At 65.9% G+C, this 56,731-nt stretch carries 53 protein-coding genes (1 of these 53 cut by a window edge); 29 read left to right on the forward strand and 24 right to left on the reverse strand.

All coding sequences use genetic code 11. The features are described 5' to 3' along the window. The first annotated feature begins 138 nt into the window (after positions 1-138). Positions 139-546, forward strand: a complete 408-nt coding sequence (locus tag B3T77_RS08310) for a copper resistance CopC family protein (RefSeq protein ID WP_052004988.1) — start codon at positions 139-141, stop codon at positions 544-546. Positions 547-686: 140 nt separating this feature from the next. On the opposite strand, the gene B3T77_RS08315 is transcribed toward B3T77_RS08310, so the two are convergent. From B3T77_RS08315 to B3T77_RS08340, 6 genes are all read right to left on the reverse strand, one after another. Beyond that, positions 687-1,460 carry an HAD family hydrolase gene (locus B3T77_RS08315; protein ID WP_164952667.1) on the reverse strand — a complete coding sequence of 258 codons (774 nt, stop codon included), beginning with the start codon at positions 1,458-1,460 and terminating at the stop codon, positions 687-689. 171 nt (positions 1,461-1,631) lie between these two features. After that, positions 1,632-2,870, reverse strand: coding sequence for a copper resistance protein B (locus tag B3T77_RS08320; protein ID WP_230307596.1), 1,239 nt, complete (start codon positions 2,868-2,870; stop codon positions 1,632-1,634). A gap of 377 nt (positions 2,871-3,247) precedes the next feature. Beyond that, positions 3,248-5,110 carry a copper resistance system multicopper oxidase gene (locus tag B3T77_RS08325; RefSeq protein ID WP_035308097.1) on the reverse strand — a complete coding sequence of 621 codons (1,863 nt, stop codon included), beginning with the start codon at positions 5,108-5,110 and terminating at the stop codon, positions 3,248-3,250. A gap of 137 nt (positions 5,111-5,247) precedes the next feature. Next, positions 5,248-5,718: a DUF305 domain-containing protein gene (locus tag B3T77_RS08330; RefSeq protein WP_035308099.1), complete on the reverse strand. Its 471-nt coding sequence runs from the start codon at positions 5,716-5,718 to the stop codon at positions 5,248-5,250. 55 nt (positions 5,719-5,773) lie between these two features. After that, on the reverse strand, positions 5,774-6,454 hold the full coding sequence (locus B3T77_RS08335; RefSeq protein ID WP_052004990.1) for a DUF305 domain-containing protein: 681 nt from the start codon (positions 6,452-6,454) through the stop codon (positions 5,774-5,776). Positions 6,455-6,736: 282 nt separating this feature from the next. Further along, positions 6,737-9,085 (reverse strand): heavy metal translocating P-type ATPase, encoded by a 2,349-nt coding sequence (locus B3T77_RS08340; RefSeq protein WP_088582918.1) that lies wholly within the window; start codon positions 9,083-9,085, stop codon positions 6,737-6,739. A gap of 107 nt (positions 9,086-9,192) precedes the next feature. On the opposite strand from B3T77_RS08340, the gene B3T77_RS08345 reads away from it, so the two are divergent. The 8 genes from B3T77_RS08345 (at position 9,193) to B3T77_RS08380 (ending at position 19,521) form a co-directional block, all read left to right on the forward strand. Further along, on the forward strand, positions 9,193-9,468 hold the full coding sequence (locus B3T77_RS08345; RefSeq protein ID WP_088582502.1) for a metal-sensitive transcriptional regulator: 276 nt from the start codon (positions 9,193-9,195) through the stop codon (positions 9,466-9,468). A gap of 879 nt (positions 9,469-10,347) precedes the next feature. After that, positions 10,348-11,472, forward strand: a complete 1,125-nt coding sequence (locus tag B3T77_RS08350) for an acyltransferase family protein (protein ID WP_088582501.1) — start codon at positions 10,348-10,350, stop codon at positions 11,470-11,472. Between the two features lie 315 nt (positions 11,473-11,787). Continuing rightward, positions 11,788-12,234 carry a hypothetical protein gene (locus B3T77_RS08355; protein ID WP_088582500.1) on the forward strand — a complete coding sequence of 149 codons (447 nt, stop codon included), beginning with the start codon at positions 11,788-11,790 and terminating at the stop codon, positions 12,232-12,234. A 53-nt stretch (positions 12,235-12,287) separates the two neighbouring features. Continuing rightward, positions 12,288-13,604, forward strand: coding sequence for a TolC family protein (locus B3T77_RS08360; RefSeq protein ID WP_088582499.1), 1,317 nt, complete (start codon positions 12,288-12,290; stop codon positions 13,602-13,604). Further along, on the forward strand, positions 13,601-14,863 hold the full coding sequence (locus B3T77_RS08365) for an efflux RND transporter periplasmic adaptor subunit (protein WP_088582498.1): 1,263 nt from the start codon (positions 13,601-13,603) through the stop codon (positions 14,861-14,863). Before B3T77_RS08360 ends, B3T77_RS08365 begins: the two co-directional genes overlap by 4 nt. A gap of 14 nt (positions 14,864-14,877) precedes the next feature. Further along, positions 14,878-18,066 carry an efflux RND transporter permease subunit gene (locus B3T77_RS08370; RefSeq protein WP_035308111.1) on the forward strand — a complete coding sequence of 1,063 codons (3,189 nt, stop codon included), beginning with the start codon at positions 14,878-14,880 and terminating at the stop codon, positions 18,064-18,066. Further along, complete coding sequence (locus B3T77_RS08375; protein ID WP_035308114.1) at positions 18,063-18,791, forward strand: HupE/UreJ family protein; 729 nt, start codon at positions 18,063-18,065, stop codon at positions 18,789-18,791. Before B3T77_RS08370 ends, B3T77_RS08375 begins: the two co-directional genes overlap by 4 nt. A gap of 13 nt (positions 18,792-18,804) precedes the next feature. Next, on the forward strand, positions 18,805-19,521 hold the full coding sequence (locus B3T77_RS08380; RefSeq protein WP_035308115.1) for a hypothetical protein: 717 nt from the start codon (positions 18,805-18,807) through the stop codon (positions 19,519-19,521). A 31-nt stretch (positions 19,522-19,552) separates the two neighbouring features. On the opposite strand, the gene B3T77_RS08385 is transcribed toward B3T77_RS08380, so the two are convergent. Then, positions 19,553-20,872 (reverse strand): MFS transporter, encoded by a 1,320-nt coding sequence (locus B3T77_RS08385; RefSeq protein ID WP_088582497.1) that lies wholly within the window; start codon positions 20,870-20,872, stop codon positions 19,553-19,555. A gap of 67 nt (positions 20,873-20,939) precedes the next feature. Between B3T77_RS08385 and B3T77_RS08390 the strand changes: the two genes are divergently transcribed. The 3 genes from B3T77_RS08390 to B3T77_RS08400 are packed head-to-tail and all read left to right on the forward strand — an operon-like array spanning position 20,940 to position 22,537. After that, entirely contained in the window at positions 20,940-21,215 is a 276-nt protein-coding gene (locus B3T77_RS08390) for a metal-sensing transcriptional repressor (RefSeq protein ID WP_088582496.1), read from the forward strand. A 7-nt stretch (positions 21,216-21,222) separates the two neighbouring features. Further along, positions 21,223-22,335, forward strand: coding sequence for a nickel/cobalt efflux transporter (locus tag B3T77_RS08395; RefSeq protein WP_135194135.1), 1,113 nt, complete (start codon positions 21,223-21,225; stop codon positions 22,333-22,335). 7 nt (positions 22,336-22,342) lie between these two features. Then, positions 22,343-22,537 (forward strand): DUF1289 domain-containing protein, encoded by a 195-nt coding sequence (locus B3T77_RS08400; RefSeq protein WP_135194134.1) that lies wholly within the window; start codon positions 22,343-22,345, stop codon positions 22,535-22,537. A gap of 588 nt (positions 22,538-23,125) precedes the next feature. Here the strand turns inward: B3T77_RS08400 and B3T77_RS08405 are convergent. The 3 genes from B3T77_RS08405 to B3T77_RS08415 form a co-directional block, all read right to left on the reverse strand. Further along, positions 23,126-23,803, reverse strand: coding sequence for an STN domain-containing protein (locus tag B3T77_RS08405; protein ID WP_292078815.1), 678 nt, complete (start codon positions 23,801-23,803; stop codon positions 23,126-23,128). A gap of 84 nt (positions 23,804-23,887) precedes the next feature. Then, positions 23,888-24,838, reverse strand: coding sequence for a FecR family protein (locus B3T77_RS08410; RefSeq protein ID WP_292078817.1), 951 nt, complete (start codon positions 24,836-24,838; stop codon positions 23,888-23,890). Beyond that, the gene (locus tag B3T77_RS08415) at positions 24,835-25,404 is read right to left on the reverse strand and encodes an RNA polymerase sigma factor (RefSeq protein WP_292078818.1); all 570 of its coding nucleotides are present in this window, start codon (positions 25,402-25,404) and stop codon (positions 24,835-24,837) included. Before B3T77_RS08415 ends, B3T77_RS08410 begins: the two co-directional genes overlap by 4 nt. Positions 25,405-25,847: 443 nt before the next feature. Between B3T77_RS08415 and B3T77_RS08420 the strand changes: the two genes are divergently transcribed. The 5 genes from B3T77_RS08420 to B3T77_RS08440 all read left to right on the forward strand — a co-directional run bounded on the left by B3T77_RS08420 (position 25,848) and on the right by B3T77_RS08440 (position 30,518). Continuing rightward, positions 25,848-26,414: a TetR/AcrR family transcriptional regulator gene (locus B3T77_RS08420; RefSeq protein WP_292078819.1), complete on the forward strand. Its 567-nt coding sequence runs from the start codon at positions 25,848-25,850 to the stop codon at positions 26,412-26,414. Next, a complete protein-coding gene (locus B3T77_RS08425) occupies positions 26,411-27,394 on the forward strand; it encodes an HlyD family secretion protein (RefSeq protein WP_292078821.1) in 984 nt (327 codons plus the stop codon). The genes B3T77_RS08420 and B3T77_RS08425 overlap by 4 nt, the downstream gene beginning before the upstream one ends. Continuing rightward, complete coding sequence (locus tag B3T77_RS08430; RefSeq protein ID WP_292078822.1) at positions 27,391-28,317, forward strand: ABC transporter ATP-binding protein; 927 nt, start codon at positions 27,391-27,393, stop codon at positions 28,315-28,317. The genes B3T77_RS08425 and B3T77_RS08430 overlap by 4 nt, the downstream gene beginning before the upstream one ends. Continuing rightward, positions 28,317-29,441, forward strand: a complete 1,125-nt coding sequence (locus B3T77_RS08435; protein WP_292078824.1) for an ABC transporter permease — start codon at positions 28,317-28,319, stop codon at positions 29,439-29,441. Before B3T77_RS08430 ends, B3T77_RS08435 begins: the two co-directional genes overlap by 1 nt. 318 nt (positions 29,442-29,759) lie before the next feature. Then, positions 29,760-30,518, forward strand: coding sequence for a glutaredoxin family protein (locus B3T77_RS08440; RefSeq protein WP_292078826.1), 759 nt, complete (start codon positions 29,760-29,762; stop codon positions 30,516-30,518). Between the two features lie 813 nt (positions 30,519-31,331). Here B3T77_RS08440 and B3T77_RS08445 read toward each other — a convergent pair. After that, on the reverse strand, positions 31,332-32,177 hold the full coding sequence (locus B3T77_RS08445; RefSeq protein WP_292078828.1) for a universal stress protein: 846 nt from the start codon (positions 32,175-32,177) through the stop codon (positions 31,332-31,334). A 672-nt stretch (positions 32,178-32,849) separates the two neighbouring features. Between B3T77_RS08445 and B3T77_RS08450 the strand changes: the two genes are divergently transcribed. Both B3T77_RS08450 and B3T77_RS08455 read left to right on the forward strand, forming a co-directional pair. Continuing rightward, entirely contained in the window at positions 32,850-33,725 is an 876-nt protein-coding gene (locus B3T77_RS08450) for a glycerophosphotransferase (protein ID WP_292078830.1), read from the forward strand. Continuing rightward, positions 33,722-34,462, forward strand: coding sequence for a phosphocholine cytidylyltransferase family protein (locus tag B3T77_RS08455; protein WP_292078832.1), 741 nt, complete (start codon positions 33,722-33,724; stop codon positions 34,460-34,462). The genes B3T77_RS08450 and B3T77_RS08455 overlap by 4 nt, the downstream gene beginning before the upstream one ends. Here B3T77_RS08455 and B3T77_RS08460 read toward each other — a convergent pair. From B3T77_RS08460 to B3T77_RS08480, 5 genes are read right to left on the reverse strand one after another with little or no spacing between them, the layout of a single operon-like run. After that, on the reverse strand, positions 34,441-35,208 hold the full coding sequence (locus B3T77_RS08460) for a nucleotidyltransferase family protein (RefSeq protein WP_292078834.1): 768 nt from the start codon (positions 35,206-35,208) through the stop codon (positions 34,441-34,443). The two genes, B3T77_RS08455 and B3T77_RS08460, sit on opposite strands and share 22 nt — an antisense overlap. Next, positions 35,205-36,341: a dATP pyrophosphohydrolase gene (locus B3T77_RS08465; RefSeq protein WP_292078836.1), complete on the reverse strand. Its 1,137-nt coding sequence runs from the start codon at positions 36,339-36,341 to the stop codon at positions 35,205-35,207. Before B3T77_RS08465 ends, B3T77_RS08460 begins: the two co-directional genes overlap by 4 nt. Then, positions 36,338-37,402, reverse strand: coding sequence for an LptF/LptG family permease (locus tag B3T77_RS08470; protein ID WP_292078838.1), 1,065 nt, complete (start codon positions 37,400-37,402; stop codon positions 36,338-36,340). The genes B3T77_RS08465 and B3T77_RS08470 overlap by 4 nt, the downstream gene beginning before the upstream one ends. After that, positions 37,399-38,589: an LptF/LptG family permease gene (locus tag B3T77_RS08475; protein WP_292078840.1), complete on the reverse strand. Its 1,191-nt coding sequence runs from the start codon at positions 38,587-38,589 to the stop codon at positions 37,399-37,401. Before B3T77_RS08475 ends, B3T77_RS08470 begins: the two co-directional genes overlap by 4 nt. Beyond that, complete coding sequence (locus B3T77_RS08480) at positions 38,586-39,038, reverse strand: HIT family protein (RefSeq protein ID WP_292078911.1); 453 nt, start codon at positions 39,036-39,038, stop codon at positions 38,586-38,588. The genes B3T77_RS08475 and B3T77_RS08480 overlap by 4 nt, the downstream gene beginning before the upstream one ends. A gap of 56 nt (positions 39,039-39,094) precedes the next feature. On the opposite strand from B3T77_RS08480, the gene B3T77_RS08485 reads away from it, so the two are divergent. Further along, the gene (locus B3T77_RS08485; protein ID WP_292078842.1) at positions 39,095-39,571 is read left to right on the forward strand and encodes a DUF2141 domain-containing protein; all 477 of its coding nucleotides are present in this window, start codon (positions 39,095-39,097) and stop codon (positions 39,569-39,571) included. Between the two features lie 85 nt (positions 39,572-39,656). Here B3T77_RS08485 and B3T77_RS08490 read toward each other — a convergent pair whose 3' ends face one another. Beyond that, on the reverse strand, positions 39,657-40,553 hold the full coding sequence (locus B3T77_RS08490) for a metallophosphoesterase family protein (protein ID WP_292078844.1): 897 nt from the start codon (positions 40,551-40,553) through the stop codon (positions 39,657-39,659). A gap of 86 nt (positions 40,554-40,639) precedes the next feature. Here B3T77_RS08490 and B3T77_RS08495 point away from each other — a divergent pair, with 86 nt between their 5' ends. The 3 genes from B3T77_RS08495 to B3T77_RS08505 are packed head-to-tail and all read left to right on the forward strand — an operon-like array spanning position 40,640 to position 43,583. Further along, entirely contained in the window at positions 40,640-41,746 is a 1,107-nt protein-coding gene (locus B3T77_RS08495) for a CDP-alcohol phosphatidyltransferase family protein (protein ID WP_292078846.1), read from the forward strand. Next, positions 41,746-42,654 carry a diacylglycerol/lipid kinase family protein gene (locus B3T77_RS08500; protein ID WP_292078849.1) on the forward strand — a complete coding sequence of 303 codons (909 nt, stop codon included), beginning with the start codon at positions 41,746-41,748 and terminating at the stop codon, positions 42,652-42,654. Before B3T77_RS08495 ends, B3T77_RS08500 begins: the two co-directional genes overlap by 1 nt. After that, positions 42,651-43,583, forward strand: a complete 933-nt coding sequence (locus tag B3T77_RS08505) for a hypothetical protein (RefSeq protein WP_292078851.1) — start codon at positions 42,651-42,653, stop codon at positions 43,581-43,583. Before B3T77_RS08500 ends, B3T77_RS08505 begins: the two co-directional genes overlap by 4 nt. Here the strand turns inward: B3T77_RS08505 and spt are convergent. The 6 genes from spt to B3T77_RS08535 form a co-directional block, all read right to left on the reverse strand. After that, positions 43,565-44,782, reverse strand: a complete 1,218-nt coding sequence (spt, locus tag B3T77_RS08510) for a serine palmitoyltransferase (RefSeq protein ID WP_292078853.1) — start codon at positions 44,780-44,782, stop codon at positions 43,565-43,567. The genes B3T77_RS08505 and spt overlap by 19 nt on opposite strands. 3 nt (positions 44,783-44,785) lie before the next feature. Further along, positions 44,786-45,043, reverse strand: coding sequence for an acyl carrier protein (locus tag B3T77_RS08515; protein WP_292078855.1), 258 nt, complete (start codon positions 45,041-45,043; stop codon positions 44,786-44,788). 95 nt (positions 45,044-45,138) lie between these two features. Next, positions 45,139-46,071 (reverse strand): NAD-dependent epimerase/dehydratase family protein, encoded by a 933-nt coding sequence (locus B3T77_RS08520; RefSeq protein ID WP_292078857.1) that lies wholly within the window; start codon positions 46,069-46,071, stop codon positions 45,139-45,141. A 5-nt stretch (positions 46,072-46,076) separates the two neighbouring features. After that, positions 46,077-47,795 carry a fatty acyl-AMP ligase gene (locus B3T77_RS08525; protein ID WP_292078859.1) on the reverse strand — a complete coding sequence of 573 codons (1,719 nt, stop codon included), beginning with the start codon at positions 47,793-47,795 and terminating at the stop codon, positions 46,077-46,079. A 32-nt stretch (positions 47,796-47,827) separates the two neighbouring features. Next, positions 47,828-49,141, reverse strand: coding sequence for a lipopolysaccharide biosynthesis protein (locus tag B3T77_RS08530; protein WP_292078861.1), 1,314 nt, complete (start codon positions 49,139-49,141; stop codon positions 47,828-47,830). Positions 49,142-49,683: 542 nt separating this feature from the next. After that, complete coding sequence (locus tag B3T77_RS08535) at positions 49,684-50,376, reverse strand: DUF3313 family protein (protein WP_292078862.1); 693 nt, start codon at positions 50,374-50,376, stop codon at positions 49,684-49,686. A gap of 690 nt (positions 50,377-51,066) precedes the next feature. Between B3T77_RS08535 and B3T77_RS08540 the strand changes: the two genes are divergently transcribed. The 5 genes from B3T77_RS08540 (at position 51,067) to B3T77_RS08560 (ending at position 55,576) form a co-directional block, all read left to right on the forward strand. After that, complete coding sequence (locus B3T77_RS08540; RefSeq protein ID WP_292078864.1) at positions 51,067-51,495, forward strand: MarR family transcriptional regulator; 429 nt, start codon at positions 51,067-51,069, stop codon at positions 51,493-51,495. Beyond that, entirely contained in the window at positions 51,492-52,616 is a 1,125-nt protein-coding gene (locus B3T77_RS08545) for an HlyD family secretion protein (protein ID WP_292078866.1), read from the forward strand. The genes B3T77_RS08540 and B3T77_RS08545 overlap by 4 nt, the downstream gene beginning before the upstream one ends. Beyond that, entirely contained in the window at positions 52,603-54,270 is a 1,668-nt protein-coding gene (locus tag B3T77_RS08550) for a DHA2 family efflux MFS transporter permease subunit (RefSeq protein ID WP_292078868.1), read from the forward strand. The genes B3T77_RS08545 and B3T77_RS08550 overlap by 14 nt, the downstream gene beginning before the upstream one ends. Positions 54,271-54,363: 93 nt before the next feature. Beyond that, positions 54,364-54,564 (forward strand): hypothetical protein, encoded by a 201-nt coding sequence (locus B3T77_RS08555; protein ID WP_292078869.1) that lies wholly within the window; start codon positions 54,364-54,366, stop codon positions 54,562-54,564. Between the two features lie 355 nt (positions 54,565-54,919). Beyond that, positions 54,920-55,576 carry a TetR/AcrR family transcriptional regulator gene (locus B3T77_RS08560; protein ID WP_292078871.1) on the forward strand — a complete coding sequence of 219 codons (657 nt, stop codon included), beginning with the start codon at positions 54,920-54,922 and terminating at the stop codon, positions 55,574-55,576. Between the two features lie 7 nt (positions 55,577-55,583). Here the strand turns inward: B3T77_RS08560 and B3T77_RS08565 are convergent, their stop codons facing one another. Then, a complete protein-coding gene (locus B3T77_RS08565) occupies positions 55,584-55,976 on the reverse strand; it encodes a hypothetical protein (protein WP_292078873.1) in 393 nt (130 codons plus the stop codon). Between the two features lie 336 nt (positions 55,977-56,312). Between B3T77_RS08565 and B3T77_RS08570 the strand changes: the two genes are divergently transcribed. Continuing rightward, positions 56,313-56,731: the 5' portion of a DUF4142 domain-containing protein gene (locus tag B3T77_RS08570; protein ID WP_292078875.1), read on the forward strand. The gene runs 139 nt beyond the window's last position; 419 of the gene's 558 nt are visible here — the first part of the coding sequence; the start codon lies at positions 56,313-56,315; its stop codon lies off the right edge, out of view.

The following is a 56,731-nucleotide window of genomic DNA, read 5'->3' on the forward strand; positions in this document are numbered from 1 at the left end:
CGCTCTTCCGATCTCGGCGCCAGCACCCGCCCCGACGCCGCCGCCGGCCGATCCGATGGCCGGCCATGACATGTCGAAGATGGACGGCATGACCATGCCGCCCAACCAGTAGTCCACGTAAGCATCAGGAAGTCTCTCATGAACCGTTCAATCCTCACCAGCCTGGCCGCTCTGGCGGCGCTGGCTCCCGTCTCCCTCGCCCAGGCCCAGAGCCATTCGCACGCGGGCATGTCGGCGCAGGATCACGCCGCCATGCAGGCCCCCGCCAACGGCGTCGTCACCGCGCCCGCGGACAACGCCATGCTAGCGGTCGCGCCGACGACCTTCTCGGCGACGTTCCCGCACGCCATGACCCTGACCTCTCTCAGGCTGACGGGCCCTGACGCCCGGTCCATCGACGTGGCTGTGGTCGACGACGCGGCGCCGGTCACCACGGTCAGCGCGCCCCTCCCCATCCTGGCCCCCGGATCCTATTCCGCCGCCTGGGCCGCGAAGGGCGCCGACGGCCACCAGATGAACGGCCTCGTCCGTTTCATGGTTCACTGAGGGATCGGCCTCCCGCCTCCTGAGGGGCCGAAGCCGGATGTGGAAGGAACGCCGCGCGACCTGCCGCGCGGCGTTTTTCCGTCGTCGATCAGCGGTCGGCTCCCCGGCTGACCCCTCGCGATGGTCTTTCAGCCCTGGGCTCAGTCGGCGCGCCGTGATCGCCGGCCGGCGCGATCCATCCGGCCGGGGGGCGAACTACGCTCCTGAAGGTGGGGCGCCAAGCTCGCCAATGTCCGGGTCACAACGTGGGCGTCGCCGAAACCGCGTCCTACAGCTTGGCCAGCCTCCGGGTCGTACAGAATGGTGAAACAGCCCAGCGCCTTGGCCGGGCGAATGTCCCATTCCAGACTGTCTCCGACGACACAGACCTCGGGCGGATCGACGTTCAAGGCGGCAAACACTCGCCTGAACGCGCCCGGATCGGGCTTGCCAACGCCGACCTCGCCTTCAATCTGGATATGATGGAAACGCGAAGCCAGACCGAAACGCTCGATCTTGGCGCGCTGCAGTGGACCGGCGCCGTTGGTGAGCAGCGCGAGCCGGTATCCAGCGTCCCGCAGTTGGACCAACACGGCGTCCGCCTTGGGTTCGAGCCGCATCTGCCGGTCGCGATGGAGGCTGAAGGCGTCGGCGATGCGCTCTGCGATCTCGGGAGATACCGTTGGACTACTGTCGCGCCGCAAGGCCTCGAAGGCTTTGGCTGCGATGACGCGCCGGGCCTGCTTCGGGTCTGCGCGGCCCACGGCGTGGCTGTCCGGATCGCTCCAGAAGGCCCGCCCCGCCTCCGTCAGGGCGCGCGCTGCAACGTCCGGAGCGAGGTCGCCAAGCTCGGTCTGGTATACCTGACAGACGCTGCGCCACGCCAGATCAGGGCGGCGATAGGCTGAGAGCAGGGTGTCATCCAGATCGATCACGACGGCCCGGATCCGCCGCCCCGCTGTCATTGGACAACACCGGGCCGGTCACCGGCCGGCGCAAGGCACAGGCTGTAGCGAGGCCCTGGCCCCGGCGGGGGCGTCCTGACAACCGACCCGTTGCGTGCCTGTGGGGGCGCCGGCGTCAAGACAAGACCCGCCGCCGCTTCGCTAGAACCACGCCCGAATGCCGACGACCAGCCGGGTGTCTTCCGAGCTTCGCCCGTCAGCTTCCAGGAAGTCCGCCGTATTGCCGAAGCTCTTGGTCCATTCGACGCCGACATAGGGTGCGAATTCCTTGCGGAACTCGTAGCGCAAGCGGGCCCCGATCTGGAGCGTCGACAGGCCGGACCCGATCCGGAGTTCGGGGATGTCCTCCGCCGACAGCACCACCTCGGCCCGGGGCTGCACGATCCAGCGATTGGTGATCCGCTGATCATATTCGGCCTCCGCCCTCGCCGTCAGTTCGCCCTTGTTGGACAGGAAGGCCGCCGCATCGACCTCGAACCAGTAGGGCGCCAGACCCTGAATGCCGACGACCAGATCGGTCCGGTCGCCCTCGGGCCGGTAGGTCTGCCGCAGGCCGGTCTGGAAGTCGAAGAAGGGTCGGAACGCCCGGCTGTAGAGGGCCTGGATCTCGGCCTCCTCGACCTCGCCGTCAAAAGCGCCCTCCCCTTCCGACTTCCACCAGAACCGATTGATGTCGCCGCCGGTCCAGCCCTGGGCGTCCCAGGCGTAGCCTTCCTCGTCGTCGCCAAAGGTCGCTTCGAGCTGGTCGATGATGACCGCCGTCGTGCGGACGTTTCCGTGCTCGACCAACAGCTGGGCGCGGGCCGCCGCCATTTCGGCGGGGTCGAACAGCAGGTCGGCGGCATTGGCCGGCCCGCTTGCCGCGCCCGCCGGAGCGGGGGCTTCCGGTGGACGTCCGGGATTGTTCGCGCTGGTCGGGACGTCGGGCGGCATGGCCATTCCGGACATGTCGTGTCCGGCCGGCATCTGACCCATCGTCGACATGTCGTGCCCCGCCGGCATGGCCGGCGCGGGCGGGGTCTGACCCATGGTCGACATGTCATGGCCGGCATGCGGGGACGCGGCGGCCGGAGCCGGCTGGGTCTGGCCCATCGTCGACATGTTGTGTCCCGCCGGCATGGCTGGCGCGGGCTGGGTCTGACCCATGGTCGACATATCATGACCGGCATGCGGGGACGTGGCGGCCGGAGCCGGCTGAGTCTGGCCCATCGTCGACATGTCGTGCCCCGCGGGCATGGCTGGCGCAGGCTGGGTCTGACCCATGGCCGACATGTCATGGCCGGCATGCGGGGACGCGGCGGCCGGAGCCGGCTGGGTCTGGCCCATAGCCGACATGTCGTGCCCCGCCGGCATGGCCGGCGCGGGCTGGGTCTGACCCATGGTCGACATGTCATGACCGGCATGTCTAGACGCGGCGGCTGGAGCGGGCTGCGTCTGGGGCATCGTAGACATGTCGTGTCCCGCAGGCATGGCCGGCGCAGACCGGGTCTGGCCCATGGTCGACATGTCGTGCCCCGCCGGCATCGCCCCAGCCTGCAGACGGACGGGCACCGCGCCCGTCGGGCACGTCGGCGCTCCGGCCGTCCCTATCCGGGATGCATCGGCGGTGGAGGAGCCGCGCGCGACGCAACCCTCCGGAAGCGTCTGGCGAACAGGCGCGGGCGTTGCATGCCCGGCGTGGCTCTGCGCCAGCGCAGGCGTTCCCGCCGCCGCGGAGGCCGCGGCGAGGATCAGGGGAAGGACGGCGACCGACGTCTTCACGATGCAGCTCCTTCCATCGGACGGACCGTGACCACATTGAACATCCCGGCATGCATGTGCAGCAATAGGTGACAGTGGAAGGCCCAGTCGCCGGGGTTGTCGGCGGTCAGGTCGAAACTGACCTTGCCGCCCGGCGGAACGTTGACAGTGTGTTTGAGCGGCTGGTGCCCGGCAGGGCCCCCGGTGACCAGTTCGAAGAAATGGCCGTGCAGATGGATCGGGTGCGCCATCATGGAATCGTTGACCAGGGTCACGCGCACCCGCTCGTCCCGCTCGAACCGGATCGGCTCGACCAGCTCGCTGAATTTTCGGCCGTCAAAGCCCCACATGAACCGCTCCATATTGCCGGTCAGATGGATTTCCATCGTCCGGGACGGGGGACGCTGATCCTTGTTGGGCTGGAGCGAGACGAGGTCGGTGTAGACGAGGACGCGATGCGGAACATCCTGAAGCCCGATCGGACGCTCGCCCATGCGGTTGGCCGGCGCCATCGCGATGGCATCGACGCCCACACCGACCGCCATGTCGGGCGGCGCATTCTCGGGATCGCGCATGTTCATTCCGGCCATGGAGCCGTGATCCATTCCAGGCATCGCCCCGGCAGGCTGGGCAGGCACGGCGCCGTGATCCATGCCCGCCATGGCTCCGCCGGAGGCTCCGGTCATGGCCCCGTGGTCCATCCCGGCCATGGCTCCGCCCGGCTGGGCTCCCATGGACCCGTGATCCATTCCGCCCATGCCGCCCATGTCCCCCATGCCCATGTCCTTCATGGTCAGGTTGGGAACCTCCCGCAGCGGCGGAACCTCGGCGGTCATTCCAAGACGCGGCGCCAGGGTCGCCCGCCCCATGCCCGATCGGTCGATGGCTTCGGAGACGATGGTGTAGGCGCGGTCCTCGGTCGGCTGGACGATGACGTCATAGGTCTCGGCCACAGAAATCTGGAACTCGTCGGTCTCGATCGGGCGCACATTCTCGCCGTCGGCCTGGACCACCGTCATCGGCAGGCCGGGGATGCGGACGTTGAAGATCGACATGGCCGAGGCGTTGATGATGCGCAACCGCACCCGCTCGCCGGGCCGGAACAGACCGGTCCAGTTCTCCCGCGGCCCGTGGCCGTTGATCAGATAGGTGTAGGTCGAGCCGTTGACGTCGAGGATGTCGCGCGGATCCATGCGCATCTCGCCCCACATCCGGCGCTCTTCCAGGCTCATCCGGTCGCTGCCGTCCAGCAGGCCGGCCAGGGTGGTGCGCTGGCGGTTGAAGTAACCGGGGCTCTTCTTGAGCTTGTCGAAGATTTCGTGCGGGTGCATGAAGCTCCAGTCCGACAGGACCAGCACATGTTCGCGGTCGTAGGCGACCGGGTCGGCGCCCGCCGGGTCGATGACGATGGGCCCGTAATGGCCGAGCGCCTCCTGCAGTCCTGAGTGGCTGTGGTACCAGAAGGTGCCGGACTGCCGGACCGGGAATTCGTAAACGAAGGTCTCGCGCGGGCGGATGCCGGGGAAGCTGACGCCCGGCACACCGTCCATCTGGAACGGCAGCAGGATGCCGTGCCAGTGGATGGATGTGTCCTCATCAAGCTGGTTCGTCACCGCGAGGCGGACGTTCTGGCCTTCGCGCAAACGGAGCACCGGCGCGGGAAGCACGCCGTTGATCGTTGTGGCCGTGGCGGTGCGCCCGTTCACGGTGAACGGCGACTGACCGATCGTCAGGTCGATGTTCGGGCCGGTGAGGGTCGGCAGGTCCGCCCGCAGCCCCGGCGAACCTGTCTGGGCCCAGGCGGGCATCAAGCCCTGCAGGGCCGCGAGACCGCCTCCGGCGACAGCGCCGCGCAGCAGTAGTCGACGATCCAGCTTCATGGGATACTCCTGAAAGTCATGACCGCGCCTCCGTACGGCGACGATCTATAGGGATTTACGCAGGCGACGCGGTCGGCCCTCGCGACACGCTGCCGCAGAGCCGACCGCGCCGGCGGCCCTCGCGGCCGCCCGCCGAATTACCGCCGCGCCAGAAGAGCCTTCATCTGGGCGATCTCCTGTTCCTGGGAGCGGACGATTTCCTCGCACAGACCGAGCACTTCCGGATCCGTCAGCGAGGCTTGCTGGCACATCAGGATGGCGCCGGAGTGGTGCGGGATCATCGAACGCAGGAACTCCGTGTCTCCCACCGCCGCCTGGGTCCGCATACCCCAGAAGCTGACCGCAAACACCAGGGCGGCAGCCCCGCCGATCAGCAGATTCGTCCGTTTCGACGGATACATCGACCGCATGAACACCAGCATGAGGATCGCCATAGGCGAGACCATCATGAGGGTCATGTAGACGTTGTTGAGGTTGAAGTAGAAATGATTGAGGGACGCGATCATCGTGTACATCACGAGGTACATGATGATGAAATCCAGGACGAGCTCGATCGCGAACGACCGATAGCTCCCCTTCATGGCGTGCATGGTCTTCATGTTTTCCATCGATTGTTCTTCCTCTACTCGCAAATCTGCAACGGGACTTCTCGCCGACGCCGGATCATCCTGCGCTGGCGGGATGAGCCTCCAGCCAGGCGCGCAGCTCCGCGATGTCCGCGGTCTGCATCTCGATCGTCTTCTGCGCCATGCGCCGGATGTCGGCGTCCTGGCTTTCGCGCAGCACCACCTGGGCCATGTCGAGGGCGCCCTGGTGATGCGCGATCATCTTGCGAGCCCAGGTCTGGTCCGTGTCGACCCCGGTCGCGGCCATCATGGCCTCCATCATTTTCGCTTCGGCCGGCGCGAACGGCGGCTCACCGCCTCCGCCCGGCGCTGCCGCACCGGCTGCGGCCCCCACGTTTGTTTCGAGCCAACGCTGGAGCTCGGCGATGTCCCCGGTCTGCATCTCGACGGTCTTCTGCGCCATCCGGCGAATGTCGGCATCCCGCGTGTCGCGCAGCACGATCTGGGACATATCGAGGGCGCCTTGGTGATGGGGGATCATCTTGCGGGCCCATGCCTCTCCGGCGCTGGCTCCCGTCGCCGACCTCATGGCCTCGTGCATCCTCGCCTCGGCGGCGGAGAAGGGCGTCTGCGCCATCGCCATGGGCTCCGGAGTCTGCGCCGACTCGTCGGCCTTGGAGGCCGCCGGCGGCTCGGCGGCCGGGCTGCACGCCGCCACGAGGAGAGCGGAACAGCCGGCGAGCAGAACGGACGAGCGTGTGAAGGTCAGGTTGAACATCGGGTGTCTCCGGCGTGGGGCGGCGCCGGCGAATCGGCCGGCGGCTAGTTGAAGAGGGCGCCGGCGAGGCGGCGGCGGGACGCGGACTTGAACCGGGATCTCGGCGCCGTTGCGCAACCGGACATGCACGCCAGTTAAATCCGGGTCCTCCGACACGGTTCCGCCTTGATCAAATATACCCGAACGCTGTTGGATCAGGCGAGGGATCGGCTGCCGGAGTGCGTAATGGCGCAAACGCCGATCGTCGCCTTCTCCTGGCCCCGGTCCCCCATGCCGCCCCCGTTAAAGTCTGACCGCACGAAGCCGCAGCGCATTGCCGATGACGCTCACGGAGGACAGGGCCATCGCCAACGCCGCCAGAGCCGGCGACAGCAGGAGGCCAAAGATCGGGTACAGCAGCCCCGCCGCGACCGGGATGCCCAGGGCGTTGTACCCGAAGGCGAAGACGAGATTCTGGCGGATGTTGCTCATCACCGCCTTCGACAGCTTGCGCGCCCGGACAATGCCCTGGAGATCGCCCCCCAGCAGGGTGACGCCGGCGCTCTCGATGGCCACGTCCGACCCGGCGCCCATGGCGACCCCGACATCGGCGGCGGCCAGGGCCGGGGCATCGTTGACCCCGTCGCCAGCCATGGCGACGATCCGGCCCTCGGCGCGCAGCCGCTCGACGACCGCCGCCTTGTCCTGCGGCAGGACCTCGGCCTGGACGTCGTCTATGCCGAGCCGGCGCGCCACCGCCTCGGCCGTGGTCCGGTTATCCCCGGTCATCATCACCAGGCGCAGGCCCGCGGCCTTCAGATCGCGAATGGCCCCGGCGGTCGTCGCCTTGACCGGGTCGGCGATGCCGAGGACGCCGGCCGCGGCCCCGTCCACGGCCACGAAGATCGCGGTGGCGCCGTCCTGGCGTAGCGCCTCGGCCTCGGCCTCGAGGGCGGCGACATCGACGCCGATCTCGCCGAGGTAGCGGCCGTTGCCGAGCGCCACGCGGCGGCCGTCGACCACCCCGGTGACGCCACGCCCGACCGGGCTGTCGAACTCCGAGGCCTCCGACAGCGCGAGCTTGCGATCCGTCGCGGCGCGGACGACGGCGTCGGCCAGCGGATGTTCGCTGGCCCGCTCCAGACTGGCGGAGAGTCTCAGAAGCTCGGTCTCGTCGAACCCGGGCGCGGGCCGGATCGCCGTGACCGACGGGCGCCCCTCGGTCAGGGTGCCGGTCTTGTCGAGCACCAGGGTGTCGACCTTTTCGAAACGCTCCAGCGCCTCGGCGTTCTTGATCAAGACCCCGGCGTGGGCGCCGCGCCCCACCCCGACCATGATGGAGATCGGCGTTGCCAGGCCCAGCGCGCAGGGACAGGCGATGATCAGCACCGAGACCGCGGCGACCAGCGCGTAGGACAGGCGCGGTTCGGGACCGACCAGGCCCCAGACGAGGGCGGCGAGAACCGCGATGCCGATCACTGCCGGCACGAACCAGCCGGACACCTTGTCGGCCAGCCGCTGGATCGGCGCGCGGCTGCGCTGGGCCTGGGCCACCATCTGGACGATCTGCGCCAGCAGGGTGTCGGCGCCGACCTTGTCAGCCCGCATCACGAACGAGCCGGTCTTGTTGAGCGAACCGGCGACGACCTTGTCCCCGACGCCCTTGGTCACCGGCATGGATTCACCCGTGACGAGGGACTCGTCGATGGTTACGCGACCGTCCAGAATCTCGCCATCGACCGCCACCTTCTCGCCGGGGCGGACGCGCAGCCGGTCTCCGACGGCGACCATGTCGAGCGTGACGTCCTCGTCGCCGCCGTCGTCACGGAGCCGCCGCGCGGTCTTGGGCGCCAAATCAAGCAGCGCCCGGATGGCGCCGGACGTCTGTTCGCGGGCGCGCAGCTCAAGAATCTGGCCCACCAGAACCAGGACGGTGATGATGGCCGCTGCCTCGAAATAGACCGGCGCGCTGCCGTCCATCCGGCGGACCGCCGCCGGGAACAGAGCCGGCGCCAGCACCGCGACCACGCTGTAGATCCAGGCCGCGCCGACGCCGATGGCGATCAGGGTGAACATGTTGAGGCTGCGGTTGCGGAGGGAAGCCCAGCCCCGCTGGAAGAACGGCCAGCCGGCCCACAGCACCACGGGCGTCGCCAGCGCGAACTGGATCCAGTTGGAGGTTTGGCCCGAAATCCGCATCGCCAGTCCGGTCAGATGGCCGCCCATCTCGAGCGCGAAGACGGGCAGGGTCAGGACCGCGGCAACCCAGAGGCGGCGGGTGAAGTCGATCAGTTCGTGATTGACCGGCGCCTCGGCGGTGACGGTCTCCGGCTCCAGCGCCATGCCGCAGATCGGGCAGGAGCCCGGGCCCTCCTGGCGCACCTCCGGATGCATCGGGCAGGTGTAGATGGCGCCCGGGATGACAGGCGCCGGTTGCCGGGCCTCGCCGAGATAGCGGTCCGGATCGGCGATGAATTTGGTCCGGCAGCCCGCCGAACAGAAGAAATAGTCCTTATCGTCGTGGGCCGCCCGATGCGCTGTGGTCGCCGGATCGACGGTCATGCCGCAGACCGGATCGACCGCCTTCGCGCCGCTGTCCGCCGATTTGGCCGAACAGCAGCTGTGGTCGGGCGGATGCGAAGGGGAGGGCATGGACATGGCGGGCTCCTTGAAACAGCTGGACGCCATATATACCCTAAGGGGGTATCGCGCAAGGCGCTGTCCTGGGGTATGGTCGAACGGTCAGAGCGAGGAATTGGATGCAGACGGAAACAAAACCCAAGGTGTTGAACCGCCTGAACCGGATCGAGGGCCAGGTGCGCGGCATCGCCCGGATGGTCGAGGAGGACCGCTACTGCGTGGAGGTCCTCACCCAGCTCCAGGCCGTACGGGCGGCCCTGCTGCGCGTCGAGAGCGAGGTGCTCAGAGACCACCTTGACCACTGCGTCATGGGGGCGATGACCGGCGACGATCTCTCCGATCGCAAGGCCAAGGCCACAGAACTGATCGACCTTCTCGGACGCGCCTCGCGGTAGCGCAGGACATTTCCCTAGACATCCCGTCGGATTGGTTCGGCGAGCGTCTTAAAATATCCTCTCGGGTAGTCGGGCCGACCGCCGATCTGGCCTGCCCGGGGCGTGTGGACCCCGGACCGGAAACTTGCCCAAGAGATGATCCCACAGGCTGGTGAACAGGCCGAAAAACCCACGGAAAATCACGGGCGCGTAGCAAAGACGTGGAGCCTGCATCTGCGCCTAGGCCAGGACCTTGAGGCGCCGACCGCCCAGGCTCCCGGGCGACGGCTCCGGGCGCCGGGTCCTCAGACGGCTTGAGGAGCGCCCCTTCAAGGCGTGCATCCAGCTTACATACCTTGACGCCGAGCTGTTCTTTGAAGCCCGCCACGATGCGGTCCGGCTGGGCCTCAGGGCTCGACAGGGCCGTCGGAGAGGGCGGAATGACGAGGCGAGGGCCGGCCGATCAGCGCCAGAAGGCCCGATGACGATCGCCTGACGGCTCAGGGCGGACGGTCGTCCAGAACCACGCGGACCGAGCCCGCGCGAGCCACGGTCAGCTGGATTGCGACATGGGTGGGCGACGTGGTCTTCGTGCGCGCCCGCATAGACGGCCCATCCATCGCCCATGGAGAAAACCGCGCTCGATGAGATCCAGGCCATCGTTCACCACGGCCCGCGCTGAACTGTGGGCTGAGCCGGTGGCACGCGTCATCCCGCCTTCCGATGAAACCTGCAAGCCGACCGCCATGAGCCCGCGAGCGGCGCAGGATCAGATCATGGCCTTTTCTCCAGCGCGGCAGGCCTGACCCCCGGATGCGAGAGGATGAGGGATGGCGGCGACCGATGCGTAGACCAATTAAGCGGTCCGTCCTGTGCCGCCCGCCGTGGGGGCCATCGTTCATGACGTCCGTTTCTCCGACTCACGAAGGCTACCCGGCTGATCTGAGGGCCCTGACCAGCCTGCGGGCCTTCCTGGCCATGGGCGTGGTGCTGTTCCACTACCAGCTTCAGTGGGATCCGGCCCTGGGCTACAGCCCGATCATCGAGCGAAGCCGGCTGGGGGTCGACGCCTTCTTCATGCTGTCGGGCTTCATTCTGGCCCACGTCTACGGCCCCGCTTTCGCCGCAGGAACGTTCAGCTACAGGCGCTTCCTCGTGGCCCGCTTGGCTCGGCTCTATCCCCTCCATCTGGCGATTTTAGGCGGTGTTCTGATCATGGTGCTCGGAGCTTCAATCTCTGGCGTTCCGTTCGATCTCTCGACCTACACGACAGAGGGCTTCTTCAAGACCCTGTTCCTGGTACAGGCGTGGTTTCCAAGCGAAATCGGATACAATTGGAGCGGCCCGTCCTGGTCGCTCTCGGCGGAATGGTTCGCCTATCTGCTGTTCCCGGCCTACGCCCTTCTCTCCATCCGGATGAGACATCGTCCTTGGTTCCTGCTCGGCTTGGGCATCGTCAGCTATGTTGTCATCGACGCGGCCTACGTCTCAACCTTCGGCAAGGTTCTGCCTCGGGCCGAGGACGACATGGGCATCTTGCGCATAGCGCCGGCCTTTCTGATCGGCATGGCGCTCTACGGCTTGGGCCATCGCTGGCGCTGGAGCCGGCCCGTCGCCATCGCCGCCGCCCTGGCTGCTACCCTCGTGTTGCTCGGCGCTATGCAGCTGTCGTTGGACGACCGGATCATCGTCGCCCTCTCAGCCCCCGTTATCCTGACCTGGTCCCTGCTCGCACGCGCGGACTGCGAGGGGCCTCTCGCCGCCCCTGCGCTGGTTTTCGCCGGTGAAGCCTCCTTCGCCCTCTATCTCGTGCACATGCCCGTCCTCGTCGCCTTCAAGGGCGTGGTCGCCGAACTGCGCGGCATCGACAGCGCCTTCCGCATCACGCCAGTCGAACTGGCAGGGTTGTTCGTCGTCACGGCGCTGATCGCGGCGGCCCTGCATCTGCTCGTTGAGAAACCTGGGCGAACCTGGATCCGACGCCGGTTCGAAAGCCGGCGAGCCCGGCCCGCAGCGCCGGCCTGACCCCGGGCCACGAGACGTGGGTACTGCCTCGGCGTCGGTCAATCCCGACCGGTCGGCGCCGCACTGGCGCCGCAGCGACCCGCAGCCCACCAAGAAAACATTTTGAGAATGATAGTGAGTCACTCCCATGCCGCCCCTTACCACGACTGGCGGATCGATCAATGTTCGCATCGTCGCAGCCGTCAACGGAGCTCCCGACCTCCGCCATCACGTATCCACCTGAAGGACGAATCCTAGCCATATCGTGATGCGGCAACCTCGACCGTTGCCATTGGGATCGGGTCGCACTATGGCGGATGAAGGAGCCGTTCAATCTTGTCTCGCCTGTTTCGCACCATTTGCGTCAGCCTGTGCGCCGCCCTCGTGGCGACGTTGAGCCTGCATGGGGTTCAGGAAGGGCGGCACCAGATTGCCCATGCGTCGGATTGGCCGGCAGTCGCGATCGGCCACGGTGATCACGCAGAGATCGCGGACGTCGATCATGGCTCGCTGCACGTCCATATCGCCCCCGACGCGCCAGCCGAGGATCCACTGGATCAAGCCGAAGACGGCGAAGACGAGGGCGAGGCCGGGCGTCCAGCAAGCCATCACCACCATACGAGCGGCGACAGCCACACCGCCATCCCGATCCTCAACCGCGATCTGAGCCCCCTCGTCGCCATGAACGCCGTGCTGATCCAGCCGGCGGGCGATGGCGCACGTCCGGCCCACGACGGCGACGGGCCTGAATACCCTCCCAGACGGACGCGCACGATCATCTGATCCGACGCGGCCAATCGGTCGCGCGTGCACCCCCGTTTCCCGGAGAGAATCCCTTGAAGACCCCATCGTCCGGCATTGCCGGGCCGTGGGCGCGACTGACGGCCGTGTCGGCCCTCGCGCTCATTCTGGCGGCCTCGCTGCCGCCGACCCTTGCTGTCGCACAGGATGCGGCGGCCACGTCCACCGCGCCTGTACTGTCGCTGGACGAGGCGCTGCGTCGAGCCGCCCTGGTCGATCCCTCACTGGCACCGACCCAGGCCCGGCGACAGGCGTCGCGGGCAGCCGTGCGTCAGGCGGACGTTCGTCCCAACCCCACGCTTGGGGTGATGGTCGAGAACTTTCCGACCATCGGCGGAGGCGACCTGTTCCGTCGGACCGAGACCACGCTCACAGTCGAGCGACGGTTCGAGCGGGGCGGTGACAGGTCCGCCCGTGTCTCTCTCGCCGAAGCCGAAGGGCTGCTGGTCGACGCCACCGCGCGCATTCGCCAGTTGGACCGGCTCGAACAGGTGCAGCGCGCCTGGGCGGAAGCTCTGGCGGCTCAGGCCGAGTTGGAGATCGCCCGCGAGCGCCTTGACCTCGCCGAACGGTTCCAGACCGAGGTCGGTCGCCGCGTGGACATGGCGCGCGATCCTCTGTTCGCCGGGGCGCGCGCCGAGGCCGAACTGGCTCAGGCCCAGATCGACTTCGATCAGGCCGGGATTACCGTCCGGGTCGCCAACATTTCGCTGGCCCGGTTCTGGGATGGGTCATCGGACTTCACCCTTGGCGCCGAGACCTTCGCCGACACCCGGTCGGCGCTCGACGTCACGGATGGGGTCGCCCAGGCGGACCTGGACATCTTCGTCGCACAGCGCGACATCGCCGTCGCCCGGGTGGCGGTGGAGACGGCCCGCGCCCGGTCGGACGCCACGGTCAGCGCCGGCGTCCGTCACTTCGGGGACGGCAACGACCTCGGCTTTGTCGTCGGCGCGTCGATTCCCCTTGGTCGCTACGACCAGAACCTCGGGGCCATCGACCGCGCCCGAGCGGAGGGGCTGGCCGCCGAGGGTGATCTCGCCGCCGCCCGCATCGACCGTGAACGTGAGATCGCGCGCCTGCAGGTTCAGGTCATGGCCCGAGCCAGCGAAGCTCGCAGGATCGGGCAGGAAACCCTTCCCCAGGCCGAGCGCGCCGTCGTTCTGGTGCGCGACGGCTTCAACAGGGGCGGCTTCACCTACAACGACGTCATCTCCGCCCAGACCGCCCTGCTGCAGACCCGCGCCCGCCGCGTCGCGGTGCTCAAGCAATTCCATATCGATCGCGCCCGCCTCGACAGACTGACCGGCGCGCACGGCGCCCTGATCCTCGCCCTGGAGACTCAACCATGATCCGCCTGACACCTTCGCGGCGCTGGCTCGTTGCGTCCGCGATCGTCCTCGCCTTCGCCGCCGCCGCTTGCGGAGACAAGCGCGCCGAAAAGGCAGGCGAAAACGGCGAGGCTGCCGCCGCCGACTATGAGCGTGGCCCTCACCGAGGCCGGATGCTCCGCGACGGAGACTTCGCCCTTGAGATCACCATCTTCGAGGAAGGACCAGAGCCCCTGTTCCGGCTCTATCCCTATCTGAAGGACAAGCCGCTCGATCCACGTCAGGTCCAGGCGACCATGGCCCTGACCCGTCTCGGGCCGAAGGTCGATCGGTTCACCTTCATCCCGACCGAGGACTATCTCGCCAGCCCCGGTGTCGTCTCCGAGCCGCACTCCTTCGACGTGGCGGTCGCGGCGACCCAGAACGGCAAGCGATCGACCTGGGCCTACCAGTCCTATGAGGGTCGCACCGTCATCTCAGCCGACGCCGCCCGCGCCGGTGGCGTCACCACGCAGCGCGCCGGTTCCGCAGTCCTGGGCGAGTCTCTGCCGTTGAGCGGTCGGGTCGAGATCACGCCTGAGGGCCAGAGCGATGTCTTCGCCCGCTATCCGGGTCGGGTGATGGCGTTGAACGTCGAACTGGGCCAGCGCGTATCGCGAGGCCAGGTTGTGGCGCGGGTCGAGTCCAGCGAGAGCCTCCAGACCTATTCCGTCACCGCGCCGATCTCCGGCGTCATCATGGCCAAGAACGTCAACGCCGGGGCCATCACCGGCGCGGGCGGCGAGCCGATGCTGGTGATCGGCGACCCAACCCGCCTCCATGCCGAGTTCGCCCTCTATCCGCGCGATGCAGAACGTGTCCGCCGGGGCCAGCGGGTCGAGGTCACCAGTCTGGCAGGTGACCACCGTTTCAATGGCGTCATCGAAACCATCCTGCCCGGCTCTGATCCGATGAGCCAGACCCTGATCGCCCATGTCGAACTGGCCTATCAGGGCGGCGTCTGGCGGCCGGGCCTGGGAGTACAGGGCACCGTTCAGGTCGGTGAGGGTGCAGTGCCTCTCGCCGTCCAGACCAAGGCCATCCAGCCGTTCCGCGATTTCCAGGTCGTCTACGCCAAGGTCGGCAACACCTATGAGGTGCGGATGCTCGAACTGGGCCGAAGGACCGACGAGTGGACCGAGGTGCTTGGCGGGCTCGAACCCCGAACCGAATACGTCGTGGACGGCGCCTTCCTCATTCGCGCGGACATCGAAAAGTCCGGCGCGAGCCATGATCACTAGGGGGCGCGAGAACCATGCTTGCACGCATCATCGCCCTGTCGATCCGCTTCCGATGGGCGGTCATGGGGCTCGTCCTCCTGGCCTGCGCCATCGGCGTCTGGAGCTTCCAGCGCCTGCCGATCGACGCCACTCCGGACATCACCAACGTCCAGATTCAGATCAACACCGAAGCCCCCGGCTATTCGCCGCTGGAGGCCGAACAGCGCATCACCTTCCCCGTCGAGACCGCCGTCGCAGGCGTTCCGGGCCTTCAATACACCCGCTCGGTTTCGCGATACGGGTTGAGCCAGGTGACCGTCATCTTCGACGACGGCACCGACATCTATTTCGCACGCCAACTGGTGAATGAGCGCCTCCAAAGCGCCCTCGGTCAGCTTCCCCCCGGCGTCACCCCTGAACTTGGCCCTATCGCCACCGGCCTCGGGGAGATCTTCATGTATACGGTCGAGGCCGAGCCGGGTGCACGACGTCCCGACGGCCAGCCCTATACGACCGAAGACCTGCGCACGCTTCAGGACTGGGTCATCCGGCCCCAGCTTCGCAACACGCGCGGTGTCACCGAGGTCAACACCGTCGGCGGCTACGAGCGTCAGTATCACGTCACACCCGATCCGCAGCGGCTGGCGGCCTACGGGGTGACCATGGCCGAGGTGGTCGAAGCGCTGGACAACAACAACGCCAACGTCGGCGCGGGCTATGTCGAGCGCTTCGGCGAACAGTATCTGATCCGGGTGCCGGGGCAGGCTTCGACGAGTGAAGACCTGGGCAACATCGTGATCGCCACGCGTGGGGGCGTTCCGATCCGCATCCTGGACGTCGCCGACATCGGAATGGGCCAGGAACTTCGCACCGGCGCCGCGACCGAGAACGGCAAGGAGACGGTCCTTGCGACGGTTCTCATGCTGGCTGGCGAGAACAGCCGTATCGTCGCCCAGGCCGCCGCCGCCAGCCTGCAGGAAGCCGCCAAGGCCCTGCCGCCCGGTGTCGTCGCCACGCCGGTCTACGACCGCACCGAACTGGTGGAACGCGCCATCCACACCGTCGAAAAGAACCTCGTCGAGGGCGCCCTGCTGGTCATCGTCGTGCTGTTCCTGCTGCTCGGCAACATCCGCGCGGCCCTGATCACGGCGGCGGTCATTCCCGTCACCATGCTGATGACCATCACCGGCATGGTGCGGACCGGAACCTCCGGCAATCTGATGAGCCTCGGCGCGCTCGACTTCGGCCTGATCGTGGACGGCGCCGTCATCATCGTCGAGAACTGCCTCAGGCGCTACGGCGAGGCCCAGCATCGCCTGGGTCGTATCCTGACCCGCGAGGAACGGTTCGATCTGGCGGCGACCGCCTCCAGCGAGGTAATCCGGCCCTCGCTATTCGGGGTCATGATCATCACCCTGGTCTATGTCCCCATCTTCGCCCTGACCGGGGTGGAGGGGAAGACCTTCCACCCGATGGCGATCACCGTCGTCATCGCCCTGACGGCAGCGCTCCTGCTGTCCCTGACCTTCGTACCCGCCGCCGTCGCCATGTTCGTCACCGGCAAGGTCGAGGAGAAGGACAGCTTCCTGATGCGCTGGGCCCGGGTGGGTTATCAGCCGGCGCTCGACTTCGCGCTCAGGACCCGCAGCCTGATGATCGGCATTGCGGTCGTGCTGGTGCTGCTCGCCGGGTTCGGGGCGTCGCGGATGGGCTCGGAGTTCGTGCCCAATCTCGACGAAGGCGACATCGCCATGCACGCCCTGCGCATCCCGGGCACCAGCCTGACCCAGGCCGTGCAGATGCAGACTGCGTTGGAAGCCCGCATCGCCCGCTTCCCCGAGGTGGAGCGGGTCGTGGCCAAGATCGGCACCGCCGAGGTCGCCACCGATCCGGTGCCGCCCTCGGTCGCCGACACCTTCATCATGCTGAAGGACAGGAAGGATTGGCCGAACCCTCGCAAGTCTCGCGGCGACCTCGTCGCCGAGATGGAAGAGGCCGTGAATGAGATTCCCGGCAGCAAATACGAGTTCACCCAGCCGATCCAGATGCGGTTCAACGAACTGCTGAGCGGGGTGCGGGCCGACGTCGCCATCAAGGTCTATGGCGACGATCTCGACGAACTGCTGCGCCTCGGCGCCGAGATCGAAGCCATCGTGGCCTCGGTGGACGGGGCCGCCGATCCCCAGACCGAACAGATCACCGGCCTGCCGGTGCTCCAGATCACACCCAACCGACCCGCCATGGCGCGCCTTGGCCTGAGCATCGAAGACGTCCAGTCGGTTATCTCCACCTCGATGGGCGGCACGACCGCCGGGCAAATCTTCGAGGGTGACCGTCGTTTCGACGTCGTTGTCCGCCTGCCCGAGCGTCTGCGCGCCGACACCAACGCCATCGGTCGTCTCCAGGTCCCGCTCCCGGCGGGCGAAGGACAGCCGCGTCAGTTCGTGCCCCTGAATGAGGTCGCCACGATCGAACTCACAAAGGGTCCGAACCAGATCAGCCGAGAGAACGGCAAACGCCGCATCGTGACCACGGCCAATGTCCGCGACCGCGACCTGGGTTCGTTCATCCGCGAGGTTCAGGACCGGGTCGATGCTGAGGTCGCCATACCGGCCGGCTATTGGGTCACCTATGGCGGAACGTTCGAGCAGTTGATCTCGGCCGCCAAACGATTGCAACTCGTGGTTCCCGCGGTGTTGCTGCTGATCTTCGGCCTGCTGTTCGCCTTGTTCCGCTCGGTCAAGGACTCGGCCATCGTTTTCTCCGGCGTGCCTCTGGCCCTGACCGGAGGGGTGGCCGCCCTGATGCTGCGTGGGCTGCCTCTGTCGATCTCGGCGGGGGTCGGATTCATCGCCCTGTCCGGGGTCGCCGTGCTCAACGGTGTCGTCATGGTCACCTTCATCCGCAGCCTGATCGCCGAAGGGAAGCCTCTTGGCGAGGCAATCCGGGAGGGGGCGCTGACCCGTCTTCGCCCGGTGCTGATGACGGCGCTCGTCGCCAGCCTCGGCTTCGTGCCCATGGCCTTGAACGTCGGAGCCGGCGCCGAGGTCCAGCGCCCGCTGGCCACGGTCGTCATCGGCGGGATCATCTCCTCGACCCTGCTGACCCTGCTCGTGCTCCCCGCCCTCTACAGCCTCGTCCACGGCCGCCCGTCTTCGCCGAACGGCGTCAGACGGTCGTGGCGTGAGCGGCTTCCCTTCGCATACTCCCGGAGGACTTCATGAACCCGCGTCTCCAGCGCGCGACCGCCTGGTTGCGAACGCCCATCGGCCTGCTGAGCGCAGGCCTGTTGGTGCTCTTCCTCAACGGCCTGTTCACCGCCACCCTGGCGCACGGGGTGGCGGCAGGGGACAAGGGCTACATCCAGGAGACGTCCGGCATCGTCTTCTGGCCCTTCGTCTATCTGGGGGCCAAGCACATGGTCACCGGTTACGACCATCTGCTGTTCCTGTTCGGGGTGATCTTCTACCTCTACCGCCTCAAGGATATCAGCCTCTACGTCACCATGTTCGCCGTCGGGCATTCGACGACCCTGCTGCTGGGCGTGATGCTGAACGTCAACGTCTCCAGTTATCTGATCGACGCCATCATCGGCCTGTCCGTCGTCTACAAGGCGCTCGACAACATGGGGGCCTACCGACGCTGGTTCGGTGTCCAGCCGGACGCCAGGGCCGCGACCCTGGCGTTCGGTCTGTTCCACGGCCTGGGTCTGGCGACCAAACTGCAGGACTTCCAGCTGTCTTCAGACGGCCTCTTGGTCAACCTGATCGCCTTCAACATCGGCGTGGAGATCGGCCAGCTTCTGGCGCTCGGAGCCATCCTGATCGCCATGGGATTCTGGCGCCGGACCGCCAGCTTCGGGCGCCACGCCTATCTGGCCAACGTCATCCTCATGATCCTCGGTTTCATCCTGACGGGCTATCAGCTCGTCGGCTTCTTCGTCGCCTGACGGGAGACCTTCCATGCAAAATCTCAATCAACCCGATCCCGCCGAACTGCCGTCGACGGCCAAGCTGCTCAAGTCTACCGGCGTCGCCGTCGTCATCGCCTCGGCCCTGCTGGTCACCGTGGTCCTTCCAGCCGAGTACGGCGTCGATCCTACCCGCATCGGCTCGGTCTTCGGGCTGACCGAGATGGGCCGGATCAAGCGCCAACTCGCCGTTGAAGCTGCGGCTGAAGCGGCCTCAACGGCGGCGGTCATTACATCCACGAGGACCGCGCCTGCCTTGCCGGCAGCCGCACCAGTGGGCTCACCAGACACCGCAACTCAGGAGCCGGCCAGGTCTGCCAAGACCGAAGCCGTCCCGCCAGCGGTCACGACCCAGACGGCAGCCGCAGCTACGACAACCAATGGCGCATCGGCGGGTCGCAGCCATCGCACGTCCCTGACCCTTGAGCCTGACGAGGGGGCCGAGATCAAAATGGCCATGGGGGACGGCGCGAAGGCGAACTTCACCTGGTCCACCAGTGGCCCGGCGGTGAACTATGACACCCATGGTGACGGCCAAGGGATCACCTATCACGGCTATAGCAAGGGAACCTCCGCCCGCGAGACGGGGGTGCTAACGGCCGCTTTCGCGGGTCATCACGGCTGGTTCTGGCGTAACCGCAGCGGCGAGCGTGTCACCATCACGCTTCAAACCTCGGGCGACTACGAGAGCGTCGATTTCGTCGACTGAGGCTTACGGTCGGATGTCTCCCGCCTTGGGCTCACTCCTTCGTCGTCGGCCATCGCGGGTGGCGCTCGTCGATGACGAAGGGATGGCTGTGCAACGCCTCTCCGGATTGACCGTCCAGATGCGGATCGTCTTCGGCCGGTGCGTCATGCCGATGCGGCAGGTCCGTCGGGTCGTTCGCAGGCCAGACTACAAATCCTAGGACCGTTCCGAACGCGCACAGGGCGGCCAGCACCAGAAAGGCCGCGCTGGGGTCCGCAGCCGCGCTGACCAGACCGGCGACCGGATAGGCGATCAGCCAGGCGGCGTGGGACAGGGCGAACTGCGCCGCGAACAGGGCCGGACGATCCTGTGCGTTGGAAGACCGACGCAAGGCGCGACCCGCCGGTGTGAGGGTCAGCGAATAGCCGACGCCCATGACGGCCCAGAGGATGAGCAGGGCGACATAGGTGGTCGCCAGCACCGATCCCCCAAGCAGCACCAGGGTCATGATCGCGGCGCCCCACAACATGGCGGTCCGGTCTGCGACCCGGTCCAGCAGGCGAGGCAGGGCGATCGCCGCCGCCATCGACCCCGCCCCGAAAGCCGCTAGCGCCCAGGCGGCGGCTTGGCCGGACATGGCGAAGCGGGACTGCACCAGGACGACCGTGTTGACGAACACCATGGCCCCGCCGGCGGCCTCGGCGATGCTGATGGCGATCAGACCGCGCAGACGTGGCGTCAAAGCGAACAGGCGAACCCCGCCCGTGAGCCGCTGGATGAAGGGTTTCTGAGCCGTCTGCGTCAGTACCGGCAGTGCAGCCGTGACGACGAAAAGGGCCGAGATAACGAAGCCGAGGGACGTCCCGGCGAACAGATTGTTGTAGCTCATGAAGGCGAGGAGCACGGCCGCCAGCACGGGACTGGCCACGCTCTCGAGATCGGCCGCGAGGCGCGAGAGCGACAGGGCCTTGGTGTATTCCGCCTCGTCAGGCAGCAGGTCGGGGATCATCGCCTGGAACGCCGGGGTGAAGGCCGCCGAGGCGACGTACAGCACCGTCATCAGGGCATAGACCTCCCAGGCCTCGCCAACGAACGGCAAGGCGCCGGCGACACAGGCCCGGACGACATCCAGCGAGACCAGCAGGGCCTTGCGGGGAAGCCTGGCCGCCAGGGCGCTCGCGAAGGGCGCGACGCCGATATAGGCGATCATCTTGATGGCCAGGGCCATCCCCAAGACTTCGCCGGCATTGGCCCCGGCCAGATCATGCGCCAGCAGACCCAGCGCCACCGTCGCCATGCCCGTGCCGAGCAGGGCCGCGACCTGAGCCGTAAACAGGTGCCGATAACCGGCATGTCGGAGCGGGGAAAACATCGAAGATCATCCTGCGGGTCGAGCCAGGGGGCTAGCCTTATCCCCTCCGGGGGGATAGCATCTTGCTATGGCCCACGTCGTCCATAAATCCCATCCCGAGATCGTCAATCGGCTCAAACGCGCCGAGGGACATCTGCGGAAAACCATCGCCATGATCGAGGGCGGCCGCACCTGCCTCGACCTCGCCCAGCAGCTTCACGCAATCGAGAAGGCCGTGGCGGCGGCCAAGAAGGCCCTGATCCACGATCACATCGACCATTGCCTCGCCCATGCGGCGGAGGGCGATCCGGCTGAGGCGCGGCAGGCCATGGCCGAGTTCAAAGACATCACCAAATACCTGTGAGACGCCGATGACTCCGTTTGCGGACCTGCTCGCGCAGGGCTCGGCCCATGCCTGGCTGTTCATTCCCTCGGCCCTCCTTCTCGGGGCGCTTCACGGTCTTGAGCCGGGGCATTCCAAGACCATGATGGCGGCCTTCATCGTCGCCGTGCGCGGGACGGTCTGGCAGGCGGTATTGCTCGGGCTTTCGGCGACCTTGTCGCACACGGCCATCGTCTGGGCGATCGCCCTGACCGGTCTTTACTTCGGTCAGTTCTTCGACATCGAAGCCTCGGAGGGCTGGTTCCAACTGGCCTCGGCCGTGATCATCCTCGGTGTCGCCGCATGGATGCTGTTGGCCACATGGCGCGAGCAGAACGCCGTCCATAACGAGCATGATCATGACCACACCCACGACGAGACGCGCTGGATCGACACGGGCCATGGCGTCGTCAGCCTGAGTATCTTCGAGGACGGTATTCCGCCGCGCTTCCGGTTTGCCCCCGATCACGGTCCTGTCCCGAGGGCCGGCGACATCAAGGTCGCCACCACGCGCGCGGACGGCTCCGTCCAGACATTCCACTTCGAGACACGCGACGGCTATCTCGAATCGGCTGACGTCATTCCCGAACCCCACGCCTTCACGGCGCGGCTGGTTCTGGGCCACGGCAATCACACCCATGACTTCGACGTCGAGTTCGCCGAACACGATCACGAGCATGGTCATGACCACGGCGGCCTGGATGTCTCAAACCCCGGCCACCAGGACGCCCATGAACGCGCCCACGCCAACGACATCAAGAAACGGTTCGCCAACCGCAAGGTGACCACCTGGCAGATCATGCTCTTCGGCCTGACAGGCGGCCTGATCCCGTGCCCGGCCTCGATCACCGTCCTGCTGCTCTGCCTGCAGCTGAAGCAGGTGGCCTTGGGTGCGACCCTCGTCCTGTGCTTTTCGATCGGATTGGCGGCGACCATGGTCACCGTCGGTGTCGCAGCGGCGATCGGGATGCGGCATGCGGAGAAGCGCTGGTCGGGAGGTTTCGCGGCTTTTGCGCGGAAAGCGCCCTATTTTTCAGGCGGGCTGATCGCCATCGTCGGCCTGGTTCTCACCTGGCAGGCCGTCGTGGCCCTGGCCGGGTAGTTCCTTCATGACCGGCACGCCCTGTATCGATATCTGCACCTTCGACGGCCGCTCGGGTCAGTGCGAAGGCTGTGGTCGAACGCGCCCGGAGATAGCGGGCTGGCGCAAGCTTAGTCCCTATCAGAAGAGAACCATCGAACGGGATCTGCCGCGTCGTCTCGCCAGGCTTTCAGCCAACCTCACACCGAAACCGACGGTGTGAAAAGAGACGTGAGGCCGTGGCCATCGCTCCGGTCCACCTTGCGGGTTACGGCGTTTGAGACCCGACGACGTCTCATTCTGACCGGCGCTGGCGAGATAGCGGTCGAGAATGAACTGGTCGAGAGGCACGCCGACCGCCCATCTCGGGAGCTGTTTCGTGCTTCATCCTCGAACGCTATGCTTCCGCTTCTGGGTGCTTTTGCGAGTGATGCCGGTTCTTATCTAGCTGTACTGTAAGCCTTTTTGGAACCTTGAAGCTTTCGCGCGATTAGCGTTCGGGTCGCAACCGATGCCGACCGGAGCGAACCTCGATGCCGGCTTCCGCCAAACTTCTCTCCATCGCGACCGCAAACGCGCCGAATGTCATGACCCAGACGGACGTGGTCCGGGTCGCTCAGGCGCTGTTTAGAGACCGGTTTCCCGGAATCGACCGGATGCTGCCCGTGTTCGACACTGCGGGGATCAGGACGCGGCAATCGGCCATGCCCCTGGATTGGTATCTCACTCCACGGAGTTGGCCGGAACGGACCCAGGCCTATCTCGACATCGCGGTCGGCATGTTGGCCAGAGCCGCGGAAGCGGCTCTCGATCAAGCAGGCCTGAAAGGTTCCGATGCGCCTGGTCCGCTCGCGCTGTTGGGAGTCTCAGCGAAGTAGGCGACCACCCCGGGGCCGCTTCCAGTGCCGAACCCGCCGGAGCCTCCCATGCCGCGGAGGGTGAACTCTTCCTGGTTTCGGCTGACATGTCCCAAGACGGTCAGGGATGGCGTGAAATTCTGGAGATCCGTCGCCGTCTGTATGCCTTTCTCACGCAGCGATTCCTGGCTGAAGGCAGAGACCGCGACCGGAACATCCTGGCTCCTCTCCTCGGTGCGTCGCGCTGTGACGATCACATCCTCGATCTGTGTTGTAACCAAGCCGATCTCGGCCTGGCTTCGGGAATCGCTCTGGCGAATGATCGCCAGTGCCCCGGACGTGTCGCGGCGGCTGGTGAGCCCCGAGCCCGCGAGGGTCCGCTCAAGCGCCAGATCGCTGTCCATCACGCCGCTTACGCCGCGGGTGCGCAGACCTTGGACGTCCTCGACGCGATAGATCACCTCGCGGCCGGATTGCCGCATCCAGGTGTCTATGGCCGGCCGCATCTCCCCTTCAGCGATGTTGAAGCTGGCCGTCCGCGGCGCCTGCGCCTGACAAGGCTGCGACGCCACGACGAGGGCCGCCGTAGCGCAAGCGCCCAGCAGCCAGGTCGATCTGGATCCTTTTGACATTGTCTGTTCCTCACCCGATGTCGCGGCGTCTGACGCGCCGTCACCAGAGAAGGACAGTCGGGAGCTTCCACTCCCGTAACGTCGTCACGAAGAAATTGTGAATCGATCGCCGGTTTGGGTCACAGACAGGTCGTAGGCGTCACGAAGCATCCGGACGAAGCCATCCAGATTCTGGGCGGCGAACGAGCCTCCGATCCGCAGGTCCGAGAGGTCTTCGGAGACGATGAGCTGACGGCGGTTGTAGCGATTGAACTCGAGGGCGGCCTGCCCCAGGGTGGTGTTATCGAAATCGATCCGCCCCTGGCGCCAGGCGAGTTGAGCCTCGACGCGCTGCTCCGAGCGCGGCGCCAAAAGCATCGAATCGCCCTGGGATAGAGCGATATCCCCTGAGGTGATGACTGAGGCCCTGTCAATGGCGTGGCCGCCCGCCTCCTCGACCTTCACTCGGCCCTCAACGACGCTGACCGTCACTTTGTCTTCGTCTCGCCGAACCACGAACTTCGTGCCGAGAACCGTGACGCGTGTATCGCCTGCATGAACGACGAAAGGCCGATCCCTGTCATGGGCAACCTCGAAATAGGCTTCGCCCTGATCAAGCCAGACCTGCCGGCTCCTCCGACCGATCTCCGCGCGCAAATGACTGGCCGTATTCAGCTCGACACGAGACCCGTCGGACATCACCGCCAGTCTGTGTCCGCCGACATCCGTCGTAAACATGGCGGGCGCCGAACCCGGTTCGCGTATCGCCCAGAACCCAAGGGCGGTCGCGAGCACGAGACAGGCGGCCAGCAACGCTGCACGAACCCGACGGGTCCCTATGCCTGCATCAACCCCCTTGCGCGCATCGCTGGTGAGCGCCGCCAACCGATCAGCCCTTCGCCAACCATATTCGAGACGCCAGAAGGCCGCGCGGTGTGCCGCGGATTCCTGCAGCCAGAGCTGCAACTCCGCTTCGTCTCTGGCAGTCCAGTGCTCTTCTTCGCGACGCACCAGCCAGGTCGCTGCGCACGCTTCCACGTCGGTGGCTCGGCTCATGGCTGCGTCTCCCGGGTCTTGCGACCTTGGCCGACGCCACGAGCAATGCGCCCTTCCCCCCCCAGCATGAAGTCCGTCAAAGCTCGCATTCCCAACGTCAGTTGCCGCTCCACCGTATGGTGACTGACGCCTAGCCTCTCTGCCGCCTCGCGGGTCGAGAGCCCTTCCAGCTTGCGCAGGCACACAACTTCCCGGCACCGCACTGGCAGACGGTCGAGTCCCTCTTGGGCTCTACGAAGTTCTTCACGCGCCGCGAGATGACGGTGCGGTTCGGCGGCCAGGTCCTCCCAGTCTGCAGTCTCTAGGTCCGATATCAGATCGAACGATACGATTTTGGCGCGACGCGCTCGGTTGATCATCAGATTGCGGGCGATGGTCAACAGATAGGCTCGGGGTTGGGACGGCACGCCGTGCTGGGCGGCGTTCAAGACGCGTTCATATACATCTTGGCGGATATCGACGACGTCCTCAGCGCTTGGCCAGCTCCGATGAATGACGCGCATGAGCAAAGGCTCATGCGGCAGTATCGCATGACAGAACCACCGATTGAGTTCGTCATCCCGCATGATTTGAGACCCCGAAGCCGATCCGCCCCGACTGGTAGACATCTCGCACGGCCAAAGCCGTAACGCGCGCACGAGTTATGAACGAACCTTGCGGCCAACTTAAGCCAAAGGAGGCGGGCTGCCGGGCTGATCGGACGGGGCGCGCCTTTTCGAACCAGCAGGGTGAAGGTTGCCACGGCTGGGGGCAGACGAACAGCGATCCAGCCTGACGCTGGTCGCTGCGGATCTCACCTGGTCTCGAAAGCAATGCTTACGCGGACCGCACTCGCTCCGGCCGCAGCAGAACACCGCCCGGGCGGCAGAACACGCTTTGTGGTGGAACAGTCCTTGAACCGTCCGAATAAGTCCCTTAATAACTTTCCGTTCAGTTAATAAGGGTCGTCATGCTGCCTCCGGGACAACCAAAATGGCGCCGCCGAGCAGCCCATCGGCCGGCAGAGATCGTGGCGGCTGCGCTCGAGGTGTTCTCCGAGCATGGTTTCGCGCGCGCCCGGCTCGACGACATCGCCAAGGCCGCCGGGGTGTCGAAGGGCGCGCTCTATCTCTATTTCGAAACGAAGCAGGATCTCTTCAGGGCGGTGGTGCAGGACGCCATAGAGCCGCGCTTGCTCAAGATCAGGACCGGCGTCGAGGCCGATCTACCATTCGATGAAGCGGCGCGATTGGGCGTCGGGGTCCTCGTTAGCGCGCTCCAAGCCAATCCTCGTATCGGCGGCGTGGTCAAGCTGATCATTTCGGAAAGCCGCAATCTGCCCGAACTGGCGCTGATCTGGCACCAGTCCGTCATCACACCGCTTCTGGCGCTGATCGCCAGTCTGGTCCGTCGAGGGCAGAAGTCGGGCGAGGTCCGACGGGGCGATCCTGAACTCTTCGCCATGGGCCTGTTGGGCCCCTTGGTGCTCGGTCTGCTTTGGAGAGAAACCTTCGAGCCCATCGGGGCCAAACCTCTGCCGCTCGAGGCGCTGGCGGCCCAACATCTGGACACCGTCCTCAAGGGGATGAAGGCGTGAGGCGCCGGACGCTCTATCAGATCGCCGCCGGTGTTGGCCTGGTCGCGATCGGCGGGTTGATCTGGGGGTTTCTCCGGACCGACACAATAGACCGCCCTCTTTCAGGCTATGTGGAGGGCGAGCCGGTTTATCTCGCTGCGCCCGCATCGGGCGCGCTCGAAACCCTCTATGTGCGCGAAGGCGACCGCGTCCGGACTGGTGCTGCGACGTTCCAGATCGACGCGGGCGTGCAGAAGGCACAGGCGAGCGGTGCGGCCGCGTCGGTCGAGGCGGCGCGCGCGCGTGCCGACGATCTCCGGACGGGACAAAGAGAGCAGGAACTCGACGTGTTCGATACCGAACTCGCGTCCGCCCAGGCGCAGCTGCGGGAAGCGGAAGCCAGCTATGCGCGGATCGAACCCCTGGTGCGTCAGGGCATTTACGCACCAGCCAGGCTCGATCAGGAGAGAGCGCAAAGAGACACGGCCAGGGCCCAGGTCGCGGCCGTACGGCGTCGGCGCGAGGTGGCGACGCTGGGTGCGCGGGAAGGCGCCCTGCGGGCGGCTGAACAACAAATATACCAGGCCGAAGGGGGACTGGGCGAGGCCGAAGTGCGGCTGAGCACCTTGGCGCCGCGAGCGCCTGTGGACGCGCGTGTCGAGGAGATCTTCTTTCGCCAGGGTGAATTCGTCCCCGCCAATCAACCGGTCCTCGCGCTGCTGCCCGACGCCGAGGTCAAGGTCCGTTTCTTCGTTCCCGAGCGAGAATTGATTAACTATCGGCCCGGCGGCGTGGTGAGCTTCAGCTGCGATGGCTGCGGCGCGGCGCGCTGGGCCCGGATTAGCTGGATCAGCCCGCGACCTGAGTTCACTCCGCCAATCCTTTACAGCCAGGGCAGCCGGGATCGTCTGGTCTTCATGATCGAAGCGACGCCCGAAAATCCCCGCTCGCTCCAGCCCGGTTTGCCTGTCGATGTCGAGCGGTTGCGGGGCGCACAATGAAACATGCAGAGCCGGTGATCGACGTTCGGGGCCTCAACAAGTCGTTCGGCGCGCTGCATGCCGTGCAGGACTTCGGCATCACCGTCGAACGCGGCAGAATATGCGGATTTCTTGGCCCGAACGGAGCGGGCAAAACGACCACGCTTCGTCTTCTGTGTGGTCTGCTGACGCCCGACAGCGGAGAGGGCGAGGTGCTTGGCTACGACGTCATGAGCCAGTCGGAGCTGATCAAACGTCGGGTCGGCTATATGACGCAGAAATTCTCGCTCTATGACGACCTGTCCATCGAGCAGAACCTGGTGTTCACAAGCAGGGTTCACGAACTGGACCGTCGCGCCGCTCGGGTCGAGGCGGCACTGGAGCGTCTGGGACTGGTCAAGCGACGAAGACAGCTCGCCGGCACGCTCTCCGGCGGATGGAAACAACGGCTGGCGCTGGCCGCCGCGACCCTGCACGAACCCGAGTTGCTCCTGCTCGACGAGCCGACCGCCGGCGTCGATCCGGAAGCGCGGCGAACCTTCTGGGACGAAATCCACGCGCTGTCTGACGAAGGCATGACCGTTCTTGTGTCCACCCACTACATGGACGAGGCCGAACGGTGTCACGAGATCGCCTATATCGCCGGAGGTCGAACGCTGGCTCGGGGCACGGCCGACCAGGTCATCGATGAGTCCGGATTGACCACCTTCTTGGCGGAGGGGCCTCATGTAGGCCGGCTCGTTCCACGCCTCAGAGACCAGGTCGGCGTTGAAATGGCGACGGTGTTCGGAACGACGCTGCACGTCTCCGGCCGAGATCGCGCCGCACTGGAAAAGGCGATCGCACCGTTGAGTGAGGCGCCGATCGTGTGGACGGAAACCCGGCCGACCCTTGAGGACGTGTTCATACAATTGACGGCTGACCTTCAGCGAGAATCGAGCTGATGCTTTCGGCGACACGAATCTGGGCCGTCATGGCCAAGGAGTTCATACAGCTCACGCGCGACCACCTCGCCTACGCCATGATCCTGATCATGCCGATCCTGCAGCTGGTCTTGTTCGGCTATGCCATCAACGACGATCCCCGAAATCTGCCGACCGCGGTCTATGTTCAGGATCATGGGAGCTTTTCGCGCTCATTTTTGAGCGCCCTGACGAACAGCGGCTATTTTCTCATCACCCAGTCGGCCAACAGCCAGGCCGAACTCGACCAGGCCTTGGCGCGGGGCGAGGTCCAGTTCGCGGTGGTGATCCCCCAGGATTTCACGCGCAGGGTCGTGCGGGGCGAGAATCCGGCGATTCTGATCGAGGCCGACGCCGCCGATCCCTCGGCGACGGGCGGCGCCCTCGCCGCGCTCGCAGGCCTTCCGGCACAGGCGTTGGCTCGCGACCTGACCGGCCCGCTGGTCCGGTCCACCCAGGGCGCCCCGTTCGAGGTGATCGTTCACAGGCGCTATAACCCGGAAGGGATAACCGCTTTCAACATCGTTCCCGGCCTTCTGGGGGTCATCCTGTCGATGACCCTGGTCATGATGACGTCGCTGGCCATGGCGCGCGAGCGGGAGCGCGGTACGTTGGAAAGCCTGCTGGCGACGCCTGTGCGGCCGCTCGAAGTCATGATCGGCAAGCTCGCCCCCTATGTCGGGGTGGGGATTGTTCAGGTGACCCTGTTCCTGGTGATGGCTCGGCTGCTGTTCGACGTCCCCATGGTCGGGGGCTGGGACGCCCTCATCGTCGGGGTCATGCTGTTCATCGTGGGATCTCTGGCGCTTGGGTTCTTCCTGTCGACCCTCGCCCAAACCCAGATGCAGGCCATGCAGATGTCCATCTTCTACATTTTGCCGTCCATGCTGCTCTCCGGCTTTCTCTTCCCTTTCCGGGGCATGCCTGACTGGGCCCAGGCCCTCGGGTCATTAATTCCTGTCACCCATTTTCTGAGGATTGTCCGCGGCGCCTTGTTGAAGGGCGTTGGTCTGGCCGACGCGTGGCCAAGCGTGATGGCGCTGGTCGCCTTCGTCGTGGTGATCACGGCGCTCGCCATCCTTCGGTACCGGACGACGCTGGATTGAGTCTTGAGCGGCGTCCCGCCGCATCGGACGGTGCTGGTCATTTCACGCATCCTCTTGAGCCTGGACGCGGGCCTCGTCCATCGGCTGCTAAGGTGATGAGGCTTCGGGTCTTTCCGCCTCAGCAGCGAGGAGGGCGGTAAACATGTTCGGAATCGGCGTGCGTTGACGCCGGCTGAGGAGCCAGCGTTGGCGGGAGCAGATCAAAAGCCACATCCTCCTCTCGCGTCAGGGCTGCGATAGTCCGCACACTCACGCTTGACTCCGTCGTGCTACGGAACTTGGGGGCGGGCCTCCGGTTTCAATGTCACGGAGGCTGCAATGACCAAGACCGCCATCATCTATCGCATGGTGATGCCCGACCACACCTGCCCCTGGGGGCTCAAAGCCCGTCACCTGCTGAAAAGCCGGGGCTATCGGGTCGAGGACCACTGGCTGACGACCCGCGAGCAGACCGACGCCTTCAAGGCCCAGTACGGCGTGAACACGACACCCCAGGTCTTCATCGACGGACAGCGGATAGGCGGTCACGACGACCTGCGTCGCAACCTGGGCCTCAAGGTCCGCGACCCCAAGGCGACGACCTATACGCCGGTGCTGGTCGTTTTCCTGACGACCGCCGTCATGGCCTCAATGCTTAGCCTTGTCATCTACGGAACCCCGCTGACCGGGCGGGCGGGCGAGTGGTTCATTGCGCTGTCTATGATGGTGCTGGGGATGCTGAAACTCCAGAACATCGAGAGTTTCTCGTCCATGTTCCTGAATTACGACCTCTTGGCCAAGCGCTGGGTCCCATATGGCAAGATCTACCCCTTCGCGGAGTTTGGAGCGGGCGCACTGATGGTCGCGGGCGTGCTGACCTGGCTGTCGGCGCCCGTCGCCCTGGTCATCGGAGGCATCGGCGCGATCTCTGTGTTCAAGGCCGTCTATATCGACAAGAGGGAACTGAAATGCGCCTGCGTCGGCGGCGACAGCAATGTGCCTCTGGGTTTCCTATCGCTCACCGAGAACCTGATGATGATCGCCATGGCGGTCTGGATGGCGGTGATGTCACTCGGCGTCGGCCCGAGGGCAGTCTAATAGATCATCGCCCACAACCGCCCTCTATGGATTAAATCCCTGCGTCTGGGCGCCGGTTGGCTGCGGCGATCATTCTGTCTGGCTCGGCGGTCCGGAAGAAGGACTTGGGCTGCTGAATGTCGTCCGACGAAGCGGTTGACGGCGGCCGGGAGAGCGACGACGCGTTGAAGTCGCAACGGGCGAGACGACGCTTGGAAAGGATGGGGACAACGCCCTTGACGGCGTTGGGCCCGGCGCCGAGGTCGGCGTGAAATGGAGCCTCCATTGTGGCCGGCGCTTCAGCCCGTCGATCACCCAGGGGTGTCTGTGGGCAGCGGAGTTGTCGAAGATGGCCTTGCCGGCCGGCGCCTCGGGCTTGACGGTATTGAGCCAGCGACTGACGCCTGATGGCGGTGACGCTCTGACCTGCCCCTGAAGCTTTGGAGCGATCTGATCTGGTTTCTTGTTCTGCGCTTGGGCTCTGAACATGGAGAGAAGATGAAGCGATCGAGTTCAGCGAGGCCCGGAGGCCATGATGGTGCGTCAGGCGGTCGGAGTCCTGTCCCTCGACGACGCCCCCCGGAATGCAAGACTTCGGGGTGAGACTAAAACGAAGAACGACCTCATAGTGCGATCGGCGACGAGAGCCCGATCCGGCACGGTCCGTTCCGGCATCCGGGTCAATGTCACTTTGGACCCGACCCTTTCTCGAAGTCGTTCTGGCTGCTCGAAAAAGCCTGCCTGATATCCCCTCAGCATTCTCCTGCTTTCGAAAGCCGTCCTGCAACGCCGCGGCGCCGGTCCAGTGACTTGCACTCGACTGACCCTGACGCTTCAGCGAGACATGAGCAGGGGCATCTCGGCATCGGCCAGCAACGAACGGGTGATGCCGCCGAACAGACGCTCGATCGTTCGGGGATGACTGTAGGCGCCAAGAACAAGCAAATCGGCGCTGATAGAAGCTGCGTAGTCTAGAATGACGTCTGCAACCGGGCGGCCCCCGGACTCAATCGAGGAGAGGTTGGCGTCTATGTCATGCCTTAGGAGATGGCGGACGGCATCGTCGGCCGTCGATCCGATACCCCCAGGTATGCGATCATGATCTACAGTCAGCACTGTAACCGAATCGGCAGTGCCGAGAAGAGGCATGCCGTCGTTGACCGCTCGGCGAACTTCCCGGCTGCCATTCCAGGCAATCAGCACATTCTTACCCACAGATCGATCTTCCCAGCCGGTGGGGATTCTTAACACAGGGGCGCTCGTCACAAGCAAAAGGTGTTCGCCTGACCAGTTGTCTGGAAGATTATCGAGCTTTGGATGGCTTGCGATGATCAAATCGCAGTTCAGGCCATTCAGGACAATATCATCAGCGGTGTCGCCGCGCCACACGACTCGAAACTCAGTTCCGACGTCGTAGTCTCTCAGAAGATCGCTGAACTGTTTCCCAGCGGCGAGTGCTTTGCCGGCCTCCTCTTCGCGGCGTTTGGCTATGACGTGCTGTATCCCTTGCCTGCCCCTCGCGAAGTCGTCCGACGGATGGGATGGTTCGCGCGCCATCCCGAATATTCCGACCAGATGCGCGTTGTGACGTTTCGCAAGGATTGCCGCCTGACGAGCGATCCGATCTCCAGCCCCGGTCTCATCGACGAAGACTGCAATATCTCGCCACGCTGAAAACATCGGCCACCTACTCTGTTGACCCACAACCTACATCGATTGGCGGTTAACGTCGAGGACCCGGAGTCCGACGACCTTCGGTCGACGCTCCGCCAACGGCGACCTGTGCCCACTCCGTTACGATCCAACACGAGAGCCGGCATTCATAGGCGTCGGTCTAAGCTAGGCGGCTTGAAAGGCCTTCATATATGGCTACGGTTAGGGCCCTGATCGATGCCGCTGAGATGAGCGTCCCTCGACGACGCGGACGGGTTATAGGCGTAGCGGTCGGTGACGGCGTTGGATCAGAATCCATGGTATTTTCTATATTGGCGACGTGGCTGGACATCATGTTCTATATGCGCAACGCCAAGGTGGCGCTGTATCATTATTGTAGATTATGAAGCCTATTTATTTAAGACTCGTCGGGACGCCAATGCCGAGGTGAAGATAGTCTTTCTATTCAATGCGCAAAATCATCAACTGCTGCATGGATTGCCAACAGCAGTGCGCTTGGCTGCGAAATCCGAAGCGCGCGTCGTTATTGCGTCGCCTGGCGCTTGGCAGCTCGAATACGCTCGGTTCGCAGCCTCTCGACTGGGCGACGCAACAATCGAGTATTACAATATAAGTTCGTCGCTTCTTTCTATCGCCCAGACAATCTCGGGCGGCAGGAACCCGCCAAAACTTCTGACAATGGTGACCGCAGCAGGCTGGTTGAACGAATCGGACGCCATCGCCGTGCCGGAGCGGACGTCTATATTTTTGAAGCGGCTGGGGGTTACCCGGCCTCGGTTCATTCATCTGGACCATGGGGCGGGGGACCGGGCGGCCGGATTTGATCGGCGGATCGCGGATTTCGACTTCGTCCTGATGGCGGGCGAGAAGCACCGGGCGCGGATGCAGCGCGAGGGCCTGATCCGTGAGGGTCACCACGCGGTCATCGGCTACCCCAAGTTCGAGGCGGCGGATGCTATCCGAGATCCGAGCTTTCGACCGTTCGCTAATGACAGGCCCGTGGTGCTCTACAATCCTCATTTCTCCAATCTTGGCTCGTGGGAACGGTTCGGCGCGGATGTGCTCAGCGCCTTCGCCGATCAGGATCGCTACAACCTGGTCGTGGCGCCTCACGTCCGACTGCTGGACGGCAGGGCGGCGAGGGCGCGCTGGGCGGGGCTGCTGGACGACTATGAGGGTCGGCCTCACATCCACATCGATCGCGGCAGTGACCGGTCGATCGACATGACCTGGACCACATTGGCTGACGTCTACCTTGGCGACGTGAGCAGCCAGGTCTACGAGTTCCTGCGCACGCCCAAACCCTGTGTCTTCCTGAACGCCGGGGGCGTCGACTGGCAGGGCGACGAGAACTATGGGCATTGGCGGTTCGGGCCGGTTCGGGAGACCACGATCGATCTGGTCGAGGCCATCGATGCGGCACGGCGGAATCACCGGCATTTCTTGGCTGCCCAGACCGCGGGCTTCGCCGAGACCTTCTCGACCGGCCCCGAACCGGCCTCCGAGCGGGCGGCGCGAGCCATCATGGGCTTCATGCAGGGACAATCCGGGTGACGACAAAACGGGCCATCATCCTGAGCGCGGGCCAGGGCAAGAGGCTGTTGCCACTAACAGAGGCAAGGCCGAAATGCCTGGTGGAACTGGGCGGGCGCAGCCTGCTGGCCTGGCAACTGACGCATCTTCAGGCGGCGGGCGTGGAAGAGGTTATCGTGGTCACCGGTTTCGGGGCCTCGCTGGTCGAGGACGAGATCGGCAGACTGAAACTGGGGGCCATGGCGGTCTCGACCGTCTACAACCCCTTTTACGGGGTGGCCGACAACCTGGCCTCCTGCTGGATTGTACGCGATCGGTTCGAGGAGGACGTTCTGCTGCTGAACGGGGACACCCTGTTCGAGCCCGCTATTGCAGACAGACTGATCGCGGCCCCAATGACCGACATCGTCGTGACCGTCGATCGCAAGCCTACCTATGACGCCGACGACATGAAGGTCGAGACGCGTGGCGACGATCTTTTGGCCATAGGTAAGACAATCCAGACCTATGACGCCGAATCGATCGGCTTCCTGCGGTTCTCGAACCGGGGCGCTGCCCGTTTCCGGTCTGCGATGGAGGCGGCGCTGCGCGATCCGGAAAACCTGCGCCGGTGGTATCTAAGCATCATCCACGAGCTGGCACGCGAAGGCGGGGGCGTCAGCGTCTGTTCGATCGAGGGGTTGGGCTGGGGGGAGATGGATTTCCTGGCCGATGTGGCAACCAACGAAGCCCTGGTTCAGGGTTGGCTGGCGCGCTGATCCTCGACGATCCAACGGACCAGTTCGAGGTCTTCGGGCTTGTCCACATCCACGGCGGCGAGGCCGAACCGGCTTGGCACGACAGCGGCCCGGACCCCGATTGAGTCTCCGAGACGGGCGACGGCCTCGTGGATCGTCAGGCGCCCGCTGAGATAACGCGCCAGGCTCGTCAGGCCGATCAGGCGCGCCACGCGCCACGGCTGTTTGCGATGGACCTCGACCTTCCGCCACAACGCCAGGGCGTCGGCGGCCCTGGGCGTAGCCAGATAGAACAGGTTGCAGCCGGACCAGGCCCGTCGCCCGAACCGGTACCAGGTCCGCCTCGTCCGTGGAGCATCCGCTTCCACCACTCGCCGTTCGGCCAGCAGAAGGGCCAGGTCACACTCGGGCGGCATGTCGGCGAGGAACTGGGTGATCCATTCTGGACGCAGCAGGGCGTGGTCCGCCGTCGTCACCAGAAGCGGCGGCCCCAGGGCTTCGAAGGCCGACAGGACGCTGAGGCTGGGCTGGGCGCTTGGAGGCATGCATTCGACCTCATACCCGGCCAACAACGCCATGACCTCGGCCTCGTCGGTCGAGACGGCGATCCGGCTGGCTCCGGCCTCACCCAAGGCGGCGACCACGCGCAGGATCATCGGCGTCCCGTCGACCGGGATCAGGGCCTTGTGCGCCACGCCGGCGTAGTTGGCCACGGGCTCCGGGCCGCCGCGCGAGCCGGCCAGGATCAGGGCCGTGAAGCCGGTCAAACGAGCGTCTTCAGATAGATTCTATAGGTCTTGTAGATGCGGGCCCCGAGCGATTCGAGGATGCCTCGCATGGCCGTGTTGTCCTCGAGGATCCACGACATCTCGCAGTGCCGATAGCCCAGTGCGCGGGCTTGGCTGCGGGCGATATGCACCAGATGAAACGGCGCCATGATCCCCTTCTGTGTCCTAGCATGGCGACGCTTGACCCCCATCAGGGGAACGCGGATCGATTTGACGCGCCGCACCTTCAGCCGCCACAGCAGTTGGGCCCAACCGAAAGGCAGCAACCGCCCTTTCAGGTCCGCGATCGCCGCGTTGACGTTGGGAAGGAAGACGACAAAACCGGCTACGTCGCCGTCGATCTCGGCGAACCAGGTCAGGCGCGGATCGATCACTGGCTTCAGCGCAATTGCCAGTTGACGGGTCTCCGCCTCGGTGACGGGCGTGAACCCCCAATTGTCGGACCAGGCGTCGTTTAGGATGTCGGTCAAGGCATCGACCTCGGCATCGTAACGGCGCATGTCGAGCGGGCGCAGCACGAGGCCCGGCGGCGGCCCGCGTTTTACCCGCCGCGTGACCGGCGCGGGCAGGTCGTGGTCGAAGGACGAGGTATAGGCGAAGACGTCCTTGGCCTTGGCATAGCCCAAAGCCTCGATCCGGGAAGCTGCATAGGCCGGGTCGTGGCCCATCATCACCATCGGCGGGGTGTCGAAGCCGTCGATCAGCAGGCCGACCTCCTCGTTGATCGACAGGTTGAACGGACCCAGAGCCCGGCGACAGCCCCGCGCTTTTAACCAGGACTCGGCGGTCTCGAACAGGGCGGCGAATACGGCGGCGTCGTCCTCGGCGCAGATCAGGCCGAAATGGCCATCGGGACCGTCCGCGCGGGGTGGGGCCAAGTGGTCGATCTGGGCGCTGATCCGGCCGACGTCGCGCCCGTCGCGGATCGCCATCCACAGCTGGACATCGGCATGGGCGAAGAAGGGGTTCTTCTTGGGCGACAGGGCATCGCGTCGCTCCATCCGCAGCGGCGGCACATAGTTCGGATCCCCCGCGTTGATCCGGTCGGACAGCGCGATGAACCGGTCCAGCTCCGCCGGTGTGGCGACCGGGACGATCTGCAACGGCATCATGCGCCTTCCTCCCGCAACAGGACCATCATGGCGGCGGCGGCGAATACGATCGGCCCGCCCCAGGCGGCCAGCAGCACCGGCAAAACCCCACTTTCGCCCACGGCCGCCAGTAGCCCGTCGACGACCAGAAACAGCAACCCGGCCCCGAGGCAAAGCGCCAGCACAACGGGAGCCTGGGCGCCGCGATAGCTGACCAAGCCCACCGGGATCGCCAGCAGAAGCATGACAAGCGACGCGAATGGCGTCGACCAGGCCCGATGCAGGGTCATCTGGTAGAAGGCGGGGGACCGCAGGGCCGCGCCCTCACGCAGCGCGCGGCGGGCTTCCGCCGAGGTGGTCGTGGCCGTGTCGCCAAATACGGTCTGGATATCGACGGGACGGAGGGTGGTCGGCCAGGTCATGCGCACGACATCACGAACACCCTCGCCCCCTTGTGCGATCGTCACGGTCCTTGCGTCGCTCAGGGTCCAGGCGCCGTTGTCGAAACGGGCCGTAGACGCCGTGGTCCGGGTCACCAACAAGCCCGCCGGCGTCCGGCGATAGATGCGGACGTCGATCAGGCTGGTGTCGCGGTCGGGATTTGCGGTGGCGGTGACGATGTCGGCTCCGACGCGAAAGCTGCGGCTTTCCGGCGGCTTCCGATCACCCACCGGTTCGGTGACCCGCCACCAGTGTTCCAGCGCGGAATCGGTGCGCGGGGCGATCGCCTGGCCGATCACCAGATGGGCCGCGACGACGACCAGGGCCGCGGGTAGCGACAGGCCGATGAGGCGAAACGTAGAGACGCCGCTGGCCCGCATGGCGATGATCGCGCTCTCCCGACCCAGCTGGGTGAAGGCCAGCAGGCTGCCGGCCAGGACCGCGATGGGCATGGCCTGGATCAGCAGGCCTGGCGCGCGCAGCGCGGCATATCTCATCACGCCGCTGACACCCAGCCCGCGGTCCAGCACGTCGGTCGTCGCGTCCAGCAGGTCGAGCACCTGAAGCACAGCGAAAAGCACGGCAAGCGCCGCCAGAATGCGGAACCCCACGACCTTGAGGATGAAACGGGCCAGGATCATGCGCGGGCGGGCCGCCGTGCGGGGATCAGCCGGATCACACGCCCCGTTACCGCCCCCAGGCGCTGGGTCAGCCGGGCGATCGGGGTGTCGCCGGGGCGTCGGCGGCTGCCCACGAAGATCCAGACGCACAGGCCCGCGAACCCCGCGAAAGGCAGGCCCACGGCGACGATGGCGTCGGCGCGCCCGCTGGTCGCCAGCCCCTGTCCGAGCTGGAGCAGGTTCTGGAACGCGATCAGGATGACCCCGGCCAGGATGACGCCGGGCGCCCGCCCGCCCCGCTTGGCCGCCAGACCCAGCGGCAGCGCAAGCAGCGGCAGCAGCGGGAGAGCGAGGGCTCGCGCCAGTCGGCCATAGAACTCGGCCATCCGTTCCTGCAGCGGAATGGTCCGACCTCCTCCGGTCACGAGCTCGACCAGCGTCAGCTCGCGCGCATCACCGCCGCGATCCCGCAGCAGCTTCGTGGGCCCTGTCAGGGGGATGTCGGCGAAGAAGCCGCTGAAGACGAAGACTTTAGGCCTGCCGTCGCGACCGATCCGGATCTGGCGACCCTGGTGCAGGGTGACGGTGGCGGTGCCGCTCTCAGGATTTATCGAGACATCGGCTCGGTCGGCGGTAGTGATCAGCTCGGCGCCGTTCGGGTTGAGCTGGCGGATGAAGACGCCCTTCAACGACCGGCCTGAGGCATCGGTGGTGTTGGCGGTGATCAGCAGGCCGTCGTCAGTGGTTATCACCGCCCGTTCCGGCACCGCCCCGCTCCAGCCCGCGCTTTGGGCGCTGTGCAGGACCGAGCGGTAGGCATATCGGCTATAGGGCTGGACGAAGCCGAACAGCATGATGCTGAGGACCATCAGGGCGACGCCCAGCCCGACAAACGGAGCCGCGATCCGGGTCAGGGAATGGCCGCTCGCCAGCATGGCGTCGATCTCGGACCCGTCGTTCAGCCGCGAAACCACGATGAACAGGGCCACGAAGAAGGCAGCAGGCAGGGTCAGGCCCAGATAATGCGGAACGAGATTGGCCGTCAGCTCCAGCACGAAACCGAACCGTCCGTCGCTCTGTGACAGGGCGTCCAGCAGCCGCAGCACCCGCTCCAGCAACAGCGCCACCAGCGTCACGACGATCGCCCCGACCATCGGCCAAAGCGTCAGCCGGAGCGAATAGCGGTCGAGGATGCGCAGCCGGATCACTGCGCCGCCACCTCCGTCCGGGGCCAGGCTTCACCAAGCCGTCGGGCCAGGTTCTCGGCCTGATCGGCGTCCAGATCGACCGTCTGGCCCACGGCGGGCGGGCCGGGCCATCCGGCGTCGGCGAACGTCAGACCGGCGTCCTCGCGCGTCCCGTCGTACCGGGGGATGACGTGGAAATGGACGTCGCGGTCGACCATCATCAGCATCAGATAGTTGATCCGCTCATAGGCCACCAATCGACCCAGCATGGCCTCGATGCCGCTGGTCGCGACCTTCAGATCGACGAACGCCTCGGCGCTGAGGTCGGCGAAGGCCTGGACCGGCTCCTTGCACACCAGGGCCAGCGATCCCCATGTGGGCTGTTTCGGCCGGACCAGAACAAGCCAATGAGTTGTTTCCGCGACAAGCGTGTGCGGATATCCAAAGGCGGTTGCGGTCGGATTGGTCATGATGGCCAAGATAACCGGTCCGGACCGGCGCGGCCTATAGGAAACAGAGAGAAATCGTGAAAGCCAGACCTTTCCTGATCGCGGCCCTGGTGTCCGGTGCGGCGTTGATCGCCTCGGCGGGGGCCGTCCAGGCCCAGACCTGCGAGGGCGCGGCGGATGGCGGGACGCGGCTGAACGTCATCGTCAACGGCGTGCGGGCGCCCGAGGGCCAGATCGCAGTGACGATCTATCCCGACAATGCGCGGCGGTTCCTGGCTCCCGGTGGCAAGCTGCTGCGGGTGCGGACGCGGGCGGTGGCGCCGACGACGCGGGCCTGTTTCAACCTGCCGGAGGCGGGCACCTATGCGGTGGTCATCTATCACGACGCCGACGGCGACAGCGATTTCGACCGCAGCGCCATCGGTCGCCCCACCGAGGGGTTCGGCTTTTCCAACGACGCTCCGGCGCGGCTGGGGCTGCCGTCATTCCGCTCGGTGCGGTTCGCGGTGACGCCGGGCGACAACACGATCCGGATCCAGACCCGCTATCCCTGACTCCGCACGGCCATATTAGAATAGCGCCATTTCGCGATTGCGATTCGCCCTATCCTTGCCAGTCACGCCATTATGGCCGTCCTGGTCAGCTGATTTCGCCTTTGATGCCGGTCGCCAGACGATAGCCGCCGAGGCTTGCCATCGTACCGTCCGGCTGAATACCGCGTGCGGCAATGTCGATATCGAAGCCCGTCTCGCAGGGCGTGATCGCGATCTCGTGCCAGCGCGCCGCCTCGCCTTGACCGGGCGACATCGAGGCGGACGGCACGCCCAGCGCCGGGATCGGTCCGTCCGGTCCCGCGACCGACGACACGGTCGATCGGTGGGCATGGCCGTGCAGGATCAGTTCCGCCCCAGCGTGCGCCAGCATGGCCTGAAGCGCAGGCCGGTCGGTCAGGGCCTTGCGATCCGCCACAACCCCGTCCGCGACCGGATGATGGATCAGGACGATCCGACACAGACCGGCCTGCCGCGCCGCCGTCAGCTCGGCCTCCAGCCGCGCGATCTGATCGGCCCCAAGCTGCCCCTGGGCCAGATGCACCGGCGTCGGGATGGCCGAACACAGGTTCAGGATGGCCGCCGGGCCGCGTCGCCGCATGAAGGGGAAGCCATCGCCTTCATCACCGAGCCAGGTTCGCCAAGGAGCGAATCGCGCAGGGTTCGCGGGTCCGACAAGCGCGTCGTGATTGCCTGGCGAGACCGTGACATCGGCGGTGGGGCCCAGCGTGCCTAGCCAATCTGACGCAGCAGCGTATTCGGCCTCGGTCGAGAAATTAATCAGGTCGCCGGTGACCGCGATGTGGTCCGGCCCGGTCGCGGCGATATCCGCCACCAGGGTCGCCAAGACCTCGGGGCGGTGATGATGAACCTTGCGACGCCAGGCCAGGCCGCTGACCAGCCGCTTCAGTCGCAGCTCGACCAGCCGCATAGGAGGTGGCGGCAGGTGTGGATCCGACAGGTGGGCCAGACGAAAAGGGGGCAATCGGATGAGTTTCTGGCCACGGCGGCCGCAGTTGTTTTATGAAGATTCGGGCCCCGCGAGCGGGCCGACAACGGGGCGTATAGCAGATGACGGATGCCACGCCTTGCGCGCGGGTGCTGGGTGAGGGCTCGGCGCGGATCTGGGGCATGAGTTCGGCCGAACGGCTGGGCCGCATCTTCGCGCGGGCGGGCGTTTCGCAGGGCGCGTCAGCGGGTTCGGGCACGGTGGTCCTGGCACGGGCCGACCACGTGTTCGACGAAGCCTTGATCAAGGCCGTCATGGTAAGGCCCGATAGTGTGATGATCGGCGCCGAAGGTGCGCCCGTCGCCGCCCATGTGCGGGAGGCGAACGCCGATGTCGCCGCAGAAGCCCTGCTGGCTGGAAATGCTGCATCCGCTGTCTTGCGCGACCTGACCCGGCTCGACCCTGCAGACCTGACCTACAACAGCGCCCTGAGGAAGCGCGAGGCCCCGGTGCTGGAGCGGCTGGACGCCGGCAATGCCCGCGCTGTCGAGGCCCGGCTGTTCCAGGGATCGTACAAGGGAATCACCGATCTGGTGACCAAATACGTCTGGCCGGTTCCAGCGCGGATCGCGACCCGCTGGTGCGCCCTGACCGGGATCAGCCCGAACCAGGTCACCTTCGCCAGCCTGATCCTGGTGCTGGTGGCGATGTATCTGTTTTGGGTCGGCGAGTTCGGCTGGGGGCTGGTCGCGGCCTGGGTCATGACCTTTCTCGATACGGTCGACGGCAAGCTGGCGCGGGTCACGCTGCGGTCGTCGCCCTGGGGCAATGTGTTCGACCATGGAATCGACCTGATCCATCCACCGTTCTGGTGGTGGGCCTGGTTCGTGGGAGTACAGGCGTCAGGGTTCGACCTGCCGCATCCGGAACTGCTGCTGGCCGTCATCGTCGGCGGCTATGTCGCGCAGCGGATCGAGGAGGGAATCTTCATCCGGCTGTTCGGCATGCATATGCACGCCTGGCGGCGGTTCGACAGCTTCTTCCGGCTGATCACGGCGCGGCGGAACCCCAATCTGCTGCTGCTGAGCGCGGCGACCCTGGTCGGTCGGCCCGACATCGGCCTCATCGCCGTCGGCGTCTGGACGGCCCTGTGCCTGGTCGTCCACGCGGTCCAGATCGTTCAAGGGCTGGGCGCGCGGCGTCCGCTGGTGTCCTGGCTGGAGGTGTGATGCGGGTCGGGGTGATCCACAATCCACGCAGCCACAGGAACCGCGCCCGGTCGCCTGGGGCTGTGTCGCCGGACGTGATCCATGCCGCCCCGGAAACGCCCGAGGCTCTGGCGACCGCTCTTGAGGCCATGGCGGAAGCTAGGGTCGATCTGCTGATCGTCGATGGCGGGGATGGGACGTTGCGAGACGTGCTGACACGGGCCTGGCCAGCATTCGAGGGCCGGTTGCCGCTGCTGGCCGTCGTGCCGCACGGCAAGACCAATGTGCTGGCGCGCGACCTGGGCGGCCCCGCGCGCTGGTCGGTCGAGGCGGCGATCGCGGCGGCGCGATCGCCTGCCAACCGAGCATCCCGGCCCATGATAGAGGTCACCCGCGAGGGCGAGGCCACGCCCGCGCTCCGTGGGTTCGTCTTCGGCACCGGGGCCTATGTCGGGGCCACGCGGATGGCGACCGGCGCGCACCGGATCGGGGTGATCGACAGTCTGGCGGTCGGGGCCGCCCTGATCGGAGCCGTCTTCAGTACGGCTTTCGGCGGCGCGCAGGGGTTCGGCGCGGGCGAGCGGCTGGCCCAGGCCCTTGACGGCAGCGCGAGCGAGGCCCGACAGCGGTTCCTGATCCTGGCCAGCACCCTGGAACGGTTCCCGCTGAAATTCCGACCGTTCGGACGACCGCGTCCAGGTCTGAAGCTGCTCGACGTCGATGCCCCGCCGCGTCGGCTGATTCCGGCCCTGGTTGCCATACTGGCCGGACGTGAACCGACCTGGCTCGAAAGCGCTGGCTATCGGCGTCACAGCCCGCAGACGGTGTCGCTCCACGGTCTGGAGGCCTTCGTGCTCGATGGCGAAGTCTATCCGGGCGGGCACGTCGCGGTGCGTCAGGGGCCCACCGTCACCTTCGTGGCCGCGTGACCGGGCCCCTGATCGATCTGGTCGCGCGCGACCTGGCCACGCCGGTTCCGGAGGCCGTGCGCGCCTTCGCCGAGGCTCTGGCGGCGGAACAGGATACGGCGGCGGTGCTCTTCTACGGGTCGATCCTGCGGACGGGCGATCTGGATGGGGTGCTGGACTTCTACATCCTGACCGACGGGCCGCACCGGACCGGCCTGCGCGGCTGGCGTGAGCGCAAGCTGTGGCCCGAGGTGGATTTCCGCGAATGGAACCAAGGCGAAGCGGTGCTGCGGGCCAAGATCGCCGTGCTGCCGCTGAACACATTTGCCGAGGCGGGCGCGGGCCAGCGGCTGGACACCACCATCTGGACCCGGTTCGTCCAGCCCTCCGCCCTAGTCTGGACCAGGGGCGACGCGGACCGCCATGCGGTGACGCGCGCCGTCGCCGACTCGGCCATCACCGCCGCCCGCTATGCCGCCGTGCTGGGGCCGGGCAGCGGCGAGCTGCTGGTCTGGTGGCGGGCCCTGTTCGCCCAGACCTATCGCGCCGAGTTTCGGGTCGAGCGTGCCGGGCGCGAGGATCAGATCGTCGGTTTCGATCCGGATCGCTATGCCGCCATCCTGCCGCTGGCCTGGACGGCGGGCGGGATCGCGTTTCAGCAGGACGGCGGGCGTCTGAGCCCGTCTCTGACCCCGACCGAGCGTCACCGCATCCTGAGCGAATGGCGGCGACGGCGAAGGCTGGGCAAGCCGTTGAACATCGCCCGCCTGGTCAAGGCCGCCTTCACCTTCACCGGCGCGACCCAGTACGCGGCCTGGAAGATCGAGCGTCACACCGGACTGGTCGTTCCTTTGACCCCGTGGCGGATTCGGCATCCGGTACTGGCCTCGGCGGGGGTGCTTTACCGGCTATGGCGGCTAAAGCGCCGGGCTCAGCGGGAGGCGCGCTGAGCGGCGGGGGCCACCAGATTCATCGACCGGCCGACGGTGGCGAAGGCGTCCAGAACGGCGTCGATCTGCTCGAAACTATGGGCCGCGCTGACGCTGGAGCGGAGCAACGGCCGGCTGTCCGGCGTCGCGGGCGGCAGGGCCAGGTTCAGATAGACGCCTTGCGCCAGCAGGCCGTTCCAGAAGGCCAGCGCCTCGGCCGTGTCCGACATGGCCACCGCCACGATCGGCGATGCGGTCGCACCCGTGGTCAATCCCATGGCGTTCAGTCCGTCGAACAGCCGTTGCGAATTGGCCGCCAGCTTCGATCGCAGCCCCGGCTCGGCCTGCATCCGCTTCAGCGCCTTCAGCGTCGAGGCGACCACGGCGGGCGGCAGGGAGGCGGTGAACATATAGGGGCGGCTGACGACCCGAAGCACGTCGAAGTCGGCGATGTCGGACACCAGATAGCCGCCGATCCCGCCCAGGCTTTTTGAGAAGGTGCCGACGATGAAATCGACATCGTCCTCGACACCCGCCGCCTCCGCCAGGCCGCGGCCGGTCGCCCCAAGCACGCCTAGCGAATGGGCCTCGTCGACCATCAGATAGGCGCCCGTCTCGCGCTTGATCGCGGCGATCTCGCGAAGCGGCGCGACGTCGCCCATCATCGAATAGATGCCCTCGACCACGATCATCCGGTTTCCGGGCGCATCGCCCAGACGGCGCAGGCGCTTGGCCAGATCCTCCGGGTCGTTGTGACGAAAGCGGATGACCTCGGCATGGCCCAGCCGCGCCCCATCATAGATGCTGGCATGGCTGTCGGCGTCCAGGATCAGATGATCGCCGCGCCCGACCAGGGACGACAGGACGCCCAGATTGGCCTGGTAGCCGGTGGTGAAGACCATGGCGTGTTTCCGGCCATAGAAGGCGGCCAGGGCCGTCTCCATGGTCAGGTGGCCGTCGAAACTGCCGTTGGCGATGCGCGAGCCGGTCGTGCCGGTGCCCCAGGTCCGCGTCGCCTCGACCGACGCCTCGATACAGGCCGGGTCGAACGTCAGGCCCAGATAGTTGTTGGTGCCCAGCAGGATGACGCGTCGCCCGCCGTACTCGGCCTCTGTCGGCGACAGGATGGCATCGAACCGCATGCTGAACGGGTCGGCCCCGAACGCGCGGATGGACTGGTAGGCCTCGACCTGAGGCAGATATCGATCGAACAGAGCCATTCTTCAGGCCGCCTGACGCAGGGATGAAATTATGTCGGCGAGGTCGCCGATGGTCTGAACCGTCGCCAGTCGGTCCAGCGGCATGGAGACGTCGAACGCGTCCTCCAACTCCATGACGATGTTCATCAAGGCCAGGGAATCGACCGCCAGATCACGCGCGATGTCGGTGTCACGGTCGATCGTCACAGAACGTCCGAGCACCGACTCGACCGCCTGCTGGATCTGATGGACCGTCAGGTCCGTCACTGCCGACTGGCTCACGCGCGCCTACCCATGGGACTCCAACATCCACTGCCTAATCGGCTCTCTGACAAATTGCCAGAGAACTGTCACACGTCTGATGCTCGTTTGTCCCATTAGAGCCAGCCCGCGCGTCTCGCCCAAGCTACGGTGTCGGTGAATCCGTGGACAAGGGGGAAGACGACAGCAGGTGCCGGCCCGCGTTCTTCTGGTGAAACGCTCCAGTCGCGGTGCAGGATTTCGCGGGCCTTTCCGGGCGTTAGGACTGAAGAGCGACCGGAAAGCCGGGACAGCCCGGACACTACGCCTGCGAGTTTGAGGGCGCTTTCGGGGATGCGAAATGTGGTGGGTTCGCGCCCCACGGCCCGGGCCGCCGCAACGGTCAGTTCGGCCCAACTGTAACCTTCCGGGCGATCGTCGCAGATCGCGACCGACGCCGAACGGGGTGAGCGCTGGGCCAGTGCGAGCAGGGCCTGCGCGACGTCCGCGACATGGACCAGGGTGATGCAGGCCTTGGGATGCAACACAGGCTGGGGCCATCCTAGCGCGGCGGCCGCGAACAGGGCGAAGGTTTCTCGGTCGCCGGGGCCGTAGATGGCGGTGGGCCGGACGATGGTCAGCCGGTCGCCCAACCGGGCCGCCATCATGACCTCTCCCGCCCGTTTGCTGGCCGCATAAGGGGACAGCTGGGGCTCCCGCGCGGCCAGGGAGGAGACCAGGATGACATGGGTATTGGGAGCGACCGCCTGTGCTGCCCTGGCCAGCCGGTCGGCTCCTTCGGCGTTGACGTGGTGGAAATCCTCATCGCGCCGGGCCTTCACCAAGCCGGCGGCATGGATCACGACGTCGGCCCCGTGACACAGAGCCCGCAACGCACCCTTGTCCTCAAGATCGCCGGGCGTCACCTCAAGCCCCGCGATATCGCCAACCGCAGCGACGGGATCGCGCCGTGCCAGCACACGCACGGTCCAGCCCGCGTCGGCAAAGGCCCTGACCAGACGCCGGCCTAGAAAACCAGTCGCTCCGGTGATGGAGACGCGCAGCCTCACGATCGTCAGGCCTGCAGGCCGTCGAACGTTCCGGCCAGGAACAGCACCCGTGCACGCGTCCGGCTCAGCTTGCCCGAGGTCGTCTTGGGCAGGTCGTGCGGCCCGACCAGATGCACCGCCGCCTCGACCCCGTGCCGGGCCCGCAGCAGGGCCGCGACCTCGCTCGTCAGTGTCTCGCGGGCCTCTGCATCGCCGGACCGGGACTGGACCAGCACGACCACCCGTTCGGCGTCGCCGTCTGAGATGTGGAAGGCCGCGACGTCGCCGCTGCGGACCCTGTCGAGTTCAGCCTCGACGCTCCATTCCAGATCCTGCGGCCACAGGTTGCGGCCATTGATCAGGATCAGATCCTTGGCCCGCCCGGTCGGCACGATCTCGCCATCGACGATCAGTCCCAGGTCGCCGGTCTCCAGCCAGCCGTCGCCGGACAGGACGTCAGCGGTCGCGTCGGGATTGCCGAAATAGCCCCGCATCAGGCTGGCCCCCTGGATGAAGATGCGCCCGACGTGGCCGTCCGGGACGGATCGACCGTCGGCATCGCGGACCTCGATCCGGTGCCCGGGCAGGGCCGGGCCGCAACGGACGAAACCGCGCGATCGCTCATCGACAGCCCCGCCGATGACGTCGCCATCGCCTTCGAGGTCCAGCAGATTGAGCGTCTCGACCTGCAGGCCGCGGCCCAGCGGAGCCATTGCCACGGCCAGGGTGGCCTCGGCCATGCCATAGCTGGCGACATAGGCCCTGGCATCGAACCCCGACCCGCCGAACCGCTCGGCGAACTCGGTCAGAGGGCGGACCCGGACCATGTCGCCGCCGACGCCCGCGATCCGCCAGCGGGACAAGTCGAACGTCGCGGACGAGCCCGTCTCGGCCCGTCGGGCGCAGAGCTCATAGCCGAAGGTCGGGCTGTAGGAGACGCTGCCGCCGTTGCGCGATATCAGGTCCAGCCACAGCAGGGGCCGCCGCACGAAGGCGCTGGTCGGCAACAGATCGACCGTCATCTGGCAACACAGCGGGGCCAGCAGGAATCCGATCAGCCCCATGTCGTGATAGAGCGGCAACCAGGACACGGCGCGGTCCTGGGCCACGACCTGAAGCCCGTCGCGGGTGATCGCCAACGCGTTGGCCATCAGGGAACGGTGGGTGACCATCACCCCGGTCGGGAACCGCGTGCTGCCGGACGAGAACTGGACATAGGCGAGGTCGTCGGGGCCGATGTCGGGCAGGGTCACATCCACGGCCTCAGGCAGTTCGTTCAGCGACGGCCCGATCGCGATGCCGCCCGCCTGATCCGCCGCCTCGCGCAGCCATTCGGCGTAGGGGGCGGGCCCGAACACGGCCGAGGCCTGGGCCGCGCCCAGCATCCGGGCGATCTGCTCGACATAGGCCGCGCGGCCGCCCAAGGGCGCGGGCAGGGGCAGGGGGGCGGGCATCAGACCGGCATACTGGCAGGCGAAGAAGGCGCGGATGAAGTCGGCGTCGGTCTCGGCGGCCAGGCCGACCCGGTCGCCGGGCGCCAGGCCGCTGGCGATCAGGCGGCGAGCAAGGGCCAAGGCCTCCGTCCGCAACTCGGCATAGGTCACCGTGCGCAGGCATTCTCCACGACCGCCGTACAGGGTGATGCCCGTCTGGCCCGTCGCCGCGAAGTCCAGCGCCTGGGTCAGGGTGGGGAAGTCGGCATGGCGGACGACGCGATCCGGCGCGGTTGGGGTGGGGGTGGTCAAGTCCGGGCCTGCTGTTCGTCGTCTGCCCCGTCCTACGGGTGATTCCGACGATTATAAAACACGCACACGAACATACCCAGCGCCATCAGCGCCGAGGCGATCACCAGCGCGACCGCCGCCCCGAGCGCGCCGTACCGCGTCACGACCGGTCCCAGCAACGCCAGATAGGCGACGCAGACCAGCAGCCGGACCCAAAGCGCCGTGCCCGCCCGACCAAGCGACACCAGCATCGGTTCGAACGGCAGGGCGACCAGACCGATCACGGCGGCCCCGACCTGCCAGGTCATCAGGGTGGCGGCCTGGGTGAACTGCGGCCCCATGGTGATCCGCAAAAGCCATTCGCCGCCGCCCAGCGTCAGCCCCATCAGTGCGACGCCCAGAACCCCGGCCAACAGGCCGATCACCCGCGCCAGCCGCCACATTCCGGCCTGTCCGCCCTCGCCGGCGTGCAGACGCGCCAGTTCCGGATAGAGGGAGGCGGTCAGCAGGCGGGCGGGCTTGGCGATGGCGTCGGCGACCTGACGTCCGATCCGCCACAGCGCCGCCTGGGCCGGTCCCACCAGCGCCCCGAGGGCCAGGGTGATCACATGGGTGAAGGCCACGTCGACCGTAGCGCTGAGGTTGGTCGACCAGGCAAACCGCCAGGCCCCCGGCATGCCTTCGGTCAGAGGGCCGCCGCGCCAGGTCAGGCCGGATAGCAGGCCGCGCGCCTTAAGCTCCGACCAGGCGGCCCAGGCGATATAGACGAACCCGGCGACCACGCCTGCGGCCCAGAAGACCAGGAACACCGGCATCGACGCCGCCGTCACAAATCCGATCCCGCACCCGATCAGCCGAACCAGGGCGACCAGCGCCGTCTGTCGGGCCAGGACATCAAACCGGTCCAGCAATCTGAGCAATCCCATCGGCGTCGCCGACACCATGAAGGCCACCGACAGGACATACAGGGCCGCCGCCGGGCGATGCTCAGGCGACAGGCCCAGCCAATCCCCGAACGCCAGGGTGGCGATCAGCCCGACAGCGACCCCGACGATGGCCCCGATCGCGTCCAGGGCCAGGGTGAAGCGCAGCACCTTGCCGAAATCCGCCGGTCGCCCCTCGGCCAGCGGGCGCGCGCCATAATGGAGCACCGTCTGCCAGGACTGGAATTTCACCGTCTCGCCCAGGAACTGGGCGAAGGCGTGGATCAGGATCAGCACCCCGAAGCCCGTCAGCCCGAGCGCGCGCGCCGTCAGGGCGATCGCCGCCAGACCCATGACCGCATTTGCGACCCGTCCCCCCAGCAAAACTGCCGCATTGGCGAGGACACGACCGAGGACTGGATCGATGTTGTAATACAATTTCAACGGGCCGATCGTCCCTCCTCCCCGAGATGCCGTATGATAAGTTTGAGGCCCGCTTCATGGCGGATGACCGCTGGTGCGGCATGAACGCCCTGGCGGCGGCTTTGGCTTGGACCGGGTCTGAACTCCGTAACCCCAATGAACTTTTCCCGACGTCCCGCCCTGATCAGGCAGGAGGCGCACAGCGGCATTTCATTATCACGTTGCTGTGATGAAAGCGCGTCCCGAACCGCTCCCCGAAACGATGGGGTCAGTGTCCCGGAGGAGGGCGATCAAACCATGCGGGACAAGCATGCCCATCGTCATAGACCACACCCTGCCGCCTGGCCGAGAAAATCCACGAAACCCGCGTCGCAAGCAATCAGGACGCGGCAGGAAGCTACAGGAAGATCAAGACCGTCAAAGGTGGCAGTGCGGTTCTAGCCGCCGATTGCGAGCGCTGTCAGGACGGGCAGGCGCGCCCGCTCGTCATTCTGTCGAAAGTAAAGAAATCAGCACGGCCGGCGACCGGAGAGGTCGCCGGCCAGTCAAGGGCCCGTCAGAGCCTAATGTTCTGGGCGCTCGGTCAGCTCCGCCGGCCTTGCGCCCGCGCCGCTGAGTTCAGGCAAGTACAGACCCGTGGCCATGCCTGCCAGAAAGCCGGCGGGCTGCACGCGTGCCCCAAACCGGCGACACGGATCCGGATCGGCGATCTTGCGAGGTTTCCGGTCTCTCGGCGCAAACGCATCGCCGACCGCGTCCCCCATGGGCTCGGCGAGTTGAAGCGCATCACCGACCCGCGAGAGTGATGGAGAATCCGTACCAATCACGTTCGCATTGCGCGCCCAGACCAAGGCGGCCGCCTGCCGACCATCCGTCGTGATCAACTCACTTTCCACGGCCAGACCCCCCGTTGAACCCGGTGCGCGCACTCCGATCGGACCGGGAATGAAGAACCCCGCCACGGCTGACCCCGCAGAAGCGGCCCGGCCAGTTGGACGCACACCGGTGACGGCCGTCCGAACCCGGGCGGCCGAAGAGTCCTGTTGCGACAGGACAGTGAACCGCTCGCTGAGCTCATAGCAGATCTGACGATCGGCCTCCGCCAACACCAAGGCCGTCTCGGCGTCGGAAAGGTCGTCCACGGCGCCGGGGTGAAGAACGCTCGGCTCTATGAACAGCTGATCAATCGCCTCGGCTGCCGCATCGTCGCGCCTTTCGCGAATGGAAGCGCGAATTGTGTCCGAACGCTCCGTCAATCCGTCATAGGACTAGAGGAACCCAGACTGGACTTTTGGCGCTGTCTGACATGCCGCCAGGCCGGAAATCAAAACAGTAAAAACTAGGGAGCTTCGCAATGATCTTCCTCCAACACGGATGCGTTTCAATCCATCTCACTTAGACGTCCCCATGGCGAATCCACCCAATCTTTTGGCGGCCAAACGCCTGGCCTAGGTGGCGTCCACAAACGCCGTCGTCGTGGCCGTGCTCGAAGCTTGCGGTCGATACCGGAAGCCCCACGACGGTTAGTGCTGGAAAAAGCAGCCCTGAGTAGGCGATCATGCCGCAATTCGTCCAGCGGCGCACCCAGCCGCCAACGCGTCCCTGGACATGGCTTCCAACGCAGCCGCGCATTCGGCCAGCCCGCTGATCGTCAAGGCGTAGCCGAACTTCGACCTTGTATGGATCGCCCCCGGATACAAGGCCGTCCGCAGATCGCTTACATAGACGTACACAGTATGCCGACTGAGCCCAAGAGACCGGGTTTCCACAAGGTCGCCCTGGGCCGCCCAAAGTGCGGACAGCAATTTGGCGCGGCCACTGGAAAGGCCGAACCAGACCATGAATTTGAGGTCGTTTGCGGCCCAGTGGCCGCCGACAGACAAGCGGGATTGCATCCAGGCAATATGCTTTGCATGCTAATGCTTTGCAAGCTATTCGCCAGGGCCATGCCTTTTGAAATCACTCTCGGCCGGGCCATCGCGCTTGCAGGTCGTCGATGGCGCAACCGCCTCGACGAGCGCCTCAAGCATGTCGATCTGACGCAGGCCCGCTGGCACGCACTTCTCGAACTGGAGAAAGCCGGAGATGGGCTGAGCCAGAAGGAGCTGGCGTCGCGGATCGGCATCGAACCCCCGACGCTTGTTCGTCAACTGGACGACCTGGAGCGCCGCGGCCTTATACGTCGCGAGGCGATCGCCGGAGACCGGCGGGTCAATGCAGTGCACCTGACTGAGGCCGCCACGCCCGTGTTGGCCGAAATTTTGAAAATCGCCCAGCAGGTCCGGCGCGAAATCACCGAGGGCTTGTCCGAGGCGGACCTGGCCACGGCCTCGTGGGTGATCGAGCATATCAACAGAAGGTTGGAAGACCTATGAGCGCCGACGCCTTGCCCCCTCACGCCGCCGAAGCCCGCAAGACAAGACCCGGTCGACGAAAGCTGGTTGTGATCATCGCCGTGCTGCTGATCGGCTTGGCGGTGATAGTCGGCTGGTTGACCCTGCGCGCCGGAAAGGTGAACAGCACCGACGCACGGATCGCCGCCCATGTGATCGCGGTCAGCAGCGAAGTTTCTGGGCGGGTCGTTGACCTCCAGGTCCGGGCGGGCCAGCGGGTCCGCGCCGGGCAGATCCTGGCAAGCATCGATCCGGCTGATTCCCGCCTGGCGCTCGAACGGATCGATGCGGAGATCGCGCGCATCGAGGCCCAGCAGGCCCAGCTCCGGGCGCAACAGGCCGCGGTCGTCAGACGGGTCGGAGAGCAGATGGGCGTGTCGGCGGCCGGCGTTTCGGCGGCCCAGGCGGATGCTCTGGCCCGGCAGGCGGAAGTCGCGGCGGCGCGTAGCGCCTTCGATCGGTCCAAGACCCTGTTCGAGCGCGGGCTGGTCGCCCAGAGCCGATTTGACGAAGACCAGGCCCGTCTTCGCGCGGCCGAACAAAACGCTGCGCGCGCCCAGGCTCAGATCGCGGGGTCGCGAGCCCAGGTCGGCGTCACCCGCGAGGGTACGAGTGAGGTCGAGGTGCTGGAGGCGCAGGTCGCCGCGCTCGACGCTCAGAAGGAAGGGTTGCGGGCTCAGCGCGGTCAGCAGACCCTGGATCTCGGCCGTCGGGAAATTCGCGCCGCATTCGATGGCGTGATCGACCAGACCTTCATTGACGCGGGCGAGTTTGTTACCGCCGGCACACGACTGTTGATGTACCATAATCCGTCGGAGATTTGGATAGACGTCAACATCAAGGAGACTGATGTCCGCAAGATCACCGTGGGAGCCCCTGCGCGAGTGAAGATCGACGCCTATCCCGGCCAGGTGTTCGATGCTCGGGTTTCCGAAGTGGGCGGAGCCGCGACCAGTCAGTTCGCCCTTCTTCCCAATCCCAATCCGAGCGGGAATTTCACGAAGGTCACCCAGCGTATCCCGGTTCGCCTCGAGATCGTCCAGCAACAAATCCCATTGCGCCCCGGCATGATGGTCGAGGCGACGATCGATGTCGTCGACTGACGCCTTTTTCGTTCGCTTCGGTCCCGGGTATCGCTGGCTGGCCACCCTGACGGCGATGGTGGCCGCCGTTGCGGTCGTGTTGTCCTCGACGATCGTCAATGTCGCCATACCCGCGATCATGGGCCAGTTCGGCATTGACTCCGTTCAGGCCCAGTGGCTGTCGACCGGCTTCCTGGCGGCCATGACGGTCACCATGCTGATGACGGCCTGGTGCGAACGGGCGTTCGGACAGCGGTTGACGATGATCGGCGCTCTGGCGCTGTTCCTGTTCGGCTCCATCGTCGGCGGCGTTGCGCCGGACCAGACGGTGCTGGTCGTTTCCCGCATCCTCCAGGGTTTGGCAGCGGGGATCGTCCAGCCGCTGGCGATGGTGGTGATGTTCCAGGTCTTCCCGCCGCAGCAGCGAGGGGCGGCGATGGGCATTTTCGGCATCGGCGTGGTTCTGGCGCCAGCGCTCGGGCCGTGGGTCGGGGGCGTCTTGATGGACAATTTCGATTGGCGCTTCCTCTTCTATCTGGGCATCCCGTTCGGCGTGGTCGGCATCGTTCTCGCCAATCTGTTCCTGCCGACCAGGAATCCGGATCTCGAGCGGCAAAGGCTCGACTGGCCGGCGATCCTGTATCTTTCCGTGTTCTTGCTTTCGGTGCTTCAAGCGATTTCGAGCGGCCAGCGCCTGGGATGGGACTCCAACATCGTGATCGGTGAGATCGCTCTGGCGCTCGCAGCCGGTGGAGCCTTCCTATGGCATGAACACCGGACCCCTCATCCGATGCTCGATCTGCGATTGTTCTCCAACGGGCCGTTCGCCGCAGCCTGTGTCGTCAGTTTCGTGCTGGGTGCGGGCCTGTTCGGATCGACCTATCTGCTGCCCATTTTCGTCCAGCAGATCCAGAACCTTACGCCCACGCAGGCCGGACTTCTTCTCATGCCGGCGGGGTTCGCGCTCGTTTTCGTGTTCCCCCTTGCCGGAAAACTCAGCGACGTGGCGCCCCCGGGCGTGCTCATCGGTCTTGGCATGGCCATCTTCGCCTACGCATCGTGGCTCCTCTCGCACGTCAATGTCGATACGGCCTTCTGGACGCTGGCGTGGTGGACGGTGATAAGCCGTGTCGGTCTGGGCTTCGTGTTTCCGTCGCTCAGCGCGGGTTCCCTGACGGTGCTTCCGCCACGACTTCTGAGCCAGGGTTCAGGGGCGATGAATTTTACGCGGCAGCTCGGCGGCGCGCTCGGCACGGGGATTCTGGCGGTGATCGTGGAACGCCGCAGCGCCTTTCATGGTGATCTCATCGCCGCGACGCAGACGCCGGACAATGTCGCGACGACTGCCTATGTTCAGGGCGCCGTCCGGGCCATGAGCGAACTCGGCGTTGCGCCGATTGATCAGGCGGCGGCTTCCGGCTGGCTTTTGGGACAGACCGTCGTCTATCAGGCGGCCGCAGCCGCCTATCGTGACGGTTTTCTGATCACAGCAATCGTTTTCGCCGGCGCACTCCTGCCGACCTTCATCCTGCACCGCGCTCTGCAATCGAACCGCAAGGCTTCCGCGGCGCCTCCGACCGCCATGGAAGCCGAAGGGGATATCGAGGCCGGTTTCGCGCTCGAACCGGTTCTGCCGGACGATGTAGGCCCTCAGCGCAAGAGGGGCGCCGCCTGACGGTTTCGGTCGGCCTGGGAAATATAGCCGCCCGATGGCGCTCTCGTCGTTCACCGTCGTTCTAGACGCACCGCGGCTCGATGCGGTGAAGCGATGAATATCGGCGCGACGTCGGACGCCAGCGGCGTCTGCCGACGCATGATCCGTCACTATGAGAAAATCGGCTTGATGTCCCAACGTGACAAACGCCGGATCAAGGAGGCCGAGAGAGTCTGTGAGTTTGGTGAGCGCTGGGTGGTGAAGGCGCCGATGGCGGACAGCACCTGCGCGATGCGGCGTTCGATCTTCGAATGAGAGCGTCTGCCAGTCTGGACGAATCGGCTAAAGCCGCTGCCGATCGCGGCTAAGGCAAGGCAAGGCAAGGCAAGACAGGAGAAGGTGACCTGTCGTTCCGCGGTCAACCCTCTAAGCAGCACGTCACTGCTGACCGCGCCTGCCACCGCTCCGACGAAGGACGGGAGGACTGACCGGCATACATGGCCCTCCCTCGGCGGCTCGGTGGCGTTCAAGACACTCAAAAGCTTGAGTTGACGGAGGCGGACGCGGAGCGTCAACTTGGTGCTCGGATGTGTCCACGCCTTTGGCATGCGAGCGCGATCTCTTGGAGCGCCTGGGCCCTCGCGAGGTCGGCTGATCGACGGGATGGAAGATGAGTCGACACCGCGGAGCGATCGACCGGGACAAGCAGAACGCCATTCTTGAGGCGGCGATTGATGTTGCGGGTAGCGCGAGGCCGTCCCTGGCCGCGATCGCTAGCAGGGCCGGCGTATCGCGCCAGACCGTGTACAATCAGTTCGGTGGGGCGCAGGGCCTGAAGCTTGCGGTTCTCGACTCGTGCCGGGCGGCGCTTCTGGAACCGTTTGCGCAGGTCCCGGGCCAACCGGACACTCGAACCGCCTTGGCCGCCTATGCAGAATCCGCCTTGAGGCAAATGCGCACCGTTCGGTACCACCGTGCGCTTCGAGCCATGGAACGGGTTTTGCCTGAAGACATCACTCGGGCGAATGCGATCTGCGCTGAAATCTCGCAAGAGTGCTCGTCGAGCCTCAGAGACTTTCTCGTGCGGGAGATGAAAGCAGGGCGCCTGAAATGCCCGGATCCGGACGAGGCCGCCGCCGAGTTCCGCGCCCTGACAGTGGCGGGGACCCAAGTGCGAATGCTCGCCGGCTTGTTCGACGCCGCCGAGATCGGCGACGCGTCGAAAGAGGCCCGCACCGCGGCCGACCGATTTCTGGAACTGTATGGATGCGGACCAGAGGAAACAGCACCGCCTTCGGCCGGGCGCCCCAAACGACTGGCGGGTTGACACGAGCCTAGCGCAGGGGGCGAACGCCTAGCGGCGCGGCGGGCGGACGGCAGCTTCTTTGCAAGCCGACGCCCTTGAGGAACGATCGGCGCACCAACCCCGCCTGAATTGATTGCTGAACCCGGCGGCTGTGCTGTTCCGCGCCGGACAGACGGCGGACCCAGCTGCGCATGGGAATGAAGTCCGTCACCGTGTCTCGAACGACGTCCAGCGCGGCACCGGCGGCGATGTCTTCCGTTCGTTCGACGCTCGCCCGTTCAGGATCGTCAAGATCGGGTCCCAGCGCCTCGTCCAGGCGTGAGACCTCGGCCGATATCAGTCTGCACCCGCTGAGGCCTGCAAGCTCATAGGGATGGGCGGCTGCTTCGGTCAGAACGGCGGGAATCGCGTCGCGGCGCACATTCAGATCTTCGAGCGGGGTCGCTGCGGCGTCGCCGACCCCCGCCCTGAACGTCTGTGTCCCCCTGTCAATGGACATGCCTGCATTGCATGCGGCCAGCGGGGCGACGAGCAGAAGGAGCGCTGTGTATTGTCGCAGCATGACGATCCTCAATCAGACGAGCGGAAGAACGACGCAGCGCGGCCAAAGACCGCACTGCGAATGGGAAGGACGCCCAAACGGGGGCATTGACGAAACTCTTTAGGGTACCCAGTCGTTCCATTTTGGCCTTCGTCTTTGAAGGCGCTTTGTGGGAGTTTCCCTGTGTGGAAAATCACGATCCTGATGGCTTGCGCGATGCTGGCCGTCGCGGCCTGCGGACCACAAAGTGAGGATCCGGAACCGGTCGACGCTGTTGCGCTTGAGACGCCAATGGCGGCCAGCGGAGCCCCGGAGATCAACGACGTCAATACGCCTGAGGGATACCTTGTCGCCGCCTGCTATGACGACCTGTATCTTGTCGCAGCGGCAAGGGCGATCAAGGCCCGATTCGCGGACCCCGAGATGAAGGCTTTGGCCAACAGCCTGGAGGCGCAACATGTCCAGCTGCTGGCGACCCAGTCAAACCTGCTCGCGGATGTCGGCGGGACAGCGGCCCCCACCCGCCTCTCGGCCAGACATGCCGCCTATGTCGCCGATCTCGAAGCCGCCGCTCCGCAGGAGCGGGATCGCCTGTGGTTGGCGCAGCAGATCACCGTACTGCTCGACTCTTCTCT

This window comes from Brevundimonas sp. UBA7838 (assembly GCF_002500885.1).
In the GTDB taxonomy this organism is placed as follows: domain Bacteria; phylum Pseudomonadota; class Alphaproteobacteria; order Caulobacterales; family Caulobacteraceae; genus Brevundimonas; species Brevundimonas vesicularis_C.

What these genes read in the sequence shown, in the direction of transcription:
- B3T77_RS08450 (WP_292078830.1), top strand. Translation starts at nt 32,850, where the DNA reads ATGGTGACCGCAGCAGGCTGGTTGAACGAATCGGACGCCATCGCCGTG.
- B3T77_RS08545 (WP_292078866.1), top strand. Translation starts at nt 51,492, where the DNA reads ATGAGCGCCGACGCCTTGCCCCCTCACGCCGCCGAAGCCCGCAAGACA.
- B3T77_RS08560 (WP_292078871.1), top strand. Translation starts at nt 54,920, where the DNA reads ATGAGTCGACACCGCGGAGCGATCGACCGGGACAAGCAGAACGCCATT.
- B3T77_RS08445 (WP_292078828.1), bottom strand. Translation starts at nt 32,177, where the DNA reads ATGTTTTCAGCGTGGCGAGATATTGCAGTCTTCGTCGATGAGACCGGG.
- B3T77_RS08540 (WP_292078864.1), top strand. Translation starts at nt 51,067, where the DNA reads ATGCCTTTTGAAATCACTCTCGGCCGGGCCATCGCGCTTGCAGGTCGT.
- B3T77_RS08385 (WP_088582497.1), bottom strand. Translation starts at nt 20,872, where the DNA reads ATGTTTTCCCCGCTCCGACATGCCGGTTATCGGCACCTGTTTACGGCT.
- B3T77_RS08440 (WP_292078826.1), top strand. Translation starts at nt 29,760, where the DNA reads ATGACCAAGACCGCCATCATCTATCGCATGGTGATGCCCGACCACACC.
- B3T77_RS08400 (WP_135194134.1), top strand. Translation starts at nt 22,343, where the DNA reads ATGACCGGCACGCCCTGTATCGATATCTGCACCTTCGACGGCCGCTCG.
- B3T77_RS08480 (WP_292078911.1), bottom strand. Translation starts at nt 39,038, where the DNA reads ATGACCAATCCGACCGCAACCGCCTTTGGATATCCGCACACGCTTGTC.
- B3T77_RS08405 (WP_292078815.1), bottom strand. Translation starts at nt 23,803, where the DNA reads ATGTCAAAAGGATCCAGATCGACCTGGCTGCTGGGCGCTTGCGCTACG.
- B3T77_RS08470 (WP_292078838.1), bottom strand. Translation starts at nt 37,402, where the DNA reads ATGATCCTGGCCCGTTTCATCCTCAAGGTCGTGGGGTTCCGCATTCTG.
- B3T77_RS08395 (WP_135194135.1), top strand. Translation starts at nt 21,223, where the DNA reads ATGACTCCGTTTGCGGACCTGCTCGCGCAGGGCTCGGCCCATGCCTGG.
- B3T77_RS08380 (WP_035308115.1), top strand. Translation starts at nt 18,805, where the DNA reads ATGCAAAATCTCAATCAACCCGATCCCGCCGAACTGCCGTCGACGGCC.
- B3T77_RS08345 (WP_088582502.1), top strand. Translation starts at nt 9,193, where the DNA reads ATGCAGACGGAAACAAAACCCAAGGTGTTGAACCGCCTGAACCGGATC.
- B3T77_RS08325 (WP_035308097.1), bottom strand. Translation starts at nt 5,110, where the DNA reads ATGAAGCTGGATCGTCGACTACTGCTGCGCGGCGCTGTCGCCGGAGGC.
- B3T77_RS08555 (WP_292078869.1), top strand. Translation starts at nt 54,364, where the DNA reads ATGAATATCGGCGCGACGTCGGACGCCAGCGGCGTCTGCCGACGCATG.
- B3T77_RS08495 (WP_292078846.1), top strand. Translation starts at nt 40,640, where the DNA reads ATGACGGATGCCACGCCTTGCGCGCGGGTGCTGGGTGAGGGCTCGGCG.
- B3T77_RS08550 (WP_292078868.1), top strand. Translation starts at nt 52,603, where the DNA reads ATGTCGTCGACTGACGCCTTTTTCGTTCGCTTCGGTCCCGGGTATCGC.
- B3T77_RS08435 (WP_292078824.1), top strand. Translation starts at nt 28,317, where the DNA reads ATGCTTTCGGCGACACGAATCTGGGCCGTCATGGCCAAGGAGTTCATA.
- B3T77_RS08340 (WP_088582918.1), bottom strand. Translation starts at nt 9,085, where the DNA reads ATGCCCTCCCCTTCGCATCCGCCCGACCACAGCTGCTGTTCGGCCAAA.
- B3T77_RS08430 (WP_292078822.1), top strand. Translation starts at nt 27,391, where the DNA reads ATGAAACATGCAGAGCCGGTGATCGACGTTCGGGGCCTCAACAAGTCG.
- B3T77_RS08370 (WP_035308111.1), top strand. Translation starts at nt 14,878, where the DNA reads ATGCTTGCACGCATCATCGCCCTGTCGATCCGCTTCCGATGGGCGGTC.
- B3T77_RS08365 (WP_088582498.1), top strand. Translation starts at nt 13,601, where the DNA reads ATGATCCGCCTGACACCTTCGCGGCGCTGGCTCGTTGCGTCCGCGATC.
- B3T77_RS08330 (WP_035308099.1), bottom strand. Translation starts at nt 5,718, where the DNA reads ATGGAAAACATGAAGACCATGCACGCCATGAAGGGGAGCTATCGGTCG.
- B3T77_RS08415 (WP_292078818.1), bottom strand. Translation starts at nt 25,404, where the DNA reads ATGCGGGATGACGAACTCAATCGGTGGTTCTGTCATGCGATACTGCCG.
- B3T77_RS08465 (WP_292078836.1), bottom strand. Translation starts at nt 36,341, where the DNA reads ATGATGCCGTTGCAGATCGTCCCGGTCGCCACACCGGCGGAGCTGGAC.
- B3T77_RS08410 (WP_292078817.1), bottom strand. Translation starts at nt 24,838, where the DNA reads ATGAGCCGAGCCACCGACGTGGAAGCGTGCGCAGCGACCTGGCTGGTG.
- B3T77_RS08500 (WP_292078849.1), top strand. Translation starts at nt 41,746, where the DNA reads ATGCGGGTCGGGGTGATCCACAATCCACGCAGCCACAGGAACCGCGCC.
- B3T77_RS08350 (WP_088582501.1), top strand. Translation starts at nt 10,348, where the DNA reads ATGACGTCCGTTTCTCCGACTCACGAAGGCTACCCGGCTGATCTGAGG.
- B3T77_RS08310 (WP_052004988.1), top strand. Translation starts at nt 139, where the DNA reads ATGAACCGTTCAATCCTCACCAGCCTGGCCGCTCTGGCGGCGCTGGCT.
- B3T77_RS08335 (WP_052004990.1), bottom strand. Translation starts at nt 6,454, where the DNA reads ATGTTCAACCTGACCTTCACACGCTCGTCCGTTCTGCTCGCCGGCTGT.
- spt (WP_292078853.1), bottom strand. Translation starts at nt 44,782, where the DNA reads ATGGCTCTGTTCGATCGATATCTGCCTCAGGTCGAGGCCTACCAGTCC.
- B3T77_RS08320 (WP_230307596.1), bottom strand. Translation starts at nt 2,870, where the DNA reads ATGGGTCAGACCCAGCCCGCGCCGGCCATGCCGGCGGGGCACGACATG.
- B3T77_RS08390 (WP_088582496.1), top strand. Translation starts at nt 20,940, where the DNA reads ATGGCCCACGTCGTCCATAAATCCCATCCCGAGATCGTCAATCGGCTC.
- B3T77_RS08375 (WP_035308114.1), top strand. Translation starts at nt 18,063, where the DNA reads ATGAACCCGCGTCTCCAGCGCGCGACCGCCTGGTTGCGAACGCCCATC.